Raw genomic sequence first — 54,842 nt, 5'->3', positions numbered from 1 at the left:
TCGACGACGGCGCGTGGCAGGAAGCCGACCTCGCCGCCCAGGCCGGCCCGGACACGTGGCGCCACTGGTCCTACCCGTGGAAGGCCGACCCCGGCGGCCACACCCTCACGGTGCGCGCCACCGACGGCACCGGCCAGGTGCAGACGGAAGAGCGCACCCGGACCATCCCCGACGGAGCGAGCGGCTGGCACAGCGTGTTCGTGACCGCGGGATAACCCGGGACCCACAACGCCCGGACCAGGCCCCCAGGCCCCCCGGGCCACACCCCAGCACCCCCCGACCGGACCACCAGACCACCGGACCACCGGACCGCCCGTCCCGACAACACGTCGGGACGGGACAGAAGTTCAGCCCCCGTTCCGAAGTTCGGCAAACCCATCAGGAGATATCGATCATGACCAGTACCCTGCGCCTGCGCCGTACCGCCCTCGCCGTCGCGGCGGCGGCCGTGCTGCCGTTCGCGCTCACCGCCTGCTCGGACTCGGGCAACGACGGCGCGGCGGGTTCCTCCGCCGACCGGAGCGCCGCCGCCTCCGCCCCCGCGCAGTCCGATGCCGCGGCCGCGTCGACCACGCCGGACGGGCCGTTCGGGCCGGCCTGCTCGGGCGTCCCGAAGGACGGTGCGGGCAGCTTCGACGGCATGGCCAAGGACCCGGTCGCCACGGCCGCCTCCAACAACCCGGCGCTGTCCACCCTGGTGGCCGCCGTCAAGAAGGCCGGCCTCGTCGACACCCTGAACAACGCCAAGGACATCACGGTGTTCGCGCCGACCAACGACGCCTTCGCCAAGATCCCGAAGGCCGACCTGGACAAGGTCCTCGCCGACAAGGCCATGCTCACCAAGATCCTCACCTACCACGTGGTGGGGGAGCGGCTCACCCCGAAGCAGCTGGGGAACGGCTCCTTCGACACGCTCGAGAAGAGCAAGATCACCACCAGGGGATCGGGCGAGACGTACGAGGTCAACGAGAGCTCCGACGTGGTCTGCGGCGACGTGAAGACCGCCAACGCCAACGTCTACATCGTCGACACCGTCCTGATGCCGAAGTAGCCGCACCGTCCCTGTGACGCACAGGGTGGGCCGGAACCCCTCCTCGGGCGCCCCGGCCCACCCCCCTGCGTGCGGGCGTGCGGGCGTGCGGGCGGGCGAGGAGGCGAGACCGACCGCTGTGGCCCGGGGGCTGCGGCGGGTTCACGGCCGTGCGCACGCGGTACCGCCCGACCCGGCCGGCTTCCGCGTCCGGTGCCGTCCGGGCAGGAGGACCGGCGTGGCCAGCAGCAGTACGCCGGCGACGCCGATCGCGATACGGGCGTCGGTGACGGCGGCCAGGGCGCCCCAGAGGGCGGTCAGCGCGGCGATCGCGCCGGTGCCGGTCACCTTCCAGGCCACCAGGACCCGTGCGACCCGCTCGGCCGGGACGCGCTGGAGACGCTCGGTGGCGAGCAGCGGGTTGAACACACCGATGCAGGTGATCAGGACCAGTTCGACGGCGATGACCAGCACCACCCCCGCGTACCCGGGCATGACGAAGAACAGCCCGACCGGCCACACGGCACGCAGGGCGCCGGAGGTGATCAGCGTGCGGCGGTGGCCGTAGCGGGCCACCAGGCGTGGGGCGGCCCGGGCGCCGACGAAACCACCCGCACAGGACAGTCCGAAGGCGAGCCCGTACTGCCACGCCGGCCAGCCCAGATCGTCCAGCAGCAGGACGGCCAGCAGCGGTTCCGTGGCCATGATCAGCGCGTTGACGGTCACGGTGTTCCAGAACAGCGGGCGCAGGAGCGGGTCGTCGTGGATGAACTTCCAGCCCCTGACCAGGTCCGAGGCCCTCAGCCGCTCGGCTCCGGCCCGCTCGGCCCCAACCCGCTCGGAACGGCCCTCCTGCTGGCGGATCGCACCGATGCCGAGCGCCGACAGCAGGAACCCGGTGGCGTTGGCGATGAGGGTGACCGCGGGCCCCAGCAGGCTGATCGCCGCCCCGCCCAGGGGCGGCCCCACCGCCGTGGCGGTCCAGGAGGTCGACTCGAAGCGGCCGTTGGCCACCAGCAGACGGTCCGGGCGCACGAGCTGCTTGAGGAAGGCGCCGCCGGCGGCGGTGAACGCGATGTTCGCCGTCGAGCTGATCACGGAGACGACCAGGAGGTGGGCGTAGGTCAGACAGCCGGCGAAGTAGGCGGCGGGGACCGTCAGCAGGGTCCCGGAGCGCACCAGGTCCGCGAGGATCATGACGGGCTTCTTCCGGCGGCCCTCGACCCACGGACCCAGCGGGAGCGCGAGGAGCGCGCCGACCGCCATCCCGGTGGCAGCCAGCGCCGAAACGGCCGCCGGGCCGACGTGCAGCACCTGGATCGCGAGCAGGGGGAACGCACCGAATCCCACAGCGGTGCCGATGGTGGACGCGGCGAACGCCGACCACAGCCATCCGAACGAGCGCCCGAGCTCTTGCCGCGCCATCAAAGACCTGCCCTCACCCTCGTCCACGGCTTCCACCGCTTCCCCGGCTTCCACGGCGAGGATTCGACCAGGTGAACGGGCCGCCGGTCCAACAACCGCAGGATCCGTGAGCCACAACCCCAGGTTGTGCGCGCGTAGGCTTCGGACGTGGACATCAATGCCGTGCGCACCTTCGTCGCCGTCGTGGAGACCGGTCGGTTCCAGGAAGCCGCCGTGGACCTGCGCATCACCCAGCAGGCCGTCTCCAAGCGCGTGGCGGCCCTGGAGCGCGCGCTCGGAGTGACTCTGTTCGTCCGCACCGCCCGCGGCGCCCGCCTCACGCTGGACGGGCAGGCGTTCCTCCCGCACGCCCGCGAGGTCCTGCGGGCCGTGGAACGGGCGGCCGCCTCCGTGCGTCCCGGTGAGCGGGTGCTGCGCGTGGACGTCCTCAACCGGCGCATCGCCCCGGCCTCGGCCCTGCAGGGCTTCTACCAAGCGCATCCCGGCACGGACCTCGACGTGGTCACGCTCTCGGACGCGAACGCGAGCAGGGCGATCGACGCCGTGCTGGCGGGTGAGGTCGACGCGACCTTCCGTGCCGTACCCGTGGTCGGCCTGACCGAGGGGATCAGCGCCGAGCGGGTCCTGGACGATCCGCTCCAACTGCTCGTCGGACCGCGCCACCCGCTCGCCTCCGCCAAGTCGCTGGCCCCGGCGCGGCTGACGGGGCACCGGATCTGGATCCCGGGCATCAAGCAGGGCACCGAGTGGGCCGCCTACTACGACGAACTCGTGGAGACCTTCGACCTGCGCATCGACGCGGTCGGCCCCGATTTCGGGAGCGAAGCGCTGATGGACTCGATCGCCGACTCCGCCGCCCTGGCCACGCTCGTGGGCACCGGGGACCGGTACGTGTGGCCCGCGGCCCACGGTCTGCGGCGGATCCCGATCGAGGCACCGGCCCTGGTCTACCCGCACTCGTTCCTGTACCGGACGGCCAACCCGCACCCGACCCTCGCGGCACTGCGCAGGCACCTCGTCCAGGCGCGACCGACGCTGCCGGCGGACGCCTGGACCCCGAGCTGGGCCCGCGCACGCTCCTGAGACCTCGGGCCTCATCCCGCGGTACGGCGGTGCCCGGCCGTAGGGGGGTTCCGATCGCCGTGCGACCGCCGGCTCTCAGAACCCTGTCGCCGCCGGCGCGAGCCACGTGCTCGCTTCGCCGCGGCGCCGGCCGAAGCGCACCGTGCGTACTGACGCGCACTAGCCGAGAACCGTACCGGCGCGGGGAGCGACGTCAGTGAGGCCGCCCGGGAGGCCCGCGGGTTCGGCCAGGCGGGACGCGAGGCGCATCCGTAGTTCTCCCGCGGCCCGGCGGACCTCGTCAGACCGTGCCTGGTCGTCGAGCACGCCCAGGAGGATCATCAGGGCCCGGGCCTCGTCGCCGCCGATCAGCTTCAGTCGTGGCTCCGTCACTCCGTCGAGGAGTACCTCCAGCATCTCTTCCATGGAGGGATCAACGCCGGACCGCCCGGCGCGTCACCCGGTCCGGGGCCGGTGATCAGCCGGTCATGCCGAGTGCGTTCTCGGGACTGCAGAACGGGCACGGCCCGACGCCTTCGGCGAGCAGACGCCGGGCTTCCTCGCGGGTGATCGCCTTGCCCTCCGCCATGGAGCAGTCGCCGATGTGCACGGAAAGTGCCTCCGGGCCGTGCCCCGTCCGGACCGCTTCCAGTTTCCAGTCCGGCGCCGCGGGCGCGGGGGCCGCGCGGCGCGGTGCGCCGGCGGCCAGCTCCGCTTCCAGGGCGCGGATCGTGCGCTCGGCCTGTCGCTGCTGCCAGGCGAGCCAGGCCCGTACGGCCCGCCAGCTCTCCAGGCGGGCTTCCAGGCGGCCGTCCGGCTCCTTCACGACGACCTCGCCCCGGAGGCCGGCCCCCGGGGCGAGGTCAGCCCGGCGGAGGCCGCCCGGTGCAGCTCGACCTGGCCCGCGGTGCTCCAGCCGCCCTGCTCCCAGTAGGGATGCGAGCTGATCAGGCAGGAGAGCCGGATGAGCTCGCGCCGCAGCTCCGCCGTGCCGAGTGCGGGCTGGAGGGCGAGCCGGCCGTAGATCCGGATCTGCTGTCGCTTGAGGGTGACCAGGTCGTCAGGGAAGGGGAAGTGCGCCATCCCCTTATTGAATCAGTTGTTCGAATATTTGTGCGAGTCCTGGCTGTCTCCGGGGTCGGGTCGGTCGCGGGTTCCCGCGGCGAGTACGGCGGTGCGCAGGCCGGCGAAGTCGGTGCGGACCGGGTCCAGGGCGAGGAGTGAGGAGAGCGCGAGAGTGCGCTGGTCCCGCCTGTGCTCGTCCAGGGTCCGGGTGGGCAGGACGTGGAAGGCCCACTGGGTGAGGTCGAGTGGGTCCAGCGTCTCCTTGTCCTGGTGCTCGAGCAGGCAGAACACGTATACGTCCGCGCGGCGCAGGCGGGCCCCGTCCACGGCTCCCGTGGCCGCGTTCCAGCCTTCGGCCGGGGCGATGGAGAAGGAGATGGCGGACGGCTTGGACTGGCCCCACACCTGGAGGTAGGCCGCCGACTTGACCTCGACCTCGGGTCCGCCGGGCAGTCGGATGTCCACCGAGTCCCAGTCCACGCGCGTGCCGTGGGCGGCGTCGAGCGCGAGGGCGACGATGTACTCGGCCAGTGCTCCGCGCAGGGTGTTGCCGGCCAGGCCCGAGTACGCCCACGCCCAGAAGCCGAGCAGATTGCCGTGGGCGGCGCCGTCCAGGTGGACGGGTTCTTCTCCCGTGCGTCGGCGGGGCGGCAGCGCACCGAGCGTTTCGGTCACAGTGCTCCCGTCATGGCCGCGTCTTCTCCGGCTTCGGTGCGGGATCAGCCCTCGGGGTGCGTTCGACCTCGGAGACCCTGGCCTCGGCGATGTCGCCGGGGGTGCCGTTGGTGATCTCGGCCGGGACCGGTACGGATTCGCCGGTGGAGGATTTGCCCGGGCCGAGGCGGTCGACGAGGACGCCGGTGGATCCCAGGAAGTCGCCGTCCGCGTCGTGGAATTCGATCCGGACGAAGTAATCCGCTGTCCCGGGGCCGCTGTTGGTGATCCTGTAGGCGACCACGTAGGCGTTCTTCCCCCACACGTCGTGGTCCTGGCGGCCCTGGCGCGTGAGGGCGACGTCCTTGACGGCCGCCTTCTTGCCGGCATCGCCGCACAGGTCGGAGCGCCATGAGGTGAGGAGCTTCGCGCGGTCGGAGGCGGGCATCTTGGGGTCCGTGTCCTGGTCGTCCGCGAACTTCTCGCGGTCCTTCTCCTCGCCGAGGCACTCCAGGGAGTAGGCGGCGACGACGGACTTGACGGTCTGCGCGTCCGCGGCCTTGAGCTTGGCCCGGTTGTCGGAGACGGCCCAGACGGTGTCCATGAACTTCTTCTCGCCGGGCTCCAGCTTCGAGCCGTCGTAGGCGGGGGGCGGCTGTTTCGTGTCCGTTGCGCCCGCCGCGGTGGAGCTGCTGGGTGCGGGGGCGCCGGATGTGCCGGCCGTTCCGTCGCCACAGGACGTCAGGGTGAGGGCCAGGAACGACAGGGCGGCGGCGAGGCGCGGCTTCATGGGGGTCCTCGGATGGCTCGGGTCCGGGGCGGGCTCCCGGCGGCTGACGGGCCCCGCCGGTCGGGGCCCCGCGCTGCCCAACGAGTCGATCCCGGCCGGGTAATCGGCCAATTTCCGCGACGCTTCGCTGCATAGGTCAGTCATCGACATATGACGGTGAATGACCTATCGTCGTCCTCATGAGTGATCAACCACTGCGAGAGCCGACTCTGCTCATCCTCACCGCGATCGCCGACGCTCCACGGCATGGATACGCGATCGCCCGGGAGGTCGAGAAGATCTCGGAAGGCCGGACGAAAATGCGCACCGGAACGCTGTACGGGGCCCTGGAACGGCTCCTCGAAGAGGCACTCATCGCCGTCCACGAGGAAGAGGTGGTCGACGGGCGCAGGCGGCGCAGTTACGCGCTGGCGCCACGAGGGCGCGAGGTCCTGGCCGCCGAGGCGGCCAGGATCGCGCGTACCGCCCAGGAAGCGACCCGCCGTCTGGAGCTCGGAGGGTCCGGAGCCTTCGGCCGGGCGGTGACCGCGTGACCGCGCTGTTGAAGCTCTACCCGGCCGCCTACCGCCGGGAGTTCGGCGAGGAGATCGCCGACGCCTACCACGAGGCGACCGCGGGCGCGGGCAGGCCCGCACGGATGCGCGAGGCCGTCGATGTCGTCGGGCACGCACTGCGCATGCGGCTCGGGCTGGGTTCGGCGGGACGCGCCGGGCGGCTCGTCGCGGCCGTGGCGCCGTTCGCCGTCGTCGCGGTCGGGGTGAACGCGATGCTCTGGGCCAGGCTCACGGTCCCCGCCTTCGAAATCGGTCACCTGGTCGACGAGGTCGGCCTCGTCGTGGTGGCGACGGCCGCCGGCATGGCGACCGTCCTGGGATCCGTGCTGGCCCTGACCGGCCGCCCGGCGGCAGGCGCCTGGACGATGCTGGCGGGCACCGCGGCCGCCTTCGGCGCCCAGGCGCTCCGGACGGGCTTCGGCCCCGAGTTCGCGGTCATCGTCAGCGGGCCGCCCCTTCTCCTGGCGCTCGTGGCCGTGCTGTGTCCATCCGATCTGCGTCCCGCCCCGCGCCCGCGTACGGCGGCCGGGGTGGCCGCCGTGTTGGCGGGGGCGGCGGTCCTGGCCGTCGCTTCGAGGGTGTGGCCGTTCCCGTACGGACTGGACACCGCCCTGCCCGTGGCCGGCGGGCTGGTGCTGGCCGGGCGGCAGGCGTTCGCCCGGCTGCGTTCGGCCCCCGCGGTCCTTCTCGCGGGCCTCTCCCTCGCCGTGGTCTGCATGTCCACCGGGCTCCTGGGCGCGGACCCGCTGGTCCTCCCCCTCCTGCTGGGCCTGTTGCCGGCCGCGTCCGCCGCGGTGAGCGTGTACCGCCGGCGAGGCGGTTCGACGCCGTCGGCGTGAGGCGCGCGCCGTGTGTACGGCGCAGACGAACGCCCCCGGCCGCCTTCTCGGTGACCGGGGGCGTTCTGCGGGGCGCCTCGTCTCACGAACCGGCCGGTGAGCCCCCGAAGCGGGCGAGGTAGGGGGCCAGGCCGGTCGTGTCCTCGCCCGCCCAGCCCACGTACCCGTCGGGCCGGATGAGGAAGATCCCCTTGCCGTACGGCGCGTACGCCCCGATCCGGTGGACGTGCGTGAACTCGGGCTCCACGGGTGGTAGTTCCGCGTCCGTTCCGACGTCGAGCAGGGTGAAGTGCGGGCCGCGGAACAGGTCGAAGAGCCTGCGGCCGTCGGGGAGCGGGCCGTCGGGGGCGCGGTCGCCGGCCTCGAGGGCGCCCGCCGCGCCCTCGGAGAGCGGGCCGCCCCGGTAGCCCAGGCCGAGTTGGCGGGTGGCCGCGCCGCGCTGTTCCTCGCCGCGGTGGATCCGTGTGGACAGGCCCAGCATCTGATCGGCGACGGGCTGCCGCTCCTGCTCGTAGGTGTCCAGAAGCGCCGGGTCCGCGCCGTGGCGCAGTACCTGGCCGAGCTTCCATCCGAGGTTGTAGGCGTCCTGGACGCTGGTGTTGAGGCCCTGGCCGCCCGCGGGGGAGTGCACGTGGGCCGCGTCGCCCGCGAGCAGGACCCGTCCGGCGCGGAAACGGTCGGCCCTGGCCGCGCGCGGCCGGAAGCCGGAGGCCCAGCGGACCTCGGTGACGTCCCGCGCGCCCAGGTGGGTGAGGGCGGCGATCGCCGCGGGGATGTCGAGGTCGTCGGTCCGCGCGACGAACTGGTAGTCCTCGGTGCCCGGAAGCGGGCACAGCGCGGCGAAACCGCCGTCCGCGCCCGGGAAGAGGTGCCAGTGGTCGCGGTCCAGGGCGCCGGAGCGCAGGCGCACGTCGGCGACGACCATCGGAGCGGGGTCGACGCTCTCGCCGGTCATGTCGATGCCCAGGTCCTTGCGGACGGTGGACCGGCCGCCGTCCGCGGCGACGAGGTAGGCGGCGCGCAGGGTGCTGCCGTCGGCGAGGTCCGCGGTCACGCCGGCGGCGTCCTGGCGGACGCCGGTCGGCGCGGAGCCGAAGGCGACGCGGCCGCCGAGCGCGGTGAGGCGCTCGAACAGGATCTGCTGCGTGCGCCATTGCGGGAGCAGCCGGGCGCGCGGGTGGGGCTCGGTGTCCGTGGGACCGCCGACGTGGCGGTCGCCGAGCATGTCGTGCTCGCCGACGGGCTCGCCGTTCTGCCAGATCTGTCCGAGGGGGGCGGTGGCGCTGGCGGTCCGTACCGCGCCGCCGACGCCGAGGTCGTCGAGGACCTCCAACGTGCGCGGCTGCAGCCCCTTGCCCCGGGAGCCGGGGAAGAGGGTGTCGGCCCGCTCGACGACCAGGGCGTGGACACCGCGGCGGGTGAGGTCGAGGGCGAGGGTCAGTCCGGTGGGGCCGGCGCCGACGACGAGCACGTCGGGCGCCCCCCTTTCCTTAACGCTGTTAAGTGCGGTCATGGCTACGAGGATCGGCTTAACGCTGTTAAGTTGTCAAGGTGGTGAGAGAACGAGATGCGAAACCCGAACGGGCCCGGCTCGACCGGGCGACGGTGGCGGCCACCGCCCTGCGCCTGCTCGGCGACGTGGGCCTGGAAGGGCTGACCCTGCGGGCCATCGCCCAGGAGCTGGGCGTGAAGGCGCCCGCCCTGTATTGGCACTTCAAGGACAAGAGGGCCCTGCTCGACGAGATGGCCACCGAGATGTTCCGTCGGATGGCGGCGGACCTGGACGCGGCCCTGCGCCCACCGCGCGACTGGCGGGAAGCGCTGGAGGTCGCGATGCGAGGGCTGCGCGAGCACCTGCTGCGCTACCGCGACGGCGCCAAGGTCTACAGCGGCACGCACTTCACGGACATGAGCTACGCCGCGCCCATGGAGGCCCATCTGCGGACCCTGGTCGCCGGGGGCTTCACCGCGGGCGGGGCCGCCCGAGCCTGGTTCACGGCGTACAGCTACACCATCGGGTACGTGATCGAGGAGCAGTCGATGGGGCCGCTGCCCGGCTCGGACGGCGAGGGCTACGACCTCGACGCGCGAGCGGAGCGCCTCGCGGACTACCCGCTCACGACCGCGGCGGGCCCGGAGATGTTCCGCAACCAGGACGAAGGCTTCGAGGCGGGCCTCGCCATGGTGCTCGCGGGCATCGCCGCGACGGTGCTCCCGCCGTCCGGGGAACGGGGCCGAGGGTAGCGGGGACGCCTCGCGGAAGGAGCGGGTGGCGGCGGCCGGCCCCGCCGGGGGACTCGCACGCGGCCCGGCCGTCGGCGGGGTGTGCCACGCCCTGCGCCGACACGGCCGGCGCCGGCGGGCGACCCGAAGGCGTCAGTCGGCCGGGAGGATCCGGACGCCGAGCGCCGTGAGCTGCCCGAGCACGGCGCCGCGGGGGTCGGCGTCGGTGATCAGTCCGCTGACCGCCTCCCACGGCAGGACGCGGTACCGCGAGGCCGTGCCGATCTTCTCGGCGGAGGCGAGGACGTAGGTGTCCGCCGCGCGTGCGGCCAGTGCGCGCTTCATCGCGGCCTCCTCCGCGTCGCCGGTGGTCAGTCCCGCCTCGGGGTGGACACCGGCGACACCGAGCAGGCAGAGGTCGGCGGAGACGTTCCGGGCGGCCTCGGCCGCGGCCGCACCGCAGGCGACCGCCGAGTGCTTGAAGACGCGGCCGCCGAGCAGGAAGATCTCCGCCCGCGGATGGTCGAGCAGGGCCGCGGCGACGGTCGGGCTGTGTGTGATCACGGTGCAGGCCAGGTCCGGCGGGAGCGCGCGGGCGACGGCCAGGGCGGTGGTGCCGCCGTCGAGGATCAGCGTGCCGCCGGGTCGCACCAGCCCGGCGGCCACCGCGGCGACCTTCCGCTTGCCGCCGGTGGCCACGGCTTGGCGGGCGGAGTAGTCCGCCGCGGCCGGCGAGACGGGGAGCGCTCCGCCGTAGACCCGCTGACACAATCCCTCGGCCGCGAGATCGCGCAGGTCACGCCGCACGCTGTCCTCGGAGATCCCCAGCTCGGCGGCGACGTCCTTGGCCACGACCTTGCCCTCGCGGGCGAGCAGGCCCAGCAGGTGTTCGCGCCGTTCAGCAGCCAGCATTCGCATTCTCTCCTGTTCTTGCACGGTTCTGCATGTATCGTAGCGCGTCATGACCGACAAGCCCCCGTTTTCCCGACCCGGCATCGAGTTCCCCGACCACCGGGGCCGCACCGGCCTCGACCGCGCCGGCCGCGACCTGGCGCGCAACCCCGGCGTGGTGGTGCGCGACGTCGAGCTCACCTCCCAGGGCTGGCACGTACTGCGCCGCACCACCTTCGACTACCGGCGCCGCGACGGGCGTTGGATCACTCAGCGGCACGAGACCTACGACCGGGGCAACGGCGCGGTCGTCCTGCCCTACGACGCCGGCCGCCGCTGCGTCCTGCTCATCCGCCAGTTCCGCTATCCGGCCTACGTCAACGACCATCCCGACGGCATGCTCGTCGAGGCTGCCGCGGGGCTGCTCGACGCGGACGACCCGCAGTCCGCCGTCAGGCGGGAGAGCGCCGAGGAACTAGGCGTCGACCTCGGCCCGCTCACCCACGTGCTCGACGCCTACATGAGCCCCGGCTCGGTCACCGAGCGCCTGCACTTCTTCGCCGCCCCGTACACCCCCGCCGACCGGACCGGGGCCGGCGGCGGACTCGAGGAGGACGGCGAGGACATCGAAGTGCTCGAACTGCCCTTCGCCGAAGCCCTCGCCATGACCCGCGACGGACGCATCACGGACGGCAAGACCATCCTGCTCCTGCAATGGGCGGCTCTGGACGGGCCGTTCGCCCCCGCGGCGGCCGCACACTGATCGGGTCGTCGGTAGGCCCGCGCTGCGCCTCGGGGCGGGGGCCGGGGCCGGAGCCGGGGTCCAGCGAGGGGCGCGTACGTCTTCATCTCCGGTGGAATCCGGACAGGAGGTCAGATTGACGCCATTTCCTACGGATCCGGCCGCCGCGGCGTCGGCCTGGCGCTACACAGGAACAGGGGGTGGGCGTCCGCTGCCCCCGTAGACGTTCTGGTGGTACGGGGGGCTGGACGCTGTGCTGACGATCAACGTGGCGGTACTGCTGGTGGTCATCGTCGTTCTGCGGCTGCGCCGCCGTACACAGGCCCGCAGCCGGTCCGACGAGAGGATGACCGTGCTCATCGTCCTGGCGCTCGGCATCATCCTTGCTCCCACCGAGGTCGGCCAGGACCTCGCCGCCTTCCTGGGCCAGCTCGTCAGCAGCGTCTCCCAGGCCGCCCAGTGACGCGGCGGCCCGGAGCCTCGTACCGGATCGCCGCTTCCCGTCCGGGGACCAGGCGTTGAGCGGGCGCCGGGGTCCTGCCCGTCGTCCTGCCCGCCCTTCCGTCCGTCGTCCTGTCCGACGGGCCGGTCGACGCGCCGGTCGACGGCCGCGGCGCCGGAAGGATCAGGGCCTGGAACAGGTGGTCCTCGCCGCTCTCGCGGCCGCGGTCGTCCTGAGCCTGGCGGCCGCCGCGCTGCGGTGGCTGACCGCACACCCTTGGACCGTGGCTGCCGCCCTGGCGGTGGGGGGCGCGGCCGCCGCGTCCTGGGTGTGGCGGCACGCGGAGGCCGCCCGGCGCGACCAGGTCCGGGCGAACGGCCTGCGCTACGCGCTCGGACAGCTCGACGGCCTGCACCACCGGGACTTCGAGTTCGCGGTACGGGACCTGATGCGGCGCGACGGCTGCGCCGACGCACGGCAGGTCGGCGGGCGCGGCGACAACGGGGCCGACGTCAAGGCCACCGACCCCTACGGGCGCCGGTGGGTCATCCAGTGCAAGCACCGCACGGCCGGCTGGTCCGGCAAACCCGTCGGCACGCCCGACCTCCACGTGCTCAACGGCACCGGCAGGCAGGTCCACCACGGCGACGTCCTGGTCATGCTGACCAACGGCCGCATCACCGACGACGGGGCCCGGTTCGCGCAGTCCCAGCGCCTCCACCTGGTCGACCGTCGCCTCCTCGCCGAATGGGCCGCCGGTTCCCGCCCCCTGTGGGACCTCCTGCACGCCCTCCCGCCGGCCGGGCGGGGGGTCGTCCCCTGAGCCCTCCGAGAGCGGTCGGAGGGCAGCCGCGAGCGGTCAGAGGGCGGACGAAGGGGAAGCGGGCCACGGGACGGTGGTCTCGGCCGCGGCCTCGTAGTCCACGCCGGGCACGTCCCAGCCGTAGAGCCGGCCGACCTGGTCACGGAACCAACCCGTGTCCGCGCTGGCGGCCAGGGTGTCGGCGTCGACCCGGTCCCACGCGGCACGCACCGCCGTCTGGACCCCGGGATCCATCTCCCAGCCGTCCAGCCGGATGCGGCCCTGGTCGTCCAGGCCGAGTGCGGCGTCACCGGCGAGCCGGGACCACAGGTCCGCTGCCTGGTCGACGGTTCCCTGCCAGCCGTCACCGATGACGCGGTGAAGGATGCTGGTGTAGAGCGCGATGCTCGGAATGGCGGTGGAGGCCTGGGTGACCGCCGCGCCCGCGACGACGGTGTAGGCGCGCCCCGTGCCCTTCAGCCGCGAGTCGATCGTGCGCGCGGTGTCCTCCAGGTGCTGCTTGGCGGCGCCGATGGTCCCCGCCCGGTAGATGGGGGCGGTGATGTCGGATCCGACGTACGAGAGGGCGACGGTCCGGAAGCCGTCGGCGAGCAGGTCCTCGGACCGCAGGGCGTCGATCCACATCTGCCAGTCGGCGCCGCCCATGACCTGTACGGTCGCCTCGCGCTCGGCCTCGTCGGCGGCCTGCAGGTGCAACGCGCCGATCTGCGGGACGCCGTCCTCGAACACCAGGGTCTTGGCCCGGTAGTCGGTGCCGAGCGGCTTGATGACGGAGTGGTGGACCTCGCCCGTCAGCGGGTCCGTGCGACGCGGGGCCGCGATGCTGTAGATGAGCAGGTCGATCTTGCCGAAGCGGGCGGCGAGGTGGCCGACGGCCTCCTTTTTGACGTCGTCGGAGAAGGCGTCGCCGTTGAGGAAGGTGAAGTCGGCGCCGGCCTCCGCGGCGAGTTCGGCGGTCCGCGCGGTGCGGTACCAGCCCGCGCCGGCGGTGCGGCGCTCGGTCCCGGCGGCCTCGAAGGCGATGCCGAGGCCGCGCATCCGATGGGCGCGCAGGCCGACCAGGGTCGCGGCCAGTCCGTAGCCGGCGCTCGAGCCGATGACGAGGGCGACCGGTCCGGGCCGGTCACCGGAAGGGTCCGGCGTCTGCTGCCACATGCGGTCGACCACCGCTCGGCAGCCCGTCGGATGGCTGTTGACGTAGAGGTAGCCGCGGTGGGCGGGCTTGATCTCGCGGAGGCTCACTCGTGGGGTCCTTCGGGCGTGGGGCGCGTGGTCGCCGCGGCGGTGCGCGGCGCCGCGCGGCGGCGGACGTCGGCGGCGTGTCCAGCCGACGAGTGGCTCCGTCGGGTACGACGATGCCGGACGTGCCCCTCCGGGCGGTGACCGCAGACGCCGTCCGGGCCCCGGATCTCACCCCGTACGGGCCGTGTTCACATCCTCGGTGCGCACGGCCCGGACCGCTGATGGTGATCATCGCCAGAAGTGGCCGCGGATTCTTGTCGGTGTCCTATCCGTTCGCGTGAGACCGCCGGGCGCGCCCGGGACCGGCCGCGGCGCGCATCATCCGGCCGTGACGGGCTAGAAGGCCCTCATGAAGCGAAGTCGCGGTTCTACGGTGCGCGGTGCCTGGCCGCTCCTGTTCCTGCCCGTCCAGGCGGCCCTGATGGTCGGTCTGGGACGGCTGGTCACCGGGCCGGCGGCCCGGCACCGGCCGCTGTCGGCGGAGGACTCGGCCGCCCGGAACCTGCTGGAGCGCCGGGGTGAAGTAGGCGACAGCGTCTCGGAGTTGTTCTCCGTGCTCGCCGGTACGCAGGCCGTCGTCGGCGTGACCCTGGTGTGCGTCCTCGCCCTGCTCGTGCTTCCCCGCGTCCCGCACCGGACCGAGGCGTTGTTCCTCGGGGTCTCGGTCGCCGCGCAGTCGGCGGTGTTCCTGTGCGTGACGTCCTTCGTGGACCGTCCGCGTCCCGAGGTTCCCCACCTGGACGCCGCGCCGCCGACGTCGAGCTTCCCCTCCGGGCACGTCGGCGCTTCCCTCGCGCTCTACGGGGGACTGGCCGTCATCGCCGCGCTGCGCATGCGCGGCCCCTGGCGCCACGCCGTGGCCGGCTCCCTGCTGCTGATCGCGCCGGCCGTCGGGCTGTCGCGGATGTACCGGGGCATGCACTACCCCAGCGACGTCGCCGGCGGCCTGCTCAACGGCACGGTGACCCTGCTGATCACGGCGCTCGCGCTGCTGTACGGGAGGCGATCCGCTCCGCAACCCGCCCCCCGTGAGGAAGGGCCCGGCCGAGCGGCGCCCGCCTCCCGCACCGGCCGTCCGGTCGTCGTCGTACGCCACCCCCACGGATGCTCCGACGAACTCGCCGACAGGCTGGGCGCCGTGCTCCTGCGCCACGGCCACCGGGACATCCGGTGGATCCTGACCTCCGCCGAGCGTCCCGGCGGCACCCTGGCCGAGGAGCTCCCCACCGTCCGACCCGCCCTCGTGGTGGTCTGCGGGGGCGACGGAACCCTGCGCGCCTGCGCGGACGCCCTGGCCGGCACGGGGATCCCCTTGGCCGTGGTGCCCTGCGGGACCGGAAACCTCCTCGCCCGGAACCTGGGCCTGCCGATGGACCCGGCGACCGCCCTGGACGAGTCCTTGTCCGGCGACAGCTACGGGATCGACGTCGGCCGGGTCCGGGGCGACGGCCTCCCGCCGACGCGGTTCACCGTCATGGCGGGCGCCGGCTTCGACGCCGCCATGGTCCGGGACACCTCCCCGCGGCTCAAGTCACGGATGGGGTGGGCCGCGTACGTCCTGTCGGCCCTGCGGCACCTCAACGATCCCCGCGTGCGGTTGACGATCCGCATCGACGGGGGCCGCCGTCGGCGGCGCCGGGCCCGCATGGTCGTCATCGGCAACGTCGGCACCCTCCAGGGCGGCCTGCCCCTCCTGCCGACGGCGCGGCCGGACAGCGGACACCTGGACGTCGTGCTGTTCGACCCCCGGGGCGCCGCGGGATGGCTCACCGCGGCGGGACACCTGGTGTCCCGCCTCCTGCGCCGTCGCGCGCCGGCGCCGGCCGAGCCGGCGGCCTCGGCCGGGGCGGGAACCGGATCCGGGACCTCGGCCGCGGCCGGGCGCAGCGAGGCCGGCGGCACGCTGGAGTACTTCCGCGCCACGCGGATCGACGTCCGCTGCGCCGCACCGCAGCCGCGCGAGCTCGACGGTGACGCCGTGAGCGACGGCCTCCGCCTCACCGCGGAGATCGAACCGGGCGCGCTGCGGGTGTACCTGCCCCGCGCACCCGGGGCACCGGCCGCCCCGGCGCGGGCGGCCGGCGCGCCCGCCGATCGCGTCGCGCACCTCCCGGCGGCAACCGGCCCGCGGCCCTGAGGCCCGCGCCCCCGGGCCCGGGAGGCCCCGGCCCCGCAAGGCCGCCTTCCGGGCCCTCGAGTGACCGCGGGGCGCGCGCTCCGAGGGATCCGGGCACTCCGCACGTTTTGCAGGCTCCACGAGAAGGCAGGAAGACGATGGGCACCGCGCGACGGGTACCGCAACGCCACGACGTCCGCGGCGAGGAACTGTCCGCCGACGAGGCATGGACCGCGCTGCGTCGCTACGGCGGCTGGAGCCTCGCGCGCGACTCCTTCGTGCGCTTCCGCTACGCCGACGGCTTCAGCCACGCCCGCGCGCTCGCCCTGCAGACGGTCCTGTCCATCGTCCCGCTGGCCATCGCCGCCGTCGGCCTGTCCGGGGTCCTGCACACCGAGGACGTGGGCCGCGTGGCCGAGCTCACCATCCGCGGGCTCACGAGCGGCCCCGGCCAGGCCGTCGTGGACGACGCGCTCAGCGAGAGCAGACGCCACGCCGGCGAGGGCGGCCAGGCCGCCCTGTGGCTGGGCCTGCTCTTTTCCGTCGTCAACGTCACCACCGCCCTCTGCCAGGTCGAGCGGGGCGCCAACCGGATCTACGGCAACGAGCGGGACCGGCCCTTCCTCGCCAAGTACACCCGGGGTCTGGTGATGTCGGCGCTCGCGGGGGTGCCGCTGGGGCTCAGCTTCACCCTCACCGTGCTGGGCACGCACCTGACCCGTGCGCTGGCCGAGGTGTACGGGCTCTCTCCCGCCACCGTGCGGGCCTGGGACCTCCTGCGCTGGCCCGTCGGCATCCTGCTCGCCGTCCTCGCCGCCAGCGCGATCTTCCGCCGGTCCCCGCGCCGGCGCCAGCCCGGCTACACCTGGCTGGCCTTCGGAGCCGTCGTCTACCTGCTGCTGTGGAACCTGGCGACCTGGGGGCTGAGCCTGTACATCGGCGAGAGCAGTTCGTTCACCAGCGTCTACGGGCCCCTCAGCGCGATCGTGTCGTTGCTGCTCTGGTCCTACCTCACCTCGACGGCACTCTTCCTCGGCCTGGCCTTCGCCGCCCAGCTGGAGGCCGTACGGGCGGGGGTGAGGGAGCCGGTCACGAAAGATCCCGGGGTATGAGGACCCGGCCCCGCCGCCCACCACACAGAGAGGGAGCCGCCACCATGGCACGGCGTACGGAACGTGCTCGAGGACGTCCGACCGACCCGGAGGACCCGGGAGGCCCGCAGGATCCGCGAGGCCCGCAAGGCCCGCAAGGCCCGCGAAGGCAGCGGGGACCCCGCGGGCCGCGACGTGCGCTCCGGGAACTGCTGGCCCGGTACGAAGGACCCGACGCGACCTTCGGAGCGAGGCTCGTGCTCGCCGCGGTCGTGACGGCCGGGGCCTCCGTGCCCTTCGCCCTCGCCCTGGTTCTGGTGGAGTCCCAGTGGCCTCCCCTGCACCGGCTGGACCAGGCCACGGCCGAGCGCCTCCACAACACCGCGCTCGCCCACCCGGGCTGGGTGCGCTTCCTCGAGACCCTCTCGGACCTCGTCTGGGATCCGGTGACCATGCGGCTCCTGGTGGCCGTGCTCGTGGCCTGGCTGGTGAGCCGTCGTGCCTGGCGCCTCGCGGCCTGGGCCGGCGCCACGGCGGTCGCGGGCGGCCTGATCGGGCTCCTGGCCAAGAGCGCGGTCGAGAGGGCCCGGCCGCATCTTCCGGACCCCGTCGCCCACGCGCCGGGCTTCTCCTTCCCTTCCGGCCACGCGATGACGGCCACCACCTCGTGCGCCGTCCTGCTGCTCGTCCTGCTGCCCGTGGTACCGCGGGCCTGGCGCCCGCTGCCCTGGGCGCTCGCGCTCGTCACGGTGGTGGGCGTCGGCTACACGCGTGTCGCACTGGGGGTCCACTGGGTCAGCGACGTCGTGGGCGGCTGGCTGCTGGGGCTCGCGGTGGTCGCCGCGACGACGCTGGCCTTCGAGGCCTGGCGGGCCGACACCGGACGACGCCGCACGGCGATGACCGAGGGCCTGGAACCGGAACTCACCGAACCCGAGCCCGAAGCCCCTCCGGCCGGGCCCGCGGAGGCGGCAGCCCCGCGGATGCACGGACCTGTCGGCTGAGCCGGAAGAGGCTACGGGTGTCGGCCAGGAACGGGTGAAATCGAGCCGTTGGCACCGCTTCCGGTACCCGGCCGGAGAGGACCGCCGGATCAGGGGCAGGCGCGCTCAGGGCCCTGCGGGGCGCTGTCGTGACCGAAGGGCGCCGACGCGCGGCCTCACGAGACGAGATCCGACTTCGGAAGGAGAACGGCCATGCTGATCACCGTCACTCGCTCGGGGGGTTTCACCGGCGTGGACAAGGTGCGGAAGATCGACACCTCCGCCCGGCGGGACGCCGCGGAATGGGAAGGCCTCGCACGTCGCGTCCTGCCGTCGGTCGCGGACGGCTTCCAGTACCGCATCACGGTCGACGACCAGGTACTCGACCTCGCGGAGTCGGGCCTGACCGGTGACCAGCGGGACCTGATCCGTGCGGTCCTCGGCGAAGAGGCCTGATCCGGCACCCGGCCCCCGGCCCCCGGCCCGCACCACGAGCACGGAGGGCAGCCCGGACGAAAATAATGTGGACCGGACTGTTTGGGCCGCCGGAGACCGGTCATACGAATGGACACGGGAGTCCGCGGCGGTGAGCGGCGCGGGATTCCTGTGGGCCCGCGTCGCGTGGTGGCATCCCCCCCGCCACCGCGCGACCGGGGCCCGGTCCGCACGATGTGACCCTCCCCCCGGTCCGACGGACCACGACGGGCCCGGTCCAGCCATTTCGGCTGGGCCGGGCCCGTGGTGTGCGCGGACGTGGCCTGGCCGGGGAGGCGACCCCGCGGACGGCCCCTGCGAGAGCCGTCCGCGGTCCGCGGTCCGGTGCCCGGCGATCGGAGCTCACCGCATGCGACGGCGATCCGCACTGTTCCAGGCGCGCGTGTCGCGGGGTTCGACGTACGGCTCCTCGTCCTCGGGCAGCCCGCCCGCGATCGCACGCTGGCGTGCCAGCTCCGCGTCGAACTCCAGCCCGAGGAGGATGGCGAGGTTGGTGATCCACAGCCACACCAGGAAGACGATGACGCCCGCGACGGTTCCGTAGGTCTTGTCGTAGGAGGCGAAGTGCGCGACGTAGAAGGCGAAGCCGGCGGAGGCGGCCATCCAGATCCCGAGGGCGAGGAAGCTGCCGGGGGTCACCCATGTGAATCCGCGGCCCTTGGCGTTGGGAGCGGCCCAGTACAGGATCGCGATCATGATCGTGACGAGGAGGACCAGGACCGGCCACTTGGCGATCGACCACACGGTCAGCGCACTGTCGCCGAGGCCCAGGGCGCTGCCCGCGCTCCGGGCCAGGCCACCGGTGAAGACCACGATCAGCGCGCTCGCACAGCAGAGGACCATCAGCGTCACGGTGAGCGCCAGTCGCAGGGGCAGCACCTTCCACACGGGCCGCCCCTCGGGAATGTCGTAGACGACGTTCGCCGCGCGGATGAACGCGGCGATGTAGCCGGAGGCGGACCACAGGGCGATGAGCAGGCCGACGATCGCCAGCAGCGATCCCACGCCGCTGTGGCCCTGCAACTGCTCGACCGCATCGCTGATCACGTTCTGGGCCGAGCCGGGCGCCAGCGTCCGCAGGTTGTCCAGTACCGTCTCGGTCGCCGACTCGCCGGCCATGCCCAGCAGGGACACGAGGACCAGGAGGGCGGGGAAGAGCGCCAGCATCCCGTAGTAGGTCAGTGCCGCGGCCCGGTCGCTCAGCTCGTCGTTCGTGAACTCCTTGACCGTCCCGCGCAGTACGTCCCACCACGACCGTCTCGGCAGCGCGGACGGCCGATCGGGAGCACGCTCCTCGATCTCCTCGATCTCCCCGGGGCCCTCGGGCCGCCCGAGGCCCTCGACCCGGCCGGGGCCGTCGATCCGGCCGGGGCCGTCGCCTTCGGGGCCACCCGTACGTTCGTGTCCGCCGTCGCGGTCCTTCTTCGAGATGCGTGTCATACCCTGCGGATTGCCAGTTCCGCGGGACTCATGTCAGTGGGGGACCACGGGCTCCGGCCGGCTCTCGCGCCCGGCCCGGTCGGCCGGGCCCCCGCATGCCCTCACCGCTTGACGATCAGGTCGAGGACCGCGGCGAGGCGGGCCTTGACGGCCCCGTGGTGGTGCAGGGACTGCGGCGCCGAGGCGGGGTCCGGCCGTACGCCCCGGTCCGCGAAGAGATAGAGCATGCGCAGCGTGCGCAGGCAATTGGTGAGGTGCGCGGGAACCGGCGTGCTGAGGCGATCGGCTCCGAAGCAGGTGCCGATCGGGTCCAGCCATGCCGTCGCCTCGCGCTCGCTCATGTCGGCGCGGGTGAGGATGTTGGCGACCGCCCGTGCCAGACGGTCGTCCTCCAGTTGATCGAACACGTGCTCGGTGGGTGTCGTCAGCCGTGCGGCGGCGAGGTCCAGCATCCGCACCGGTGCCACCTCGGGGTGGCATCCGAGGGTGCTCAGCAGGTCCGCGCCGTGCGCCACCGCGTGGAGCCACCCGAGCTTCTCGTCGTGGCCGCGCAGATCCGTCTCCGCCGGGTACCACCGCTCGAAGGCGGTCACCCAGTCCGCCTTGAGGTCCCCCTTGCTCACGAGCATGTCGAGGACGAGCGGGGCGAACGTGCGGGCCTGGACCTCCTCGTCGAGGAAGCGAGCGGTCATCTCGTCGCCCAGCGCCAGTCGCCGGGGTGCGTCGATCACCCCGCGTTCTATCCAGGCCGACAGGACGGAGTAGGCCGCTCCGTCCCGGATCCGAGGATCGGGATCCGCCAGGGCTTGGGAGAGTCCTCGTACCAGCTCTTCCAGGGGGCGGTCGGTGGGCACGGCGCAGGCCGCGGATTCGATGCTGTTCCAGTCGATCATGACGGTCACAGTAGGCCCGAACCGCCCTGCCGCGCCGGGAGTTACGGCCGGCCGCGGGGAGGAGTGCCGGCGACGTCATGGACCCTGCCCTTCGTGCGGTGCAGGACCGCGAGGTAGTCCCTCGGCACCGTCAGCCGGCCGGCGGCCTCGAGCGGGGCCGTGCCGTCCGCGGGACGGGTGCGCGGCACCGTGTCGAGGTCGGGGCCGTGGTCCTGGGAAGAACGGATCCACTCGCCTCCCACCCCGCACACGTCCCGGCGGCGGCCGGATCCGGCCAGGGCGGACGCACTGCCCTGGCGCCCCCGCACCGGGCCCCGTTTCACTGCGGGCCCATGAGACGACACAGGATCATGGGAGCGCTCGGCGCGCTGACCCTCGCGGCGGCCACCCTCGCCGCCGTGGGCCCGGCAGCGGCGGCCGAACCCGGCCCCGGCGGCGCACCCGCAACGGCTCTCCCCGCGGCGGCCCGTCCCGCGCAGCCCCCCGCGCCGATCGTCCGCGCGGCGGCGCCCCCCGGTACGCAGCCGCCGCCCGCGGAGTTCGGGACGGACTGGCACGACCCCCTCACCCCCGTCCCGCCTCTCGCCCGTCCCGGGACCAGGTCCTGCCAAGTGACCTTGGCCGAGGCGCAGTTCCGCGACTTCACCCCGTACCGGGGCAGCTATGCACCGCCCACCGCCTGCGGCGCGTCCGACTGGGCGAAGGTGGTGCTCCGCCTCGACGGCAAGGTCAAGGGCCGCCAGTTCGACCGCCTCGGCCACCTCTCCGTCGGCGGCGTGGAGATCTTCCACACCTCCACCCCCGAGCCCTCGCCGGACGGCATCGCCTGGTCCGTCGAGAAGGACGTCACCCACTACCGCGACACCCTCAGCCGCCCGCAACCCGTCGACATGCTCATCGGCAACGTCGTCGACGACACCTACACCGGCGTCATCGACGTCAAGGTCACCCTGACCTTCTACGCGGCCCAGGGGCGTCCCGAGCCCGGCCCCGGCCGCACACCGGACCGCGTCCTCCCGCTCGTCACCCCGGCCGTCACCCTCCCGCGGAACACCGAGCGGCTCCTCGCCGAGGTCTACGCCACGGGATCCGGCGGCGGCTGCGAGGAGTTCTGGTACATGACCACCCCGGACGCGGCTCCGTACTCCTGCAAGGCTGCCGAGGGCCCGTACCGGGAGGTCCGCATCTCCGTCGACGGCCGGCTCGCCGGCATCGCCGCACCCTTCCCCCACGTCTGGACCGGCGGCTGGTCCAACCCCTTCCTCTGGTACGTCACCCCCGGCCCCCGCGCCTTCGACGTCCAGCCGGTCCGCTACGACCTCACCCCGTACGCCGCCCTCCTCGACGACGGCCGCCCGCACCGCATCGAGGTCAGCGTCGCCGGGGTACCGGCCGGACAGACGGGCTGGAGCACCCCCGTCAATCTGCTGCTCTGGCAGGACGCCGGCCGCGAGGTCGTCACGGGCGCCCTCACGCGCGAGGAGCAGAGCGATCCGGCCAACTCAGTGCGCTGGACGCCCGCCGGACCCGGCGCCGAGCACCGCCTGGACACCGAGGGCGGACACCGGCTGACCGTGGCCGGATACCTGGACACCTCGCACGGCCGCGTCACCACGACCGTCGCCCGCACCGTGCACCACACCTCCGTCCACCACTGGACCGAGGGCGAGGACCGGGACGGGCTGACCGCCACCTGGACCGACGAGGAGAGCGTGACGCGCGGTGCGACCACCACCCGCACCAGCCGCACGTACACCATGGACGGTGAGACCACTCTCGGGACCGGTGACCGGGTCCGTACCGTCATCGCGCTCGGCGACCGCGCGGACACCGTCACCGTGCGCGGCGGCCGGGAGGCCGAACGGTCCCGGACCGACGACCAGTACACGGGCGACGCGAGTTACACGGCGAACGTCCCGCGCGACCAGCGGCACGCGGTCGCCACCACCTCCGCCCGCCACCGGGTGTACGGGACGGGGACGCCGGGCGGCTGCTACGACCGCACGGTGGAAACGGCGCAGGGCACCGTCACGCAGGACCGCCGCCGCTGTTGAGACCTGCCGCGGTACGACGGGCGGGCCGACGCCGCGCCGCACGGTGGGGGTGGGGCGCCCTCCAGCTCCGGGGCCCCGTCAACGGCCGCCGCGGGCGTTGAGCCGGGCGGCCTGGCGCGTCAGGTGGTCGCGCTCGGCGAGGTTCGGCGCCTTGCGCGCCGCCTCGGCGTACAGCCGCGCCGCCGTCGCCAGGTCGCCGTCCCGTTCGTGGAGGTACGCCGCCACCGCGGTGTGACGGGGCAGGGCGCCGTCCAGCGCCGCGAGCTCGGCGAGGCCGGCGCGCGGCCCGTCGGCCTCCCCGACGGCCACCGCGCGGTTCAGCCGGACGACCGGGCTGTCGGTGAGGCGGGTGAGTTCGTCGTACCACTCGACGATCTGCACCCAGTCGGTCTCCCCGGCGGTCCGGGCGTCGGCGTGGAGGGCCGCGATGGCGGCCTGTGCCTGGAACTCGCCCAGGCGGTCGCGGGCGAGCGCCGTCTGCAGGATCACGACGCCCTCGGCGATCACGGCGGTGTCCCAGCGGCCGCGGTCCTGTTCGGCGAGCGGTACCAGACTGCCGTCGGGCGCGGTCCGGGCGGCGCGCCGGGCGTGGTGGAGCAGCATGAGGGCGAGCAGCCCCGCCACCTCGGGGTGGTCGATGGCGGCCGCGAGCTGCCGGGTCAGCCGGATGGCCTCGGCGGCGAGGTCGACGTCGCCGGAGTAGCCCTCGTTGAAGACCAGGTACAGGACGCGCAGCACGGTGGCCACGTCACCGGGCTGCTCGAACCGCACGCCCGCGACGGTGCGCTTGGCCCGGCTGATGCGCTGCGCCATGGTCGCCTCGGGCACCAGGTAGGCCCGGGCGATCTGGCGGGTGGTCAGCCCGCCGACGGCACGCAGGGTGAGCGCGACCGCGGACGACGGCGTCAGCGACGGGTGGGCGCACAGGAAGTAGAGCTGGAGCGTGTCGTCCACCGCGGTCGCGGGGCCGGGCGCCGGCTCCTCGTCGACGAGGTCCTCGCGCCGGCGGCGGGCCGAGTCCGCCCGGGTCGCGTCGAGGAACCGGCGCCAGGCCACGGTGATCAGCCAGCCCTTCGGATCCCGCGGGGGGTCCGACGGCCAGACGCGGACCGCCTCGAGGAGCGCGTCCTGTACGGCGTCCTCGGCCGCCGAGAAATCGGCTCCGCGGCGGACGAGGACGCCGAGCACGCCCGGTGTGAGGCTCCGGAGCAGGACCTCGTCCACGGCCGCGCTCACTGCGTGATGGTGGGCGGCGCGGCCATGAACGGGCGTACCTCGAGCCATTCGTGGATCGGCTTCCCGCCCGCCCCGGGGGCGGCCGACAGCTCTCCGGCCAGCTCGAGGGCGCGCTCGTAGCTGTCGACGTCGATCACCATCCACCCCGCGACGAGGTCCTTGGTCTCGGCGAACGGGCCGTCGGTGACCGGTGGCCGCCCCTCGCCGTCGTAGCGGACCCAGGTCCCCTCGGGAGCGAGCCCCTGGGCGTCGACGAACTCGCCGGTCCCCTCGAGCCGCGCCGCGAAGTCGTGCATGTACTGCACGTGGTCCGAGATCTCCTGCGGGGTCCACCGGTCCATGGGGACGTCGTTGACGGCGGCGGGGGCGCCGCGGTAGTGCTTGAGCAGCAGGTACTTGGCCATGACGCTTCTCCTCGGTACTGGTGCGACCCATTCTGGCCGCTCTCACAACGGGGACGGAGCGGGCCACGGGTTCTCGACATCGTCGCCGGAGAAAGCGCTCCGGCTCCGGTACGGGACCCACCCGGCCTTCCGGCGCACCGCGGGCCAGGAGATCGGGAGCTCATGAACTCGTGAGCGGGCCCGGCGCCCCGCCGTCCGACAACGCCGCGGCCGGAAACCGCGCGGCCTCACCTCAAGGCGTTCAGGAGCTCGCGTTCGCGCTCGCTGCTCAGGCCGGCCCGGCGGGGCCGGTCCAGGCCCTCCGCCCGCTCCCAGCGCAGGGTGTCCGCCAGCATCTCGGCCCGGGGCCGGTGCCGCAGCCCGGCCGCGGCGGCCGCGGCGCCGCTGCGGGCGCTGAAGCCCGTCCATCGCGGATCGGCCATCCACATCGCGAGCGACTCCGGGCCCATGAACTCACCCACGTTCCGGCGCAGCAGCCAGTCGGCGTCGGCTTCCACCACCGCCCCGCTGTGCCCACCGATCTCCCGTGACAGCGCGACCCACTCCTCGAAGGGCACGACCGGGCCGACCGCGTCGTACGTGCCGGTCGTCCCCTTCTCGGCACAGTCGAGCAGCCACGCCGCGAGGTCCCGCGCGTCGACCGCCTGCGTCGGAACGCCGGAGGAGGCCGGGACCAGCAGCGGAGCGAGCGGCTCGCGCGCCGCGCGGCCGACCCAGTAGCCGGTGCGGCCGCTGTGGTCGCCGGGGCCGCCGATCAGTCCTGCCCGCGCGATGAGGAGCCGGTCGCCCACCGCGGCCGCCGAGGCCTCCTCACAGGCGACCTTGGCCTCGCCGTACTCCTCGCGGCCGGCCTCGTCCCGCGCGGCTGCCGGGAGCAGTGGCGCGGACTCGTCCGCGTCCAGCCGCGCGTGCGAGGCGTACGCGCTGACCGACGACACGTACGACCAGTGCCCGGCCCGGGCGCCGAGCGCAGCCAGCGCCCCCCGGACGAAGCCCGGTTGCCACGACACCTCGACCACCGCGTTCCAGTCCCGGGCCGCCAGGCTCTCGTACGCCGACGGGTCGCGCCGGTCCGCGGTGACGTGCGCCGCGCCCTCGGCCACGTCGCCGCTCTCCCCGCGAGCCAGGCACGTCACCCGATGGCCGCGTTCCAGCGCCTGGCGCGCAACCTCTCGTCCGAGCCACGCCGTTCCGCCCAGCACCAAGATGTCCATCGGCCCACTCAAACACGGACTCCAGGTCCGCGGGCCCCGCTTCGCCGAGAGCGGAGCGGTCCGTGTCGGGCGCGCGGGACCGCCGGGGGGCGATCGGATCAGTCGTCGGAGCCCGACGACGGACTCCGGCGTGAACGCGGAACCCGGCGCACCAGTTCGCCCGCCACGAGGATGCACGAGGCCACGGCACGCGCCCAGCGCGGACCGCCGCGATCCGCCCACACCACGCAGACGCACCCTCCGACGACGAACAGGAGAACACCGGACAACACGAGCAGGGTCATGCTCGTCCCCCTTCAGCGGAACCGTGACGCGGGCCGGATGCGCCAGTGCGCCAGGACGACTCCGATGCCGGTACGTGACCGGTGATCGACGGGAGACTCCGTCCGGCCTCCGTCCTGTGTCCCGGAGTGTAGGCCAGGCAGGTGTGCGGCCGCGGCGGCGCCGGACGGCGGACCGGTCGACGAACGTCGACAGCAGATGCCGGCAGGGGTGCTCGGCGGGCCGGTCCTACCGCCTTCAGGCGGCCGCGCTGCCGACTGACGGTGTGGAGGTACGGTCAGGCGGGCTGCCACAGCTCGATCCGATGACCCTCGGGATCGGTGACCCAGCCGAAGCGACCGACGCCCTCCATGTCCTGCGTCTCGTCGGCCACGTCCGCTCCCTCGGCGCGCAATTGGGCGAGCATCGCGTCCAGGTCGCGGACCCGGAAGTTGAGCATGGTCTGCTGCGCGCGGGACCCGAAGTAGTCGGTCTCGGACTCGAAGGTCGCGAACACCGTCGGGCCGGCTTCCTGACGCCACAGGCCGTTCTCATCGGCGTCCAGGCCCAGGCAATCGCGGTACCACGCACCCAGGGCCGCCGGATCGACGGCTCGCAGGAAGTACCCACCGACTCCCAGCACACGTTCCATGCCGCCATCCTGCCAGGAGCGGGGTCCCGCGTCCCGACCACCGCGCCGGTCGGAAGATCTGCGGGGCGGGGCGGGGCGGGGCGGGGCCGGAAGTTGACATCCCTGGCATGGGGGAATTAGCTTCGAATTACTTAAGGAGATAAACCATCTAGGACCTTAAGCATGCCCGGTACCCGGGGCAGCGTCACAGAGGAAGGGCCCAGCCATGAACCCCGCCCAGCACGGAGCGGCCGTCGCGGCCGAGGCCGCCGCATTCGTATCCGTGGTCAGGGGGGCCGACCCCTCCACCGCGGTGCCGACCTGCCCCGGCTGGACTCTCGGGGACCTCACGCGGCACGTCGGCAGCGTGCACCGCTGGTTCACCGAGCTGATCCGCCTGCGAGTCCAGCAGCCTCCGACCAGCCGGGAGGTGGACCTCCGCCTCCCGGAGCGTCCCGACGCCTTGCCCGACTGGCTCGCCGAGAGCGCGGCCCAAGCCGCGGGGGTGTTCGACGCCACCGACCTCGACGCGCCCATGTGGGCCTGGGGTGTCGACCAGCACGCCCGGTTCTGGGTCCGGCGCATGCTCTTCGAGACCCTTGTCCACCGGGTCGACGCCCAACTCGCGCTCGGGCTCTCACCGAAGATCGACCGCCCCCTGGCGGTCGACGGCATCGACGAGTTCCTCACCAACCTGCCGTTCGCCGCGCCTTTCGCACCGCTGACCGCCCAACTGCGTGCCCCCGACCGGACCATTCGCTTCCTTTGCACGGACGGCAACGGCAGCGGTGACGGCAACAGTGCCGGCGACTGGCTGGTCGGCCTGCGCCCCGACGGCTTCGCGGTGGTCTCCGACCGTCCCGAGTCCCGCGCGGCGGATGCCACGGTCCAGGGAACGGCCGCCGATCTCCTACTGCTCCTGTACGGCCGCTCGGACCACCGCGGCGACGCCTTCCGCCTGCTCGGCGATCCGGACCTGCTCGCCCACTGGTTCACCCACTCGGTCTTCTAGGGTCGGGCCACCGTCCCCGGCGGACGAACGGGCTGTGCACCGGCCTCCGTTCGCAACGTGCGCGCTCGCTCGGCCGGGTCGTAGTGCGGCCCTACGCCCTCGATCAGCAGCAGGTCGCCCTCGATATGGTCGGTGCGCAGCCGCAGGATGGCCCGGTATGCGGGGGAGTCGTACCAGGCTCGGGCTTCGGCGAGGCCGGGAAACTCGATCAGCACCATGCTGCCGGGCCACGTTCCCTCGACGATCTCGGCCGGCGGACCGTGGATGACGAAGCGTCCCGCGAAGGGGTCGAGGGTCGCCTGGATGCGCGACAAGTACGCGATGACATCGGAGTGATGGCGGCGGCTGCGGAGATGTGCGAAGCCGTAAGCGGACACGGGGAGCTCCTTCGTTCCGGTAGGTGCGCGATGGCCGAAACGTAGGCGAGGGCGGCAGGGCGCCGCGATGACCGCGGAGGTAATTGCGCGGCGGGGGACCTGGGACTGCACTGACCCGGTGCCGGTGCCGGTGCCGGTGCCGGTCCCGGTGCCGGTCCCGGGCGCGAGTGCGAGTGCGCGTGCGGGTCCGGTCACGGTCCCGGGTGCGGCTGTGCCGGTCGGATGAACTGCTCACCTGACTGGTCCATGGCCTCGGCCCTGTCGGCGTGACGGCGGCGGAGCGGGCGGGTCTGATGAGCCGCGCAAAGCCACCCGACGCGGGAAGTGCTGGTCCACGCACTTCCCGACCCGACCCATCGCACTCCGCGGCGGCCCCTGGCCGCCGGCGGGGAAGGAAGTCATGAACCTGAATCACCACAGGGCCGTCACCGTACGGCCCCGGGGACGCTCCCGGGTCCTGCTCGCCTCCGTCGCCGTCGCGGCCGCTCTGACCGGTCAGCTGATGGCGCTGGCCCCGGCGGCGCTCGCTGACGGGCCCAAGCCGTCGGGCCAGAACGCGAAGCCCGCGGACAGGGACAAGCCCACGGACAAGGACCGGGACCGGGACCGGGACAGGGACCGGGACCGGGACCGGGACCATGACAGGGACCGGGAGAAGCCTTCGGCCCCTCACGGTCTGCAGCAGTTCACCTCGGACAACACCTTCACGGTGCCCGCCGGCGTGACCTCGGTGTTCGTCCAGGCCTGGGGCGCCGGCGGTGGCGGCGGCGGAGGCGGCGGTGGAGGCGGCACGCCGGAGAGCGACGGCGCCGGCGGAACCGGTGGCGGTGGCGGCGCCGGCGGCTTCACCTGGTGTCTCGTCAACGTGAAGCCCCTCGCCAGCTACGGAGTGGACGTCGGCGATGCGGGCGACGGTGGCGACGGTGGTCCGGGAGGGTCCAACGGGCAGCCGGGTACCGCGGGCACCGCCGGCACCGCCGGAACCTCCACGACCCTGACCAAGTCCTCGAACAGCTCCGTCGTGCTGACCGCCACCGGCGGCGGTGGCGGCGGCGGTGGCGGCGGCGGGACGGCCACCGACGGCGCTCCCGGGACGCCCGGCGTGGGCGGCACCGGTACGTGCTCCACGGGCGGAGTCAACCGGCCCGGCGGCGCCGGCAGCTCGAACGGCACCGGCGGGGACCCCGCCGACGGCATCGTCGGCGTGCCTTCGAACGCCGTGGGCGGCGGAAACGGCGGAGCGGGCGGTGCGGCCGCGGTCAACGGTGCACCCGGCACTCCGGGCCAGGACGGTGGCGACGGCTTCGTCGTCATCTACTGGTAGCAGCACCGGCGCAGTCGTCACGGACGACCCGCTGCCCGCCGGCCGCACCCACCGGTCGGCGGGCCGCACACCCCACGGCCCCCCGCGCCACCCCCACGCCACCTCCACACCGCGCCACTTGGGCGCGGCGGCCTCGGCGACACGGCCCCCGCTGAGAGCGAGGTCCGGGAGCTCTCACGGGGTGTGCGCGGCACGGACCGGCGGGCGGGCCCGCGAGGAAGCGTGAAGAGAGGGGCCGTTTGTGCCGGGGTGGCCCGGGCAGACGCCGGGGCATGCTGGAACGCACGGATTCGACGACAGGGACCGTCACCACCAAGGTGCCGGCACGGCTGGACCGTCTGCCCTGGTCGCGATGGCACTGGATGATCGTGATCGGGCTGGGCACCGTATGGATCCTGGACGGTCTGGAAGTCACCGTCGTCGGAAGCATCGCGAGCCGGATCTCCGAAGACGGCAGCGGGCTCTCGATCACCGACGCCCAGGTCACCGGGACGGCGGCCGCCCTCTACGTGGCGGGTGCCTGCGCGGGCGCGCTGGTCTTCGGCCGGCTCACCGACCTGTACGGGCGCAAGAAGCTGTTCCTGATCACCCTCGGCGTCTACCTGGCGGCGACCGCCCTGACAGCGGTGTCCTTCTCCGCCTGGTGGTTCTTCCTCTTCCGCTTCCTCACCGGCTTCGGCATCGGCGGCGAGTACGCGGCGATCAACTCGGCGATCGACGAACTGATTCCGAGCCGGTTCCGCGGCCGCGTCGACCTGATCATCAACGGCAGCTTCTGGATCGGCGCCGTCGCGGGCGCCCTCCTGTCGGTCGTGGCCCTCAACACCGAGGTCTTCCCCGAGTCCGTGGGCTGGCGCCTGACGTTCGGTCTGGGCGTCGTGCTCGGGCTGGTCATCCTGCTGGTACGGCGCCACGTGCCGGAGAGTCCCCGGTGGATGATGATCCACGGCCGGGCCGAGGAGGCGGAGGAACTGGTCTCGGACGTGGAGCGGCAGGTGGAAGCGGAGAAGGGAATCCGCCTGCCGGAGCCGGAGGATGCCATCACCGTCACCCGGCACCACAGCATCGGCTTCGGTGAGATCGCGCGAACGGTCTTCCGGTCCTATCCGCGCCGCGCAGTCCTCGGCCTGTCCCTCTTCGTCGGCCAGGCCTTCCTCTACAACGCGATCACCTTCGGCTTCGGTTCCATCCTCGTCATCTTCTTCCACGTCTCCAGCGGGGTGACCGGCTACTACTTCGCGGTGATCGCCTTCCTGAACTTCCTCGGCCCGCTCCTGCTGGGGCGCCTGTTCGACACGGTCGGGAGACGGCCGATGATCGCGGGCACGTACATCCTGTCCGGCGTGCTGCTCTTCGGCACCGCGTGGCTCTTCGGCGCGGGAATGCTCAACGCCGTGACGATGACCGCGTGCTGGTGCGTGGTGCTCTTCTTCGCCTCCGCGGGAGCCAGCTCGGCCTACCTGACCGTCAGTGAGATCTTCCCGATGGAGACCCGGGCGATGGCGATCGCCTTCTTCTACGCCGTGGGCACCGCGGCGGGCGGCATTTCCGGTCCGCTGATCTTCGCGCACCTGACCGCCAGCGGAGTCGTGTCCGACGCGGTGCTCGCCTTCTGCATCGGTGCCTCGCTCATGGTGGCCGCCGGAGTGGTGGCCGTCTTCTACGCGGTCGCCGCCGAGGGCCGGTCCCTGGAGCAGATCGCCTCCCCGCTCTCCGCACGTCAACAGCACACTCCGAGGTGAACCACATGCACTGGGAATCCGAACCGCAACCCGATGGGCCCGGCCCCACTCCGGAGGGGCCCGATCCGGTGCCCCGCGATCCGGTACCCGCCGATCCCGGCCCGAAGCCCCGTGACCCCCGCCCGGCGCCGGACGAGCCCGCGCCCGGCGAACAGCCCCCGGTGCCCGAACCCCCCGACTGACGGCATGCCGGCCTCGCGCGGGCCGTAGGCCGTGCGCCGTCGCACCATGGGAAGGCCCGGCCGGAGGGAATCTCCGGCCGGGCCTTCGGGATGGTCAGGGCCGGGGGCGCTGCGGGCCGGGGTCCTCTTCGGGCGTCTCCCAGGAGCCCTGCCGGGCCTGTGCCTGTGGAGTCTGTTCGGCCGGCCGCGCCCCGGGGTCGCGGCGGCGCGCCGCGCGCCGTGCCCCGTACCAGAACGCGGCGATCAGGAGCGCTGCCACGATGACGCCGACAACGATCAGGAGCAGGGACGAGGAGCCCGAAGCTGCGAGGGCAGGTGAGGTGATCATGCCGACCGCCTACCCGGTTTCACGCGCGGTGCACGTGGGGCGTTCCCGCCCTGCTCCTGGCCCCCGTACGGGGTGGCACGGGGCGGGATCCCTCAGCCCCGAGGCCGGGCGTCCGGCTCCGGGGTCCGTTCCGCGCCGGGCTTCCGGGCCCGCTCGGCGTTGAACTGGGCGCCGGTGAGCAGGGCGAGGTTGGCGAGCCAGAGCCAGACGACGAAGACCACGATGCCGGCCAGCGAGCCGTAGAGCCGGCCGTAGGTGTCCAGTTGCGTGTACAGGGTGAAGAGCCCAGAGGCGGCCAGCCAGAGCAGGGCCGCCAGCACGCCCCCGGGCAGGCCCCGGCGGGTGCCCCGGCTCTGGGCCGGGCCGGTGCGGAAGAGCATCAGCACCAGCAGGGTGACCACCGCCAGCAACACCGGCCAGCGCAGGAGCGAGATGCCGTCGGCGCTGGCCCGGCCCGCGGTGTGGGCGACCCATCGGGCCAGCGGCCCGGACACGACCAGTCCCACGGCGCCTACGACGAGCAGGATCAGCAGCAACACGGCGTTCATGACCAGTGTGTGGGCGGCACGGAGCGCGGGACGCGTGTCCGGCACCCCGTGCATGGCGTGCAGGGCTCGGCGGAACACCGCCAGGTAGCTGCACGCCGACCACAGGGCGCTCAGCCCGCCACTGATCATCAGGGCCCATATCGACGAGTGTTCCGCCGCGAGGCCGCCGAGCGCGTCGCGCAGTACCTGCGCCGACTGCGGCGGCGCGTAGGAGGTGAGGTCGGCGGTCAGCCGGTCCCTCGTCGCACCGCCCAGCAGCCCCACGAGGGAGACCGCGATGACGAGCGCGGGAAGCAGCGCCAGCACGGCGTAGTAGGTCAGGGCGGCCGCGTGGTCGGCGAGATTGTCGGTCCAGACGCGGACGGCTGTACGCCGCAGCTCGGCGTGGGTGCGCGCCGCGAGGGAGGCGGTCGCCGGACGTGCTGGACGCGATGCGCCGCGGGAGAGGTCGGTCATGCCCCGCGCGTGCCCGAGGGGACCCGTGGGCATGCGCCGCGAGCAGGGCGGACACGGGAACGCCCTGCCCCGCGCCGCCGTGACGGACCGTCAACGGGGTGTGCGAACCCGCCCACCCCTCACGGCGTGCCGCGTACCGGACCCGTCGCAGGGTAGACGCCGCGCATGACATGGAGATACGCGCAGCGGCGCGCTGTGGAGCCCGTAGACGGTCCCGAACCCGCCCCCGGGGGGCGAGGGCGCGGAGCACATCCGGCGATCCGGGCCCTGGCCATGGTGGCCGCCTTCGTCGGGACGGTCCTGTTCAGCGTGGTCCTGGCCCGGCTCACCCTCGAACCGTCCGCCGCGTCGGCGGCCCTCGTGCACCCGAACCTCCGGCCCGGCCATTCGATCAGCGCGTATCTGGACGGGGCGTCGACGTTCGAGGCGGTACGCCAGCTGGGCGGCAACCTGGTGCTGGGCCTGCCGTTCGGTGTGCTCCTGCCCGTCCTCATGCCCCCGGCCCGAGGACTGCTGCGGGTCGGCGCCGTGACGGTCTGTCTGATGACGACGGTGGAGCTCATCCAGGGCGCCCTCGTCACGGGCCGCGTCTTCGACATCGACGACGTCATCCTCAACACGGCCGGAGCGCTCCTCGGCTACCTGCTGATCGGCCGGCGGCTGGGGCGGGCCGTGCATCCGCGCCGCAGGCACTGGTGGCACCGGTTCACTCGCCGGCACTCACCCGGGGTTCCGGCCGGTGCCGGGCCCGGACGGCGGGACCGGGCCGGGTCGGGGCCGCTGGCCCGGCGCGTGCCGGGACCGAGGCCGGAGCCCGAACCGAAGCAGAACCCGAAGCCGGAGCCGGGGTCGCTGACGAAACCCTGGTCGGTGACGAGGCTGACGTCGAAGTGGCCCCGGCGGAAGGCGGATTCCCGCGAGATGTGACTCGTGAGTACTGCACATCCGCCGATGACAACGGTGACTGTCGCCGCATCCTCCTGACGTGACACGGTCATGTCTGCCACCGACCGAGGGAGCAGGTGTGAACAAGGGGTACGCGGCTTACTGCGACGCCGACCGCTGGTTCTACGACGCGCCGTACCGGCGCGCCGGTGAGAGCTACCGGGCCGCGCTCGCCCCCGTCCCGCCGGGATGGCGCTCCCACACGAGCGGCGACTGGCTGGCGCTGCGTCCCGTCGACGCCGAACTGCCCGCTCAGGGCTGGAAGATCCACGTCTCGGCCACGCTCGACAACGCCGAGTCGCTGCTGACGAAGGTGTACGCGTACTGCACCGCCCGGCGCATCGCCTTCAAGTTCGTCCCGAGCCCGTACCTGCTGCACCTGCGCAACGCCAAGTACGCCGACCGCGCGGCGAGCGGGAAGTTCATCACCGTGTACCCGGCCGACGAGCAGCAGTGCCGCCGGATCGCGCAGGACCTCGACGCGGCCCTCGAGGGGGCGGCCGGCCCGTACGTCCTCAGCGATCTGCGCTGGGGAGCCGGGCCGGTCCACCTCCGCTACGGCAGCTTCACCCTGCGGCACTGCTACGACGACAACGGCGAGCTGGTCCCGGCGATCGAGGCTCCCGACGGGCGGCTCGTACCGGACCGCCGGGGGCCGGTCTTCCAGCCGCCCGAGTGGCTCGAACTGCCCGAGTTCCTGAAGCCGCACCTCGCGGCGCGCTCCGCGGACACCCTGACCGGCATCCCCTTCACGGTGGAACGGGCGCTGCACTTCTCCAACGGCGGCGGTGTCTACGTCGGCAAGGACACCCGCACCGGCGAGACCGTCGTGCTCAAGGAAGCCCGGCCCTACGCGGGCCTCGCCTCCGACGGAGCCGACGCCGTGACCCGGCTGCACCGGGAACAGGCCGCGCTGGAACGGCTCGAGGGCCTGGACTGCGTCCCGTCGGTCCTCGGCACGTTCGCGGTCGGCGACCACCGCTTCCTGGTGCTGGAACACCTCGCCGGCCAACCGCTCAACACGTACTTCGCCCGCCGCCACCCGCTGATCGAGGCCGACCCCGGCCCCGCCGAGCTCGCCGCGTACACCGAGTGGGCCCTCACGGTGCACCGTCGTGTCACCGAGGCCGTCGACGCCGTGCACGCCCGCGGCGTGGTCTTCAACGACCTGCACCTCTTCAACATCATGGTCGCGGAGGACGAGACCGGCGAACCCACCGTCTCGCTCCTGGACTTCGAAGCGGCCGCCCATGTGGACGAGGGACTGCGCCAGACCGTGGCCAACCCCGCCTTCGTCGCCCCGGCCGAGCGCCGCGGATTCTCCGTCGACCGCTACGCCCTCGCCTGCCTGCGGCTCGCCCTGTTCCTCCCGCTGACGAGCCTGCTCGTGCTCGACCGGGCCAAGGCCGCGCATCTGGCCGCCGTGATCGCCGAACAGTTCCCCGTACCACGGCAGTTCCTCGACGAGGCCGTCGAGGAGATCCTGTCCGGGGTCCCGCAGGGCGCACCGGGCGGGCAGCTGCCCGCCCCGGCCGGACCGTACCTGCCTGTCCGGCCGGGGGACTGGCCCGCCGCCCGTACGTCGATGACCGCGGCCCTGCGCGCGAGCGCCACCCCGGACCGCGAGGACCGCCTCGTCCCGGGCGACATCGCGCAGTTCGCGACCGCCGGCGGAGGCATCGGATTCGGGTACGGGATCGCGGGGGTCCTCCACGCGCTGGCCGAGACCGGCGCCGGACCCTGGCCCGAGGCCGAGGAATGGCTGCTCGACCGGACCGCGAAACCGCTGTCGGGTACCCCGCTCGGCTTCTACGACGGCCTCGCCGGGACGGCCTGGACGCTGCACCGGCTCGGACACCCCGGCCGGGCCCTCGACCTCGCTGACCAGCTGCTGCACCAGCCCTGGCAGAGCGCCGGCCCCGACCTGCACAGTGGCCTCGCCGGCATCGGCCTGGCCCTGGACGCGCTCGGCGCCGCCGCAGGCGAGGGCGAACTGCACGCCGCCGCCCTGCGCTGCGCCGAACTGGTCACCCGGCCGGAGCAGCACCCCGCCCGCGCGGGACTGCTGTACGGCAACTCCGGCCTCGCCCTGCTCCTCGTGCGGCTGTACGAGCGCACCGGCGACAAGGAGATGCTGGTCCAGGCCTCCCGGGCCCTCCACCGCGACCTCGACCGCTGCGTCACCAGCGCCTACGGCACCCTCCAGGTGAACGAGGGCTGGCGCACGATGCCGTACCTCGGCGAGGGCAGCGTCGGCATCGGCATGGTGCTCGACGACTGGCTGGAGCACGGCCCGGACGAGCGGTTCGAGCAGGCCCGGGTCGAGATCGTACGGGCGGCGCAGGCGACCTTCTACGCCCAGCCCGGGCTGATGCGCGGCGCCGCCGGAATGATCCTGCACCTGGCCCGGACCACCACGCCCGGACCGGGTACCGGCCCCGAGGCCATCGCCCGCCAGATCGACGCACTGGCCCGGCACGCCGTGCCGTACCAGGGGCATCTGGCCTTCCCGGGCGAGCAGATGATGCGGCTGTCCATGGATCTGTCCACGGGCACGGCCGGCACTCTCCTCGCCCTCGGCAGCGCGGCGCCCGGCGGGCGCGCGCACCTGCCGTTCCTCCCGCCGCTGCGCCACGGCGCGGCGGCCCACAAGCCGGCCCCGACCGGGGCCGTGACCCATCGCACCACTCGAAGGAAGAAGAGGAACCTGACATGACGCTTCTTGACCTGCAGTCGATGGAGACCCCGAAGGAAGAGACCACGGAGATGACGGGTGGCGGCAGCCGCGCGAGCCTGCTGCTCTGCGGCGACAGCAGCCTGAGCATCACGACCTGTAACTGATCAGGTCACCTCGGGCCCGGACGGTTCGCCGTCCGGGCCCGCACCACACCACTGGAGGCGTCCGCCGATGAGAGCCCCCGACGCGGAGGCCGACACCGCGCACGCGGCGGCCGTCGCGGGCGCCGCCGACCGGGCGCTCGTGGCAGCCGCCCGGCACAGCGGGGGCCGCACCGCCGCCGTCCTCGTCTGCACCGTGACCGCCGCCGCGGCGGCGCTCGCCGAACCCGCGGTCCTCGGCCACACCCTCGACCTGCTGCTCCGCCGGCATCCGTCCGGCCCCGCCTGGACCCTGCTGTGCGCCGCGGTCGTGGCGGCCGAAGTGGTCCTGGACGCCGCCGCCGCGCGGCTGACCGGAGAGGTGGACGGACGCTCCACCGCCCGGCTGCGCAGGCTCGGACTGGCGCGGCTGCTGCGTACGGCCCCGCACCACGCGGCCTGCCACGCACCGGGCGAGAGCGCCGCCCGGCTGACCGCGAACGCGGTGGAGGCCGGGAAGGTGCCGGCCGCCGTCGCCCACGCGGTCGCCGCTCTGCTGCCGCCGCTCGGCGCGGTGGCGGCCCTCTTCCTCATCGACCTGTGGACGGCGCTCGCCTTCCTCATGGGCGTTCCCCTCCTGGTGCTCCTGCTGCGGGCCTTCGCCCGCGACACCCTCACCAGCGTCGCCCGCTACCAGGAGGTCCAGCTCGCGACCGCCGGCCGCCTCGTGGAGGCGCTCGCGGGTGCCCGCACGATCGCCGCCGCCGGAACCGCGGACCGCGAACGCGCCCGGATCCTCGCGCGGTTGCCCGAGCTCGGCGCCGAGGGCCGGCGCATGTGGCAGGTCTACGGCGGCACGACGGCCCGCTCGGCGACGCTCATGCCGCTCCTCCTCTACGCGGTCCTCGCCGTCGGCGGCATCCGCCTGTCCGCCGGAGCCATCGGGGTCGGCGAACTCCTCGCCGCGTCGCGGTACGCGGGCCTCGCGGCCGGTGTCGGGGCCGTGACCGGAGGGCTGGCAGCCGTGGTCCGCGGCCGGGCCGCCGCCCGCAGGACCGCCGTCCTGCTGGCCCTGCCCGCACTGGACCACGGCCCCGCGGAGCTCCCGGAAGGCGGCCCCGGCACCCTGGAACTGCGCGGCGTCGGGGTCGTACGCGGCGGATCGACGGTCCTGCACGACATCAGCCTGGTGATCCGCGGAGGCACCACCGTGGCGGTCGTGGGCCGCTCGGGCGCCGGCAAGACGCTGTTCGCCGCCGTCGCCGGCCGGCTCACCGACCCCGACGCGGGCCAGGTGCTGCTGGACGGCGTGCCCCTGCGGGAGGTGACCGCCGAAGCGCTGCGGCGCGAGGTCGGGTACGCCTTCGACCGGCCGGTACTGCCCGGCGGGACGGTCGGCGGTGCGATCGCCTTCGGCTCGGGTCCGGACCCCGGCCGCGAGGCGATCCGCGCGGCGGCCCGCGCCGCGGGCGCGGAGGTGTTCGTACGGCACCTGCCCCACGGGTACGGCACGCGCCTCGCCGATGCGCCGATGTCCGGCGGTGAGGTGCAACGCCTCGGGCTCGCCCGGGCGTTCTGCCGGGCCGGCCGGCTCCTCGTGCTGGACGACGCCACCTCCAGCCTCGACACCGTCACGGCCCGCGAGGTCGAGCGGGCGCTCGCCCAGGAGGTCCGGCCGGGCACCCGGATCGTGATCGCGCACCGGCTCTCGTCCGCCGTCCGCGCCGACCGCGTCGTATGGCTGGAGGACGGACGGGTACGGGCGACCGGTACCCACGCCGTGCTGTGGCAGCACGAACCCGACTACCGGGCGGTGTTCGCCGCGGACGGGGAGGAGGGAGCCGACGCGCAGGGCCCGCCGGACGCGGTGACGGAGGTGGTGGTGGACGCGGCCGAGGTGTCGCAAGGAGCCGCGGAGGGGGGCGCCCCGCGGGGGGCCGCGGAGGCGGACGGGCGGCGGGTGCACCCGGGGCAGAAGGAGGCGGCGCGATGACCGAGGGCGAGACCTGGCGGAGGGTGGCCCCCGAGGGCCGGCGGTTCCTGCGGGGCCGCAAGAGCACGCTCGGACGGCTGGCCGCGTGGTCGCTCCTGGAGTCCGCGCACACGTTCCTCGGCGGCTACGGCGTGGCCCGCGCACTCGACGACGGGTTCCTCGCGGGCCACAGCGCCACCGGTCTCGCCTGGCTGGCCGCGGCCGGCGCCGGCGCACTGCTCGGCGGACTCGCGCTGCGCGGCGTGTTCGCCGAACTCGCGGACCTCGTGGAGCCGTTGCGGGACGGGCTGGTGCGGCGAGCGGTGCGACAGGCACTGGACCGGGCGGTCGGCGACCCGGCACGCGCGCCCGACACGGGCGCCGTGTCCCGCTTGACCCAGCAGACGGAAATGGCCCGGGACTCCTTCGCGGGGCTGGTCCTGACGGCGCGTTCGTTCGTGTTCACCGCCGTGGGAGCCTTCGCGGGCATGGCGGCCCTGGCCCCCGTGCTGCTGCTGGTCGTACTGCCCCCGCTGCTGCTGGGCACGGCCGCCTTCCTGGCCACGCTCCGCCCGATGGCATCCGTACAACGCCGCTCCCTGGACACCGACGAGGAGCTGTCGGACCGGCTCGGAGCGGCGGCGGAGGGGCTGCGCGACATCGTCGCCTGCGGAGGACAGGACGCGGTGGAAGCCGGGGTGGATCCCCTGATCGCCACCCAGGAACGGCTGGTGCGCCGCCTCGCGCACTGGACGGCCCTGCGCACCCTGGCCCTGGGGGCGGCGGGCCGGCTGCCGGTGATCGCCCTGCTCGCCGCAGCGCCCTGGCTCCTGGCGCGCGGGATCACCGCCGGCACGCTGGCCGGCGGCCTCACCTATCTGGTGCAGGCCCTGCTGCCCGCCCTCAACACCCTGATGGCGGCCGTGGGTTCGGCCGGAACCCGCCTGCTCGTGGTGCTCGAGCGCTTCTGCGGTCCGTGGCCGCCGGCCGAGGACGAGGCAAGCCCGACGAAGCCGCGGGCCCACGTCCGTACCGGCCGACCGGCCGCAGCGACCGCGATCGCCGTGTCGGCGACCACCACCGCAGTGACCACCACCGCAGCGACCGCGACCGGGGGAGCCGCGGCCGCGGCCGAACTCCGGGGCGTCACCTTCGCCTACGGTCCCGCCGCGGTCCCCGTCCTCGACACCCTGGACCTGGTGGTGCGGCCGGGGGAGCACCTCGCCGTCGTCGGGCCGAGCGGCATCGGCAAGTCCACGCTCACCGCGCTGCTCGCCGGGATGCTGTCCCCCGGCGCCGGGACGGTCCTCGTCGCGGGCGAGGCCGCACGCCGGGAACCGGGAGCCGCGGGCCCGGACCCGCGGCGGACCCTGCTGCCCCAGCAGGCGTACGTGTTCACCGGCACCGTGCGCGAGAACCTCACCCACCTGGCCGCCGCCCCGGGCGTCCCCGCGCCCGGGGACGCCCGGGTGCGGCGCGCCGTCAGCGGCCTGGGCCTGGAAGCACTCGTGGAACGCCTGGGCGGCCTCGACGGCGAGGTCTCCCCCCGGCTCCTGTCCCGGGGGGAGAGCCAGCACCTCGCGCTCGCCGCCGCCTACCTCTCACCGGCTCCGCTGCTCCTGCTCGACGAGGCCACCTGCCATCTGGACCCGCGCACCGAGGAGCGTGCCGAGCGCTTCCTCGCGGAGCGTCCCGGCACCCTCGTCGTCGTGGCCCACCGCATCTCCTCCGCGGCCCGGGCCGACCGGGTCCTCGTCCTCGACGGGACCCGCGCCGTGTGCGGCACCCACGCACAACTCCCGGACCGTTCTCCCCTGTACCGCGATCTGGTGGGAATGTGGGGCCCGACCGCCGACGAATGACGCGGCGGCGGTGGCCGCCCGGAGCGGGCGGCCCGTCGTGGTCCCCGAGGCCGTCGTGGCCGCCGCGGCTGTCGTGGTCCCCGAGCTTGTCGTGCCCGGCCGCGGCGGCCGCCGCTCAGACCCAGCCCGCCCGCCGGGATATCCGGATCGCGTCGATGAGGTTGCGCGCCTCCGTCTTGCGGGTCGCCGCGGCCATGTAGTTGCGTACCGTCCCCTTGGCCAGGTGCAGCGTGCAGGCGATCTCGGCGATGGAATCGCCCTCGGCGGCCCGCGCCAGCACGCTGAGCTCCCGGTTGCTCAGCGGCGCCGGGTCCGCCTCCATGAAGGCGGAGGCCAGCGAGGCGTCGATGAACTTCTCCCCGGCGGCGAGCTGGCGCACCGCCCGGACGAGCCGTCCGGGCGAGCCGCCCTTGTCGACGTACCCGCGGGCCTCGGCCCGGAAGGCCCGGTGCAGCGTCCCGGGCGCGCTCACCGAGGCGAGTACCAGGACCGGTGACGGGGACGCGAGGACCTGGTGGTCCGCGTCCCCGCCGCAGCCCAGCGCGGCCGCGGTACCCGGACAGTCGAGGTCGACGACGGTCACGTCCGGTCGTAACGATTCCGCCTGGCGGACCGCGGTCCGCCAGCCCGCCGACGTGACCTCGAAGGGTCCCTCCGATCTCAGGAGCGCGGCGAGTGCGGACCGGACCAGACTGACGCTGTGAAGGACGAGGACCTTCGTCATCGTGTGCTCTCCTCGGTAGACGGACCAACGACATCACCCGGGTGCCCCGGTACGGGGATGATGGAACGTCACTGCGGGGGCGCGAAGGGGCGCACGGGCAACGTTGGCCGAGATGCCCACGCAACCGCGCATCCGATAGGCGGGTAACCCCCTTGAAGAGGAGCCCCGTCCTGCCCTGGCAGCACCTCTGCGGTGCGGTCCGCCCCCGGACCCGGCCGGCCCCGCTCGACGCGGCGTCCCCGGGGGCGGGGCGCGCGCCGCTGTGTCAGCTCCCTCCCACTGGGCAGGCGCGTGAAGCCCGTGCCGCCTACATCCTTTGGGGAGCCATGAACAGCGCCCTTCTCGTGCCGACCGTCCTGGGAGGTGCGGTCCTGCTGACCGTCGCGGCCGGCTGGGCCGTCGACCTGCTGCTGCGCCGAGCCGAGGCACGACACCCGGAAACCTCCCTGTGGAAGCTGATGCGCCACTGCCGCTGGGCCCTGCAGATCGTGCTGCTGGCCGCGCTGCTCCGGGGCTCCTACCGGCAGACCGCATGGCCTCCGATGGAGGAGCACGAGGCGGCGGTCGGCCGGATCCTTTCGCTCGCCCTGATCGGCGCGGGGGCCTGGCTGGTCGTGGCGGTGACCTCCGCCGTCGTGGAGTCGGGCTACGCCCGCTACGCCACCGGTACCCGGGACCCCGCACGGGTGCGGCGGGTCCGGACCCAGGTGACCCTGATCATGCGGGTCGTGACGGTCGTCGTGGCCGTCGTCGCGGTCGCCGCGATGCTGCTGAACTTCCCGAGCTTCCGCGCGCTCGGCACGTCCCTGCTGGCCTCGGCCGGGATCATCGGCATCGTGGCCGGCGTCGCGGCCCAGTCCACCCTCGGCAACGTCTTCGCCGGCTTCCAGATCGCCTTCGGTGACATGGTGCGCATCGGGGACACGGTCGTGGTCGCGGGGGAGTGGGGAGTGGTCGAGGACGTCACCCTCACCTTCCTCACCGTACGCACCTGGGACGAGCGACGGATCACCATGCCCGTCTCGTACTTCACCACCCGCCCGTTCGAGAACTGGTCCCGTGGCGGTGTCCAGATGACCGGCAGCGTCTTCGTCCACTGCGATCACAGTGCGCCCGTGGACCTCCTGCGGGACAAGGTCCAGGAGATCCTGCACAACTGCCGGGAGTGGGACGGCCGCGGCTGGGACCTCGCCGTCACGGAGGCGACCGCCTCCACCATCGTGGTGCGGGCCATCGTCACGGCCAAGGACGCCGACGACCTGTGGACGGTCCGCTGCGCAGTACGGGAGCAGCTGATCGCCTGGCTGGCGGAGAAGCACCCGGACGCGCTGCCGCGCATCCTGCTGGGCGCGGCCCCCGGCGCGCAGGACGAGGGCGCGGGGGACAGGCGGTGACGGGATCCGCCGGACCCGGCACGGCACCGGGCTCCGTACCGTGGACCGTGGACCGTGGACGGCTTCCGCGGCCGGTGCTGGGGCCGGTGAGCGGGCCTAGTGGTGTCGGGTGAGCGACCGCACGAGGACGACCAGCGCGAAGGCCATGACGAGCAGGTGCACCCAGGCGGGGCCGGGCGTCGACGACAGGGACAGTGAGGTGAACTGATGAGAGGTCATGTAGCGCTCCTGCCCGCGCCGGCCGGATCGACGCGCCGCCCGTGCCCGCCGCGTACCCCGGGGCGGTGGCGTACGGCCGTCACGGCCACCGCCGCGGTGAGGACGACCAGGCCGCCCAGCCGGAGGATCACGTCGTAGGCCTCTTCGGGCGACCGCTGCGGCGTCATCGCGGAGATCCCCGCCGCCGCCCCGGCCAGCGCGATCGCACCCAGCGTGACCAGGAACGTCAGCAGTACGCCCGATGCCTCGCCCGCTCTGGCCGGTGCGACGATCTGCTGGGTCGCCACGCTGGAGAAGGTCCAGCCGAGCCCCAGGCCCAGGCCGCACCACGCGAACACCGGCACGTACAGCCACCAGGCCGTGACCTGGGTCAGCGCGTACATCCCGGTGCCCGCGCAGGCCCCCGCCAGCGCCATCACCGCGGTCGGCCGCATGTGCGGGGCCAGCCGCGCGCCGAGCGGCCCGCTGAGCGCCACCAGGAGGGCCGGGGCCAGGAAGACCGTGCCGGCCAGGAGCGGCGAGAGCCCGCGTACGCCCTGGAGGTAGAGGGTGGAGAGGAAGACGGTGACGCCGTAGCCCATGTTCGAGAGCGAACCCATGCCGGTCACCAGGACGTACGGGACGTTGCGGAACAGCCGCAGATCGATCAGCGGGTGCCGGGCCAGCCGCTCCCGGACCAGGAAGAGGCCGCCGGCCACCACGGCCACCGCGAAGAGGACCAGGACCCGCGTGCTGTTCCAGCCCCACGCGTCCCCTCGCTCCACGGCCAGGGTCAGGGAGGCCAGCGAGGAGACGAGCAGGGCGCAGCCGAGGAGATCGAGCTCGCGCGACGCCGACGGGTCGCGCGAGTCCGGGACGTACACGAGAGCGGTGAGCACCGAGAGCAGGCTCAGCGGCACCATCAGCCAGAAGATCCAGCGCCAGCCGGGTCCCTCGGTGAAGCCGCCGCCCACGAAGGGCCCGAGGGCGGTCCCGATGTTGGCGACGCCGAACACGGCGCCCAGGGCCTTCGCGCGGGTCCGCTCGGGAAAGGTGTTGGTGATCACGGCCACGGCCACCGGGAAGACGAACGCCGCGCCCACCCCCTGGGCGATCCGCGCCGCCACCAGCGGACCGAGGCCCGGGGCCAGCGCGCACCCGACGGAGCCGGCCGTGAAAAGCGCGGTCCCGGCCAGCAGGGTGCCCCGCCGTCCGAAGACGTCCCCCACCCGGCCGCCGATGACGAAGAAGCATCCGATCGCGAGCATGTACGAGGACAGCGTCCACTGCGCGGCCGAGACCGTGACGCCGAGTTCCTCCGCGATACCGGGAAGGGCGAGATTGAGGGCGAAGAAGTCGAGCTGCACGCAGAACAGGGCGAGGGCGACGGCGACGAAGGCCCCCGCCCGCGCCGCCGGAGACCCAGCGCGCATGAGAGCGTTCCTCTCAGCTGAAGCCGTGAAGCCGTGAAGCCGTCGGGCGCTTGCCCCCGTCCCATTGTGGAGCGGGCTCCCCCGGCCCGCAGTGCGGGCCCCGCCCCGGCGAGCCGGCCTCGCCGCCGCGCGCCCACGGCCTACACGTCCGATTTCCGCCAGCCGTGGCGCGGAGCCGCCGCCGACACTGGCCCCATGACCGCATACACGCCCCTCCCCATCCCCTCCGCCGCGCTCCGAGAACTCCGTGACCTCGACGACGCCGGGCGGCCGATGCAGCCGTCCACCGCGCGTGAGGACGGCGTACCGCTCGACTGCGTGGGCAGCCCGCTGCGCTGCTGCCTGCGCTCCGTCGTCCCCGGTGACCGGGTCGCCCTCGTCTCCTACGCACCGCTGCGCCGCTGGGCGACGGCGACCGGGGCCGAGCCGGGGGCCTACGACGAGTCGGGCCCGGTGTTCATCCACGCCGACGACTGCGGAGGGCCGCGGGGCACCGGTGGCTACCCGTTCGCCCGGCCCGGGGCCCTGCGGACCCTCCGGCGCTACGACGCCCAGGGCCGCATCGTCGGGGGCCGGCTCTTCGAGATCCCCGAAGCGGCCGAGGCCGGGTTCGACACGGTCTTCGCGGAGGCGTTCGCGGAGCCGGAGGTGGCGCTGGTCCACGTCCGGGCGCTGGAGTACGGCTGCTTCCAGTTCGAGGTGCGCCGGCCCTAGCGCGAGGCGCGCGCCTGCCGCGCCAGGGGACCCGTCCCGGAGCCGCCCTGCGACTCGCCGGGAACGGCCCGCGGCCGTAGGGAACTTCGGCGGCGGCACCGGGGAAGCCGCTCCCGATCGGTGAGGGTCCGTCGGGGAACCGGACCCGCGGCATCGGCGGGGGACACCGTCCAGCTCGTCCGCGCAACGGACCCGCGCACACCCCGTACGGGGCTCCGCCGATGCGGCGGGGCCCCGTACGGCGTTGTCCGGGTGGGCCGGACGCAGGCGTCGCGCGGGGCATCCGGCCGCCGCTCCCCATGTGCTGCCTCGGCCCCGCTCGTTGCGGGGAGGCTATCGTGACCTGGGGCCGGATCAGCAGCTTCCTCGGCGGCGATCCGTTGCGGACCCGGCGGTACCCCGAGCGATGAGGAGGACCCGATGAGCACGGCCGACGCGGGACGGCAGTGGCCGGACGAGGTCAGCGTCGACAACGCGAGGACGACGCTGCTGCATCTGCTCGCGCGGGCCGGGATCCCTCCCGGCGACGCGCGGGAACTGATCGGGCTCCTGGAGGCGGGCGCGCTGGGCCTCGCGCACGAGGAGCTGAGCGCGGGCGGCCGGAGCGTGCCGGGGGACAAGGGCGAGGCGTACGAGGCGGGCTGGCTCGACGGCACCGCGGACATCCTGGAGGAGCTCGGCGCCGTCGCCGAGCGGACCCTCCTGCGGGTCGTGAGCACGGACGAGCAGGAGGGCCCGGCGGGGGAGCGTCCGCGGGCCGGACGCATGGAGGTCGAGCGGGCGAAGGTGGCGCTCACGCCGCTGTACCTGTCGTTCACCGTCGTCTCGGAGCTGGACCCGGAGGTCACCGAGGAGGTCCTCACCGCCGTCCTCGGCACGATGAGCCCCCGCCAGCGCGCGGGATACGCCGGGCGGCTGACGGCGTTCGCCACGGCCCACCGGGCCCGGCTCGAGCGGCTGTTCGCGCGGTTCGGTCCCGACAGCGCCATCACGGTCCACGGCCGCTTCTCGCTCGTGCACTCCGTCACGAGCATCGCCGTACTGGAGCGGCTCGCCGCCGCGCCGCAGGCGCTGCGCGAGGAGTGGGACGCCGCGGAGCTGCCGCCCGCGTGGCTGGACGGGCTGACCACCGCCTGGAACGCCCCGGCCTGAACGGCCGGGTGCCCCGGGCGCCCCACCCGATGCGGACGCCGCGCCGGGTGGAGCGGTGACGCTACTTGCTGACCGCGGTGTGCGCGCTCTCGGTCGCGGGCCCCGACGCGTCCCGCAGCGCGAGCCGCCGCGGCCGGGGAGCGGGGATGAGGGCGGCGACGGCCCCGGACACCAGGGCGAAGGCGCCGCCCATCAGCAGGCCGGTCCGGAAGCCGGCTTCGGAGATGAAGGTGACGCCGCCCACCGTGGTGGTCATCTGGGCCAGGACGACTCCGACGACGGCGGCCCCGACGGAGGTGCCCAGGGAGCGCATCAGGGCGTTGAAGCCGTTGGCGGCGCCCGTCTCCGCGAGCGGCACCGCGCTCATCACGAGGGCGGGCATGGCGCCGTAGGCGAGGGCGACACCACAGTTGATGACCATGGCCGCGACCATCAGGCCGGGAGCCGTCGAGGACAGGAGGAGCGCGGCTCCGTAACCCGCGGCCAGGACCAGCGCTCCGCAGACGAGGGTGACCTTCGGACCGCGCGCGTTGGAGAGCTTGCCGCCGAGCGGGGAGACGACCATCATCATCAGTCCGCCGGGGAGCATCCACAGCCCGGCCGCCAGCATGGACTGGCCCAGGCCGTACCCGGTGGCCGCGGGGAACTGGAGCAACTGCGGGACGACCAGCATGCTCGCGTACATGCCGAACCCGATGAAGACCGATGCGAGGTTGGTCAGCAGCACGCGGGGGCGGACCGTGGTGCGCAGGTCCACCAGCGGGTCGGTGGTGCGCCACTCGAACCACCCCCAGGCGGCCAGGACGAGGACGGCGGAGGTGATCAGGCCGAGGGCGGTGGGCGAGCCCCAGCCCCAGTCGGAGCCCTTCGACACGAAGAGCAGCAGGCAGACCAGGCCCACCGCGAGGCCAAGGGCCCCGACCGCGTCGAAGCGCTGGCCCTTGCCGCCGGCGGGGATGTCCGGGACGAAGGCCACGATCATGACGGCGACGGCGGCCGCGAGAGCCGCGGCCCCCCAGAACAGGAAGCGCCAACTGGTGTACTGCGCGACGGCCGCGGAGAGCGGCAGGCCGATGCCGCCGCCTATGCCCATGGAGGCGCTCACCAGGGCGATGGAGGAGCTGAGCTTCTCGGCGGGGAGGACGTCGCGGAGAAGCGCGATGCCCAGGGGGATCATGCCCATGCCGATGCCCTGCAGGCCGCGCCCGGCGATCATCGGGACGACGCTGCTCGACAGGGCGCACACCACCGATCCGGCGATCAGCGGCACGCAGCAGGCCAGGAGCATGCGGCGCTTGCCGAGCATGTCGCCCAGGCGCCCGCTGATGGGGACGCACACGCCCGCGACCAGGAGCGTGGCGGTGACGACCCAGGCCGCGTTGGAGTGGGACGTGTGGAGGATGTTCGGCAGGTCGGCCAGCAGCGGGGTGACCAGGGTCTGCATCACGGCCGCGGTGACCCCCGCGAGTGCGAGCGTCGCGATCACCTTGCCGGTGTGGGGGGCGGCCGTGGATGGCTGTGGCATGGAACGTCCTAGAGGCGTAGGGCGGGGCCCGGCCGGCCGGACGGCACGGAGCACACGGGGCAGGGGGAGGGGACTGACCGGCGGCGAGGGGGGTACGCGATCGATGCACACCACAATCGGTAGTTAACTATCAGTTCGTCGCGGGCCGCGTGTCAACCGGATCCGGGGGCCGGCTATCGGTTGCTAGTGTCGGCAGCGTGCCGAACGACTCCCCCAAACCCCTGCGCGCCGACGCCGCACGCAATGTCGAGAAGATCGTCAGGGCGGCTCGGGACGTATATGCCGAGGTGGGGCCCGATGCGCCGCTCGACGAGATCGCCCGGCGGGCCGGTGTGGGGATCGCGACGCTCTTCCGCCGCTTCCCCGACAAGGCCGCCCTCCTTCGAGCCGTTCTCGACCAGCAGTTCACCCAGGACGTCCTGCCCGCCATCGACCGGGCGCTCGCCGACGAGGATCCCCGGCACGGTCTGACCGTCGTGATCGAGGCCGCCCTGACCTCGGCGGCCGACGAGCACCACGTGCTCACGGCGGCCCGGAACGCGGGCGTCTTCTCCGCGGAGACCGGTGCCCGCTTCTTCGACGCGCTCGACCCCCTGGTGGCACGCGGCCAGCGGGCCGGGGTGATCCGCGGGGACCTCGTGCCCGACGACCTGAAGAGGATCATGAGCATGCTCGTGAGCGTGCTGTGGACCATGGATCCGGCCGAGGACGGCTGGCGGCGCTACATGACCCTGGTCCTGGACGGTCTGAATCCCAGTGCGGCCAGCCCCCTGCCCCGTCCCGCGCCCCCGCTCCTGCGCAGGCCGCAGTCCTGACGAGACCCACGGGGAGGGGGCGCGGCGGCTGGGGAGAGAGCACAGCGGGTGACGACGGCGCCGCCACCCGCCCTCGCTCCTACGGCTCAGGCCACCCCGCGCTCGCCGGTCTCGGATGCGTCCGCGGGACGGGGTTCGCGCCACATGGGCCAGACGGCCGGGCCGCCCCGCGGAAGCCGGAGTTCGCCGGTGACCCGGAAGCCCAGACCTTCGTAGAAGGGGACGTTGGCGGCCTTGCTGGACTCGAGGTACGCGGGCTGCCCGAGCCGGTCGCAGTCCGCCAGCTGCTGGAGCAGCAACGCCGTACCGACCCCCGTCCCCTGAAGCCCCGGATCCGTCCCCACGGTCGGCAGGTACCAGTGCGGCGTTCCCGGATGGGCCTCGGTCATGGCGTTCTCCACCTCCCCGGCCCGCGGCAGCCCACGGAGGCCGAAAACGCGCGCGTACTGGGGGAGCGCCGCCAGCTCCTGCACCGCGGAGGCCTTCCAGCGCCCCGGCCGCGTCCACAGCGCGGCCGCCAGCAGCCGCCCTTCGGCGGTCGCGGCGACCCTGACACCGCCGGCGCGGGGCCGCTGCCGCCGCTGGGCCAGCCTGAAGTAGCGGGCGATCCGGCGTTCCCGGTCGGAGGCGTCGGGGATCATCCACGCCATGACCGGGTCGTCGGCGAAGGCGCTGGCCAGGAGCGCGGCGACCGCCCCCGACTCGGCGGGCCGGGCGCACCGGATCCCGTACCCGGCGAACGGCAGCGCTGGACGTGTGCTCATGAGGCCACGGTAGGCAACGGGAGCGCCCCGCACCCGCCGGGCGCGAGGGACGGCGCCGCACGCGCCGCACGGACACCCGCGGGCGAACGCGCCCCCGTGCGTCGGCCGGCCGCCCTCCCACTGGTGGATCCGCCCCGCGGGCAGGGTACGGACGCCGGCCGGCCGAACCGTCCGCCCGGGTGAATCCGCGGTCCGCGTGGCGATGAGTACGGGCTGCGGGGCCGGTCTACATTGCAGACCCACCGCCCCGGAGGAGCGCCAGATGACCGAAACGACGAATCTCGACCTCGGACCCCAGACCCGGATCGTGGCCCGTCTCGCGGCGGACGTCCCCGACGCCCGCCTCGCGGACCGGACGCCCTGTCCCGACTACACGGTGGGCGACCTGCTCGCTCACCTCACAGGCCTCGCCGTCGCCTTTCGCGACGCCGCGCGCAAGGATCTCGGCCCCACGACGAACACGGCGCCCGGTTCGGCCGCGCCCTCCCTGCCCGTCTCGTGGCGCGACGAACTGCCCCGGGTCCTCGGCGAACTGGCCGAGGCCTGGAAGGACCCGGCCGCCTGGACCGGCATGACCCGCGCGGGCGGCGTGGACCTGCCCGGCGAGATCGCCGCCGCGGTGGCCGCCGACGAGCTGCTGGTGCACGGCTGGGACCTGGCGCGCGCCACCGGCCAGGAGTACGCACCCGATCAGGCCGCGCTGCGCGCCTCGTACCGGTTCCTGCTGGCGGCCGCCGAGGACGAGAGCCGCGGCGGGGGGATCTTCGGACCCGTCGTACCCGTACCGGACGACGCCCCGCTGCTCGACCGGGCCATCGGGCTGAGCGGTCGCGATCCGGGCTGGACGCCGCCGATGTCAGCGTGACGAGACGGTCCGAGGGCGGCGCCCAGGGGGAGGAGCGGTGGCCGGCGCGGACCAGGCGACCCGGGTCGCTCGAGATGACCGCTCCGCGGGCGGGTGGGAGAATTTATTGCCCAGGGGGCGCGTGCGTCTGCGCGCCCCGCCCCCCGCACAGGACAGCAGGTCACATCATGGCCAAGCAGGCGAAGCCGTCCCGGCCCTCCGACGGCGAGGGCGTGAGTCGGCACAAGGGAACCAAGCAGCACGGCTGGTCTCCGGACGTCGACGAGACCGAGCAGCAGGCAAACCCGAGCGCCCACCGCTCCTTCCATCCGGACACCTACGCCCCCGCCAAGGGGCCCGGTAGGACGGTCTCCAAGGAAGAACGGGGCAATCCTCACGGCACCCCCTCCAAGAGCGTGAGCAGCCGCGGGGAGGACCACGCCAAGGGAGCCGGGGACGACGACGTGCGCGACCTCGGGCCGCGCGGCCGCTCGCAGCGCCCCAGCGGAACCAAGGACGCCTCCGCGACGACCGGGGTGGACCCCCAGGACCCGCCCGGCACGCGCAGCGCCGGATAGCGCCGGCCGCGCGGGGCGGCGGGGACCACCGTGCCCGCCGCCCCCCGCTCCGCCCCGTGGCGTGCGAGTGAGCGTGCGAGGGGGCGAGCCGCTCGGACGGCCGGGGGCGGTCAGGCCGCCGGATGGGCCGCGCCTCAGCAGATGCGCGGAAGCTGCTCCCCGATCGGCAGGTCGACCACGCGGGTGCCGCCGAGGCCGGTCCGGGCCACCACCAGGCCGGGGTGGGCCTCCACCGCCTCGCCGATCACCGCCGCGTGCCGGCCGAGCGGGTGGGCGCGCATGGCCGCGAGTACGGCCTCCGCGTGCTCGCGGGGTACGAACGCCACGAGCTTGCCCTCGTTGGCCACGTAGAGCGGGTCGAGGCCGAGGATCGCGCAGGCGTTCGCGACGGGTACGGGGACGGGGACGCGGCCCTCCTGGAGGACGACGCCCGCCCCGGACGCCGCCGCGATCTCGTTGAGCGAGGCGGCCAGTCCGCCCCGGGTCGGGTCGCGCAGGACGTGCAGGTCCGGGGTGACCTCCAGCATGGCCCGTACGAGGCCGCCGAGCGGGGCGCAGTCGCTCTCGATGTCCACCCCGAACTCCAGGCCTTCGCGGACGCTCATGATCGCCACTCCGTGGAGGCCGATCTCCCCGCTGACGATCACCACGTCGCCGGGTACGACCCGCTGCGGCCGCAGGTCGACGCCCTGGGGGATGATCCCGATGCCCGCCGTGTTGATGTAGATCCCGTCCCCGTGACCGGCCTCGACGACCTTGGTGTCGCCGGTCGCCACCTCGACCCCGGCCGCCCGGGCGGCGCTGCCCAGGGCCTCGGCCACGCGGGCCACCACGGACAGTTCCACGCCTTCCTCGAGGATGAACCCGCAGGACAGGTAGGCGGCTTGCGCTCCGCTCATGGCCAGGTCGTTGACCGTGCCGTTGACGGCGAGGTCGCCGATGCTTCCGCCGGGGAAGAACAGGGGGCGCACCACGTAGGAGTCGGTCGAGAAGGCCAGCCGCACCCCGCCCAGCGTGAGCGCCGCCGCATCGCCGAGCTGGGCCAGTACCGGGCCGCCGAACGCCGGCGCGAAGAGGTGTTCGACCAGCTCGGCGGAGAGCGCGCCGCCCCCGCCGTGGCCCATCACCACCCGGGGGCGGTCGCGCAGCGGCGCGGGGCAGGTCCAGCCGGTGATGTCGAGGGTCGTGTCAGACAACGGGGCTCGCCTCCAGCGGCGCGTCGACGGTGGCGGCCGGCTCCGCCGTACCGGCCGCACGGGCGGTACGGGCCGGCGTGATCTCCAGGCGCCGGTAGAGGTAGTAGGCGGCGCACGCCCCCTCGCTGGAGACCATCGTGGCGCCGAGCGGGTTGCGCGGCGTGCAGGTGGTGCCGAAGGCCTCGCACTCGTGTGGTTTCAGGAGCCCCTGGAGCACTTCGCCGCTGCGGCATTCGGCCGGCTCGCACGTGGTGATGCCGGTCACCGAGAAGCGATGCTCGGCGTCGAAGTCCCGGTAGCGGGACGACAGCCGCCACCCGCTGTCGGGGATCACCCCGATGCCCCGCCAGGCCCGGTCGGTGACCTCGAAGACGTCCTCCAGCATGGCGAGCGCCGCCGGGTTCCCCTCCGGGCGCACCGCGCGGGCGTAGGCGTTGTCCACGGTGTGCTCGCCGCGTTCCAGTTGCCGCACGGCCCGGCGTACGCCTTCCAGGATGTCCAGCGGCTCGAAGCCGGTGACCACGATCGGGACGCGGTGGCGCGCGGCGAGCTCCGGGTACTCGCCCGTGCCCATGACGCTGCACACGTGCCCGGCGGCCAGGAAACCCTGGACGCGGCAGCTCGGCGATCGCATGATCGCCTCGATCGCCGGGGGAACGCGGACGTGGGACACCAGCAGACTGAAGTTGCGGATGCCCAGCTTCTTGGCCTGATACACCGTCATGGCGTTCGGCGGGGCAGTGGTCTCGAAGCCGATGCCGAAGAACACCACCTCGCGCTCCGGGTTCTGCTGGGCGATCCGCAGGGCGTCGAGCGGGGAGTAGACGACCCGTACGTCACCGCCCTCGCTGCGCACGTGGAACAGGTCGCGCCCGGTTCCGGGCACGCGCAGCATGTCTCCGAAGGAGCAGAAGATGACGCCGGGGCGGGAGGCGATCTCCAGGGCCTTGTCGATGACCTCCAGGGGGGTGACGCAGACCGGACACCCCGGCCCGTGAATCAACTCCACCATGTCCGGCAGGAGTTGGTCGATGCCGTGCCGGATGATGGTGTGGGTCTGGCCGCCGCACACCTCCATCAGCGCCCAGGGCCGGGTCACCGTGGCGTGGATGTCGTCCAGCAGCCGGCGCGCGAGCTCGGGATCTTGGAATTCGTCGATGTACTTCACGGCCGAGCCGCCTCCTTCACTTCGTCCTCGGAGTCGTCGGCGAAGGGCCACGGCGCCCCGCCGGCCTCCGCGGCCTGCTCCCACGGATCACCGAACTCCTCCTGGAGCATTCCCAGTTCCGCGAAGAGCTCCAAGGTCTGCCTGGCCGACGCCTCGTCCAGCCGCTGCAGTGCGAAGCCGACGTGGACGATCGCGTACTCGCCGACCCGGAGGTCCGGCAGGTACTCCAGGCACACCTCCTTGACCACCCCGCCGAAGTCGACGGTGGCCATGCGGGTGCCGTCCTTCTCTCCGATGTCAATCACTCTGCCGGGTACCGCCAGGCACATGGGCTTCTCCTTGCTGTGGGTGTCCCGTCGTGCGGGGAGGGCCGGCCGCGACCGCGGCCGCCACCATGAGCTGGCCGAGGGCCAGACCGCCGTCGTTCGGGGGGACGACGTGATGCCGGAGTACGGTGAAGCCGTGTCCGCGCAGGCGTCGGGCGCAGGACGAGGACAGCAGGGTGTTCGCGAAGACCCCGCCGGTCAGTGCGACGGTCTCCAGCCCGTACCGCTCCCGCGCCAGGACGCACAGATCGGCGACGAGTCCGGCGACGCCGGAATGGAAACGTGCCGCGATCGCGGAGGGCGGCGTGTCCGCGCGCACGTCGGCCACGACGGCGGCCAGGACGGGCGCCGGATCGGCGACGACCGGACCTCCGGCGCCGGGAGCCGGCGCGCGCAGGGCGAACCGGTAACCCCCGCCCGCCTCCTCGCCGTCTCCCGGTCCCGCTCCCGCACCGCGCGCCGCGTACTCCAGCTCGATCGCTGCCTGGGCCTCGTACCCCGCGTGGTGGCAGACGCCGGCCAGTGAGGACACGGCGTCGAAGAGCCGCCCCATGCTCGACGTCTGGACGCAGTTCAGGTTCCGGTCCAACTGGCTTCGCAGGACCCGCAGTTCATCGGGCGGGCAGGCCGCCGCGCACGGCAGGTCCGGATCCCAGTCGAGACCGGCGGCCCGAAGGTGCGCCAGGGCCATCCGGTACGGCCGGCGGACCGCTGCGTCGCCGCCCGCCAGCGGTACGTACGCGAGGTGCGCGAAGCGGCTGAATCCGGCGTAGTCGGCGAGGAGGACCTCGCCTCCCCACACGGCCCCGTCGTCCCCGTGGCCGGTGCCGTCGAACGCGATGCCGATGACGCGCCGACGCCCGTCCAGCCCGTGCTCGGCCATCACGGACGCGACGTGCGCGTGATGGTGCTGTACGCGCACCAGCGGCCGGTCGCCCGCGTGCCTCCCGGCCCACTGCGCGGACCGGTACCGGGGGTGCCGGTCGGCGGCGAGCAGCCGGGGCGAGACGCCGGTGACGGACTCCAGCTGCCGCTCGGCGCGCTCGAACGCGTACTGCGTCGCCAGGTCGTCCATGTCGCCGATGTGGGCGGACAGCCAGGCCCGGCGCCCCTCACCGAGACAGAAGGCGTTCTTCAGGTCCCCCCCGACCGAGAGGGCCGGCGGGACGTCCAGCGGAAGGCGGAGGGGCAGCGGGGTGTAGCCACGGGAGCGGCGGACGGTCAGCGGCTCACCGTCACACACCCGGACCACCGAGTCGTCGCACGGGACGTGGATCGGGCGGTCGTGGGTCAGCCAGGCATCGGCGAGCCCGGCGAGCCGCTCCAGAGCCTCGGCGTCATCGGTGACGATGGGCTCGCCCGAGAGGTTTCCGCTGGTCATGACCAGGACCCGGGGCCCGGGCGGATCTCCCGGAAGCCCGAGCAGCAGATGGTGCAGAGGACTGTACGGGAGCATCACCCCGAGGTCCGCACTGCCCGGAGCCACGTCGGCGGCCGGGCCCGCGGCGCCCGCGCGGCGGCGCATCAGGACGATGGGCCGCTCCCTGCCCGTGAGCAGGCTCCGCTCCTCGGGACCGACGTGGACCAGTTCCTCGACGGCGGGGAGATCACGCGCCATCAGGGCGAACGGCTTGTCCCCGCGGGCCTTGCGGCGGCGCAGCTCCCGGACGGCGCCGGCGTCGGCGGCGTCACAGGCGAGGTGGTAGCCGCCGATGCCCTTGACGGCGAGGATCGCCCCCGCGCCCAGCAGCCGCCGGGCGCCGGCCACCGGGTCGGCGCGCCCTGGCCCTCTACAAGGCGGAGAGCGCCACCACCGAGCCGGGGGAGACGGCGGAACTCGCCGAGC

The 54,842-nt window shown here is 73.7% G+C and carries 55 protein-coding genes and 2 pseudogenes (1 of these 57 running past the window's edge); 28 read left to right on the top strand and 29 right to left on the bottom strand.

Annotation, left to right across the window (positions count from 1 at the left end; all coding sequences use genetic code 11):
• Positions 1–215, top strand: the 3' end of a protein-coding gene (locus tag ABZY44_RS15185) for a molybdopterin-dependent oxidoreductase (protein ID WP_356653743.1). The gene continues 1,387 nt to the left of window position 1, outside the view; only the last 215 of its 1,602 coding nucleotides appear in the window; the start codon falls outside the window, past its left edge; the stop codon is at positions 213–215.
• Between the two features lie 179 nt (positions 216–394).
• Complete coding sequence (locus ABZY44_RS15180) at positions 395–1,051, top strand: fasciclin domain-containing protein (protein WP_356653741.1); 657 nt, start codon at positions 395–397, stop codon at positions 1,049–1,051.
• Between the two features lie 141 nt (positions 1,052–1,192).
• Here ABZY44_RS15180 and ABZY44_RS15175 read toward each other — a convergent pair whose 3' ends face one another.
• On the bottom strand, positions 1,193–2,455 hold the full coding sequence (locus tag ABZY44_RS15175) for an MFS transporter (protein ID WP_356653805.1): 1,263 nt from the start codon (positions 2,453–2,455) through the stop codon (positions 1,193–1,195).
• A gap of 147 nt (positions 2,456–2,602) precedes the next feature.
• On the opposite strand from ABZY44_RS15175, the gene ABZY44_RS15170 reads away from it, so the two are divergent.
• Positions 2,603–3,538 carry a LysR family transcriptional regulator gene (locus tag ABZY44_RS15170; RefSeq protein ID WP_356653739.1) on the top strand — a complete coding sequence of 312 codons (936 nt, stop codon included), beginning with the start codon at positions 2,603–2,605 and terminating at the stop codon, positions 3,536–3,538.
• A 159-nt stretch (positions 3,539–3,697) separates the two neighbouring features.
• On the opposite strand, the gene ABZY44_RS15165 is transcribed toward ABZY44_RS15170, so the two are convergent.
• Genes ABZY44_RS15165 through ABZY44_RS15145 form a run of 5 tightly spaced genes read right to left on the bottom strand, consistent with a single transcriptional unit; the run spans position 3,698 to position 6,026 of the window.
• The gene (locus ABZY44_RS15165) at positions 3,698–3,943 is read right to left on the bottom strand and encodes a hypothetical protein (RefSeq protein ID WP_356653737.1); all 246 of its coding nucleotides are present in this window, start codon (positions 3,941–3,943) and stop codon (positions 3,698–3,700) included.
• A 52-nt stretch (positions 3,944–3,995) separates the two neighbouring features.
• Positions 3,996–4,343 carry a DUF6233 domain-containing protein gene (locus ABZY44_RS15160; protein ID WP_356653735.1) on the bottom strand — a complete coding sequence of 116 codons (348 nt, stop codon included), beginning with the start codon at positions 4,341–4,343 and terminating at the stop codon, positions 3,996–3,998.
• Positions 4,340–4,600 (bottom strand): hypothetical protein, encoded by a 261-nt coding sequence (locus ABZY44_RS15155; RefSeq protein ID WP_356653733.1) that lies wholly within the window; start codon positions 4,598–4,600, stop codon positions 4,340–4,342. The genes ABZY44_RS15160 and ABZY44_RS15155 overlap by 4 nt, the downstream gene beginning before the upstream one ends.
• Positions 4,601–4,612: 12 nt before the next feature.
• Entirely contained in the window at positions 4,613–5,257 is a 645-nt protein-coding gene (locus tag ABZY44_RS15150) for a hypothetical protein (RefSeq protein WP_356653731.1), read from the bottom strand.
• Between the two features lie 10 nt (positions 5,258–5,267).
• Positions 5,268–6,026, bottom strand: a complete 759-nt coding sequence (locus ABZY44_RS15145; protein ID WP_356653729.1) for a hypothetical protein — start codon at positions 6,024–6,026, stop codon at positions 5,268–5,270.
• A 179-nt stretch (positions 6,027–6,205) separates the two neighbouring features.
• On the opposite strand from ABZY44_RS15145, the gene ABZY44_RS15140 reads away from it, so the two are divergent.
• Together ABZY44_RS15140 and ABZY44_RS15135 are read left to right on the top strand one after the other, a co-directional pair.
• Positions 6,206–6,559, top strand: a complete 354-nt coding sequence (locus ABZY44_RS15140) for a PadR family transcriptional regulator (RefSeq protein ID WP_356653727.1) — start codon at positions 6,206–6,208, stop codon at positions 6,557–6,559.
• Positions 6,556–7,419, top strand: coding sequence for a hypothetical protein (locus ABZY44_RS15135; RefSeq protein WP_356653725.1), 864 nt, complete (start codon positions 6,556–6,558; stop codon positions 7,417–7,419). The genes ABZY44_RS15140 and ABZY44_RS15135 overlap by 4 nt, the downstream gene beginning before the upstream one ends.
• An 82-nt stretch (positions 7,420–7,501) precedes the next feature.
• On the opposite strand, the gene ABZY44_RS15130 is transcribed toward ABZY44_RS15135, so the two are convergent.
• A complete protein-coding gene (locus ABZY44_RS15130; protein WP_356653723.1) occupies positions 7,502–8,932 on the bottom strand; it encodes an FAD-dependent monooxygenase in 1,431 nt (476 codons plus the stop codon).
• Positions 8,933–8,973: 41 nt separating this feature from the next.
• Here ABZY44_RS15130 and ABZY44_RS15125 point away from each other — a divergent pair, with 41 nt between their 5' ends.
• Positions 8,974–9,663, top strand: coding sequence for a TetR/AcrR family transcriptional regulator C-terminal domain-containing protein (locus ABZY44_RS15125; RefSeq protein WP_356653803.1), 690 nt, complete (start codon positions 8,974–8,976; stop codon positions 9,661–9,663).
• 132 nt (positions 9,664–9,795) lie between these two features.
• On the opposite strand, the gene ABZY44_RS15120 is transcribed toward ABZY44_RS15125, so the two are convergent.
• Positions 9,796–10,554 carry a DeoR/GlpR family DNA-binding transcription regulator gene (locus ABZY44_RS15120; protein WP_356653721.1) on the bottom strand — a complete coding sequence of 253 codons (759 nt, stop codon included), beginning with the start codon at positions 10,552–10,554 and terminating at the stop codon, positions 9,796–9,798.
• Positions 10,555–10,603: 49 nt separating this feature from the next.
• Here ABZY44_RS15120 and ABZY44_RS15115 point away from each other — a divergent pair, with 49 nt between their 5' ends.
• From ABZY44_RS15115 to ABZY44_RS15105, 3 genes are all read left to right on the top strand, one after another.
• On the top strand, positions 10,604–11,296 hold the full coding sequence (locus ABZY44_RS15115; RefSeq protein WP_356653719.1) for an NUDIX domain-containing protein: 693 nt from the start codon (positions 10,604–10,606) through the stop codon (positions 11,294–11,296).
• Positions 11,297–11,528: 232 nt separating this feature from the next.
• Positions 11,529–11,738, top strand: coding sequence for a hypothetical protein (locus ABZY44_RS15110; protein WP_356653718.1), 210 nt, complete (start codon positions 11,529–11,531; stop codon positions 11,736–11,738).
• Between the two features lie 178 nt (positions 11,739–11,916).
• Positions 11,917–12,540: a restriction endonuclease gene (locus ABZY44_RS15105; protein WP_356653716.1), complete on the top strand. Its 624-nt coding sequence runs from the start codon at positions 11,917–11,919 to the stop codon at positions 12,538–12,540.
• Between the two features lie 36 nt (positions 12,541–12,576).
• On the opposite strand, the gene fabV is transcribed toward ABZY44_RS15105, so the two are convergent.
• Positions 12,577–13,782, bottom strand: coding sequence for an enoyl-[acyl-carrier-protein] reductase FabV (gene fabV, locus ABZY44_RS15100; protein ID WP_356653714.1), 1,206 nt, complete (start codon positions 13,780–13,782; stop codon positions 12,577–12,579).
• 349 nt (positions 13,783–14,131) lie between these two features.
• Here fabV and ABZY44_RS15095 point away from each other — a divergent pair, with 349 nt between their 5' ends.
• The 4 genes from ABZY44_RS15095 to ABZY44_RS15080 all read left to right on the top strand — a co-directional run bounded on the left by ABZY44_RS15095 (position 14,132) and on the right by ABZY44_RS15080 (position 18,428).
• A complete protein-coding gene (locus ABZY44_RS15095) occupies positions 14,132–15,919 on the top strand; it encodes a diacylglycerol kinase family protein (protein WP_356653712.1) in 1,788 nt (595 codons plus the stop codon).
• 137 nt (positions 15,920–16,056) lie between these two features.
• Positions 16,057–17,010: a YihY/virulence factor BrkB family protein gene (locus tag ABZY44_RS15090; RefSeq protein WP_356653710.1), complete on the top strand. Its 954-nt coding sequence runs from the start codon at positions 16,057–16,059 to the stop codon at positions 17,008–17,010.
• Positions 17,011–17,198: 188 nt separating this feature from the next.
• On the top strand, positions 17,199–17,993 hold the full coding sequence (locus ABZY44_RS15085; protein WP_356653801.1) for a phosphatase PAP2 family protein: 795 nt from the start codon (positions 17,199–17,201) through the stop codon (positions 17,991–17,993).
• 192 nt (positions 17,994–18,185) lie between these two features.
• Positions 18,186–18,428 carry a protealysin inhibitor emfourin gene (locus ABZY44_RS15080; protein WP_356653708.1) on the top strand — a complete coding sequence of 81 codons (243 nt, stop codon included), beginning with the start codon at positions 18,186–18,188 and terminating at the stop codon, positions 18,426–18,428.
• Positions 18,429–18,809: 381 nt separating this feature from the next.
• Here the strand turns inward: ABZY44_RS15080 and ABZY44_RS15075 are convergent, their stop codons facing one another.
• The 3 genes from ABZY44_RS15075 to ABZY44_RS15065 form a co-directional block, all read right to left on the bottom strand.
• A complete protein-coding gene (locus tag ABZY44_RS15075) occupies positions 18,810–19,907 on the bottom strand; it encodes a YihY/virulence factor BrkB family protein (protein WP_356653706.1) in 1,098 nt (365 codons plus the stop codon).
• Positions 19,908–20,008: 101 nt separating this feature from the next.
• Positions 20,009–20,800 (bottom strand): DUF2785 domain-containing protein, encoded by a 792-nt coding sequence (locus ABZY44_RS15070; protein WP_356653704.1) that lies wholly within the window; start codon positions 20,798–20,800, stop codon positions 20,009–20,011.
• Between the two features lie 41 nt (positions 20,801–20,841).
• A complete protein-coding gene (locus ABZY44_RS15065) occupies positions 20,842–21,108 on the bottom strand; it encodes a hypothetical protein (RefSeq protein ID WP_356653702.1) in 267 nt (88 codons plus the stop codon).
• A gap of 222 nt (positions 21,109–21,330) precedes the next feature.
• Between ABZY44_RS15065 and ABZY44_RS15060 the strand changes: the two are divergent.
• Positions 21,331–22,854: pseudogene (locus ABZY44_RS15060) on the top strand (peptide-N4-asparagine amidase); the annotation flags it as partial.
• A gap of 78 nt (positions 22,855–22,932) precedes the next feature.
• Here the strand turns inward: ABZY44_RS15060 and ABZY44_RS15055 are convergent.
• The 5 genes from ABZY44_RS15055 to ABZY44_RS15035 all read right to left on the bottom strand — a co-directional run bounded on the left by ABZY44_RS15055 (position 22,933) and on the right by ABZY44_RS15035 (position 26,621).
• Complete coding sequence (locus ABZY44_RS15055; RefSeq protein WP_356653799.1) at positions 22,933–24,078, bottom strand: DUF6596 domain-containing protein; 1,146 nt, start codon at positions 24,076–24,078, stop codon at positions 22,933–22,935.
• An 8-nt stretch (positions 24,079–24,086) separates the two neighbouring features.
• Positions 24,087–24,494: a YciI family protein gene (locus tag ABZY44_RS15050; RefSeq protein ID WP_356653700.1), complete on the bottom strand. Its 408-nt coding sequence runs from the start codon at positions 24,492–24,494 to the stop codon at positions 24,087–24,089.
• 227 nt (positions 24,495–24,721) lie between these two features.
• Complete coding sequence (locus tag ABZY44_RS15045) at positions 24,722–25,708, bottom strand: NAD-dependent epimerase/dehydratase family protein (protein ID WP_356653698.1); 987 nt, start codon at positions 25,706–25,708, stop codon at positions 24,722–24,724.
• Positions 25,709–25,806: 98 nt separating this feature from the next.
• Complete coding sequence (locus ABZY44_RS15040; RefSeq protein WP_356653696.1) at positions 25,807–25,992, bottom strand: hypothetical protein; 186 nt, start codon at positions 25,990–25,992, stop codon at positions 25,807–25,809.
• A 275-nt stretch (positions 25,993–26,267) separates the two neighbouring features.
• Positions 26,268–26,621: a VOC family protein gene (locus tag ABZY44_RS15035; RefSeq protein ID WP_356653694.1), complete on the bottom strand. Its 354-nt coding sequence runs from the start codon at positions 26,619–26,621 to the stop codon at positions 26,268–26,270.
• Between the two features lie 205 nt (positions 26,622–26,826).
• Here ABZY44_RS15035 and ABZY44_RS15030 point away from each other — a divergent pair, with 205 nt between their 5' ends.
• Complete coding sequence (locus tag ABZY44_RS15030; protein ID WP_356653692.1) at positions 26,827–27,612, top strand: maleylpyruvate isomerase family mycothiol-dependent enzyme; 786 nt, start codon at positions 26,827–26,829, stop codon at positions 27,610–27,612.
• Here the strand turns inward: ABZY44_RS15030 and ABZY44_RS15025 are convergent.
• Positions 27,609–27,989, bottom strand: coding sequence for a DUF1330 domain-containing protein (locus ABZY44_RS15025; protein WP_356653690.1), 381 nt, complete (start codon positions 27,987–27,989; stop codon positions 27,609–27,611). The genes ABZY44_RS15030 and ABZY44_RS15025 overlap by 4 nt on opposite strands.
• A 400-nt stretch (positions 27,990–28,389) precedes the next feature.
• Here ABZY44_RS15025 and ABZY44_RS15020 point away from each other — a divergent pair, with 400 nt between their 5' ends.
• On the top strand, positions 28,390–29,313 hold the full coding sequence (locus tag ABZY44_RS15020; RefSeq protein ID WP_356653688.1) for a hypothetical protein: 924 nt from the start codon (positions 28,390–28,392) through the stop codon (positions 29,311–29,313).
• Between the two features lie 272 nt (positions 29,314–29,585).
• Positions 29,586–31,055, top strand: a complete 1,470-nt coding sequence (locus ABZY44_RS15015) for an MFS transporter (protein WP_356653686.1) — start codon at positions 29,586–29,588, stop codon at positions 31,053–31,055.
• Positions 31,056–31,331: 276 nt separating this feature from the next.
• Here ABZY44_RS15015 and ABZY44_RS15010 read toward each other — a convergent pair whose 3' ends face one another.
• Both ABZY44_RS15010 and ABZY44_RS15005 read right to left on the bottom strand, forming a co-directional pair.
• Positions 31,332–31,565, bottom strand: a complete 234-nt coding sequence (locus ABZY44_RS15010; RefSeq protein ID WP_356653684.1) for a DUF6479 family protein — start codon at positions 31,563–31,565, stop codon at positions 31,332–31,334.
• 92 nt (positions 31,566–31,657) lie between these two features.
• Entirely contained in the window at positions 31,658–32,569 is a 912-nt protein-coding gene (locus tag ABZY44_RS15005) for a YihY/virulence factor BrkB family protein (RefSeq protein ID WP_356653682.1), read from the bottom strand.
• 165 nt (positions 32,570–32,734) lie between these two features.
• On the opposite strand from ABZY44_RS15005, the pseudogene ABZY44_RS15000 reads away from it, so the two are divergent.
• From ABZY44_RS15000 to ABZY44_RS14980, 5 genes and pseudogenes are all read left to right on the top strand, one after another.
• Positions 32,735–33,259, top strand: a pseudogene (locus tag ABZY44_RS15000) (VanZ family protein); the annotation flags it as partial.
• A 334-nt stretch (positions 33,260–33,593) separates the two neighbouring features.
• Entirely contained in the window at positions 33,594–36,230 is a 2,637-nt protein-coding gene (lanKC, locus tag ABZY44_RS14995; protein ID WP_356653680.1) for a class III lanthionine synthetase LanKC, read from the top strand.
• Complete coding sequence (locus tag ABZY44_RS14990; RefSeq protein WP_327308514.1) at positions 36,227–36,355, top strand: SapB/AmfS family lanthipeptide; 129 nt, start codon at positions 36,227–36,229, stop codon at positions 36,353–36,355. Before lanKC ends, ABZY44_RS14990 begins: the two co-directional genes overlap by 4 nt.
• A 67-nt stretch (positions 36,356–36,422) precedes the next feature.
• Complete coding sequence (locus tag ABZY44_RS14985) at positions 36,423–38,324, top strand: ABC transporter ATP-binding protein (protein WP_356653678.1); 1,902 nt, start codon at positions 36,423–36,425, stop codon at positions 38,322–38,324.
• Positions 38,321–40,165, top strand: coding sequence for an ABC transporter ATP-binding protein (locus tag ABZY44_RS14980; protein ID WP_356653676.1), 1,845 nt, complete (start codon positions 38,321–38,323; stop codon positions 40,163–40,165). The genes ABZY44_RS14985 and ABZY44_RS14980 overlap by 4 nt, the downstream gene beginning before the upstream one ends.
• A 115-nt stretch (positions 40,166–40,280) precedes the next feature.
• Here the strand turns inward: ABZY44_RS14980 and ABZY44_RS14975 are convergent, their stop codons facing one another.
• On the bottom strand, positions 40,281–40,889 hold the full coding sequence (locus ABZY44_RS14975; protein ID WP_356653674.1) for a response regulator transcription factor: 609 nt from the start codon (positions 40,887–40,889) through the stop codon (positions 40,281–40,283).
• A 326-nt stretch (positions 40,890–41,215) separates the two neighbouring features.
• Here ABZY44_RS14975 and ABZY44_RS14970 point away from each other — a divergent pair, with 326 nt between their 5' ends.
• Entirely contained in the window at positions 41,216–42,283 is a 1,068-nt protein-coding gene (locus tag ABZY44_RS14970; protein WP_356653672.1) for a mechanosensitive ion channel domain-containing protein, read from the top strand.
• A 96-nt stretch (positions 42,284–42,379) separates the two neighbouring features.
• Here ABZY44_RS14970 and ABZY44_RS14965 read toward each other — a convergent pair whose 3' ends face one another.
• Positions 42,380–42,502 (bottom strand): hypothetical protein, encoded by a 123-nt coding sequence (locus tag ABZY44_RS14965; RefSeq protein WP_356653670.1) that lies wholly within the window; start codon positions 42,500–42,502, stop codon positions 42,380–42,382.
• The gene (locus ABZY44_RS14960; RefSeq protein WP_356653668.1) at positions 42,499–43,914 is read right to left on the bottom strand and encodes an MFS transporter; all 1,416 of its coding nucleotides are present in this window, start codon (positions 43,912–43,914) and stop codon (positions 42,499–42,501) included. The genes ABZY44_RS14965 and ABZY44_RS14960 overlap by 4 nt, the downstream gene beginning before the upstream one ends.
• A 195-nt stretch (positions 43,915–44,109) precedes the next feature.
• Between ABZY44_RS14960 and ABZY44_RS14955 the strand changes: the two genes are divergently transcribed.
• Together ABZY44_RS14955 and ABZY44_RS14950 are read left to right on the top strand one after the other, a co-directional pair.
• The gene (locus tag ABZY44_RS14955) at positions 44,110–44,628 is read left to right on the top strand and encodes a DUF1203 domain-containing protein (protein ID WP_356653666.1); all 519 of its coding nucleotides are present in this window, start codon (positions 44,110–44,112) and stop codon (positions 44,626–44,628) included.
• A 420-nt stretch (positions 44,629–45,048) separates the two neighbouring features.
• Positions 45,049–45,780: a hypothetical protein gene (locus tag ABZY44_RS14950; RefSeq protein ID WP_356653664.1), complete on the top strand. Its 732-nt coding sequence runs from the start codon at positions 45,049–45,051 to the stop codon at positions 45,778–45,780.
• 61 nt (positions 45,781–45,841) lie between these two features.
• Here ABZY44_RS14950 and ABZY44_RS14945 read toward each other — a convergent pair whose 3' ends face one another.
• Complete coding sequence (locus tag ABZY44_RS14945) at positions 45,842–47,305, bottom strand: MFS transporter (protein ID WP_356653662.1); 1,464 nt, start codon at positions 47,303–47,305, stop codon at positions 45,842–45,844.
• Between the two features lie 197 nt (positions 47,306–47,502).
• Between ABZY44_RS14945 and ABZY44_RS14940 the strand changes: the two genes are divergently transcribed.
• Complete coding sequence (locus ABZY44_RS14940; protein WP_356653660.1) at positions 47,503–48,120, top strand: TetR/AcrR family transcriptional regulator; 618 nt, start codon at positions 47,503–47,505, stop codon at positions 48,118–48,120.
• 86 nt (positions 48,121–48,206) lie between these two features.
• Here ABZY44_RS14940 and ABZY44_RS14935 read toward each other — a convergent pair whose 3' ends face one another.
• Positions 48,207–48,884, bottom strand: coding sequence for a GNAT family N-acetyltransferase (locus ABZY44_RS14935; RefSeq protein WP_356653658.1), 678 nt, complete (start codon positions 48,882–48,884; stop codon positions 48,207–48,209).
• Between the two features lie 262 nt (positions 48,885–49,146).
• Between ABZY44_RS14935 and ABZY44_RS14930 the strand changes: the two genes are divergently transcribed.
• Both ABZY44_RS14930 and ABZY44_RS14925 read left to right on the top strand, forming a co-directional pair.
• Positions 49,147–49,749 carry a TIGR03086 family metal-binding protein gene (locus ABZY44_RS14930; protein ID WP_356653656.1) on the top strand — a complete coding sequence of 201 codons (603 nt, stop codon included), beginning with the start codon at positions 49,147–49,149 and terminating at the stop codon, positions 49,747–49,749.
• 167 nt (positions 49,750–49,916) lie between these two features.
• Positions 49,917–50,306 carry a hypothetical protein gene (locus ABZY44_RS14925; protein WP_356653654.1) on the top strand — a complete coding sequence of 130 codons (390 nt, stop codon included), beginning with the start codon at positions 49,917–49,919 and terminating at the stop codon, positions 50,304–50,306.
• A gap of 134 nt (positions 50,307–50,440) precedes the next feature.
• Here ABZY44_RS14925 and hypE read toward each other — a convergent pair whose 3' ends face one another.
• From hypE to hypF, 4 genes are all read right to left on the bottom strand, one after another.
• Positions 50,441–51,502 (bottom strand): hydrogenase expression/formation protein HypE, encoded by a 1,062-nt coding sequence (hypE, locus tag ABZY44_RS14920; RefSeq protein WP_356653652.1) that lies wholly within the window; start codon positions 51,500–51,502, stop codon positions 50,441–50,443.
• Complete coding sequence (gene hypD / locus ABZY44_RS14915; RefSeq protein ID WP_356653650.1) at positions 51,495–52,670, bottom strand: hydrogenase formation protein HypD; 1,176 nt, start codon at positions 52,668–52,670, stop codon at positions 51,495–51,497. The genes hypE and hypD overlap by 8 nt, the downstream gene beginning before the upstream one ends.
• On the bottom strand, positions 52,667–52,999 hold the full coding sequence (locus ABZY44_RS14910) for a HypC/HybG/HupF family hydrogenase formation chaperone (RefSeq protein ID WP_356653648.1): 333 nt from the start codon (positions 52,997–52,999) through the stop codon (positions 52,667–52,669). Before ABZY44_RS14910 ends, hypD begins: the two co-directional genes overlap by 4 nt.
• On the bottom strand, positions 52,968–54,842 hold a 1,875-nt coding region (hypF, locus tag ABZY44_RS14905; protein WP_356653646.1), incomplete at its 5' end, for a carbamoyltransferase HypF. The genes ABZY44_RS14910 and hypF, both read right to left, overlap by 32 nt.

The organism is Streptomyces sp. NPDC006544 (assembly GCF_040611715.1).
Lineage (GTDB): Bacteria > Actinomycetota > Actinomycetes > Streptomycetales > Streptomycetaceae > Streptomyces.
This window is presented reverse-complemented; position numbering and strand designations above follow the sequence as displayed.

What these genes read in the sequence shown, in the direction of transcription:
- ABZY44_RS15180 (WP_356653741.1), top strand. Translation starts at nt 395, where the DNA reads ATGACCAGTACCCTGCGCCTGCGCCGTACCGCCCTCGCCGTCGCGGCG.
- ABZY44_RS15175 (WP_356653805.1), bottom strand. Translation starts at nt 2,455, where the DNA reads ATGGCGCGGCAAGAGCTCGGGCGCTCGTTCGGATGGCTGTGGTCGGCG.
- ABZY44_RS15165 (WP_356653737.1), bottom strand. Translation starts at nt 3,943, where the DNA reads ATGGAAGAGATGCTGGAGGTACTCCTCGACGGAGTGACGGAGCCACGA.
- ABZY44_RS15155 (WP_356653733.1), bottom strand. Translation starts at nt 4,600, where the DNA reads ATGGCGCACTTCCCCTTCCCTGACGACCTGGTCACCCTCAAGCGACAG.
- ABZY44_RS15145 (WP_356653729.1), bottom strand. Translation starts at nt 6,026, where the DNA reads ATGAAGCCGCGCCTCGCCGCCGCCCTGTCGTTCCTGGCCCTCACCCTG.
- ABZY44_RS15140 (WP_356653727.1), top strand. Translation starts at nt 6,206, where the DNA reads ATGAGTGATCAACCACTGCGAGAGCCGACTCTGCTCATCCTCACCGCG.
- ABZY44_RS15130 (WP_356653723.1), bottom strand. Translation starts at nt 8,932, where the DNA reads ATGACCGCACTTAACAGCGTTAAGGAAAGGGGGGCGCCCGACGTGCTC.
- ABZY44_RS15120 (WP_356653721.1), bottom strand. Translation starts at nt 10,554, where the DNA reads ATGCTGGCTGCTGAACGGCGCGAACACCTGCTGGGCCTGCTCGCCCGC.
- ABZY44_RS15115 (WP_356653719.1), top strand. Translation starts at nt 10,604, where the DNA reads ATGACCGACAAGCCCCCGTTTTCCCGACCCGGCATCGAGTTCCCCGAC.
- ABZY44_RS15095 (WP_356653712.1), top strand. Translation starts at nt 14,132, where the DNA reads ATGAAGCGAAGTCGCGGTTCTACGGTGCGCGGTGCCTGGCCGCTCCTG.
- ABZY44_RS15090 (WP_356653710.1), top strand. Translation starts at nt 16,057, where the DNA reads ATGGGCACCGCGCGACGGGTACCGCAACGCCACGACGTCCGCGGCGAG.
- ABZY44_RS15080 (WP_356653708.1), top strand. Translation starts at nt 18,186, where the DNA reads ATGCTGATCACCGTCACTCGCTCGGGGGGTTTCACCGGCGTGGACAAG.
- ABZY44_RS15075 (WP_356653706.1), bottom strand. Translation starts at nt 19,907, where the DNA reads ATGACACGCATCTCGAAGAAGGACCGCGACGGCGGACACGAACGTACG.
- ABZY44_RS15070 (WP_356653704.1), bottom strand. Translation starts at nt 20,800, where the DNA reads ATGATCGACTGGAACAGCATCGAATCCGCGGCCTGCGCCGTGCCCACC.
- ABZY44_RS15050 (WP_356653700.1), bottom strand. Translation starts at nt 24,494, where the DNA reads ATGGCCAAGTACCTGCTGCTCAAGCACTACCGCGGCGCCCCCGCCGCC.
- ABZY44_RS15045 (WP_356653698.1), bottom strand. Translation starts at nt 25,708, where the DNA reads ATGGACATCTTGGTGCTGGGCGGAACGGCGTGGCTCGGACGAGAGGTT.
- ABZY44_RS15040 (WP_356653696.1), bottom strand. Translation starts at nt 25,992, where the DNA reads ATGACCCTGCTCGTGTTGTCCGGTGTTCTCCTGTTCGTCGTCGGAGGG.
- ABZY44_RS15035 (WP_356653694.1), bottom strand. Translation starts at nt 26,621, where the DNA reads ATGGAACGTGTGCTGGGAGTCGGTGGGTACTTCCTGCGAGCCGTCGAT.
- ABZY44_RS15030 (WP_356653692.1), top strand. Translation starts at nt 26,827, where the DNA reads ATGAACCCCGCCCAGCACGGAGCGGCCGTCGCGGCCGAGGCCGCCGCA.
- ABZY44_RS15020 (WP_356653688.1), top strand. Translation starts at nt 28,390, where the DNA reads ATGAACCTGAATCACCACAGGGCCGTCACCGTACGGCCCCGGGGACGC.
- ABZY44_RS15015 (WP_356653686.1), top strand. Translation starts at nt 29,586, where the DNA reads ATGCTGGAACGCACGGATTCGACGACAGGGACCGTCACCACCAAGGTG.
- ABZY44_RS15010 (WP_356653684.1), bottom strand. Translation starts at nt 31,565, where the DNA reads ATGATCACCTCACCTGCCCTCGCAGCTTCGGGCTCCTCGTCCCTGCTC.
- ABZY44_RS15005 (WP_356653682.1), bottom strand. Translation starts at nt 32,569, where the DNA reads ATGACCGACCTCTCCCGCGGCGCATCGCGTCCAGCACGTCCGGCGACC.
- ABZY44_RS14990 (WP_327308514.1), top strand. Translation starts at nt 36,227, where the DNA reads ATGACGCTTCTTGACCTGCAGTCGATGGAGACCCCGAAGGAAGAGACC.
- ABZY44_RS14985 (WP_356653678.1), top strand. Translation starts at nt 36,423, where the DNA reads ATGAGAGCCCCCGACGCGGAGGCCGACACCGCGCACGCGGCGGCCGTC.
- ABZY44_RS14980 (WP_356653676.1), top strand. Translation starts at nt 38,321, where the DNA reads ATGACCGAGGGCGAGACCTGGCGGAGGGTGGCCCCCGAGGGCCGGCGG.
- ABZY44_RS14975 (WP_356653674.1), bottom strand. Translation starts at nt 40,889, where the DNA reads ATGACGAAGGTCCTCGTCCTTCACAGCGTCAGTCTGGTCCGGTCCGCA.
- ABZY44_RS14970 (WP_356653672.1), top strand. Translation starts at nt 41,216, where the DNA reads ATGAACAGCGCCCTTCTCGTGCCGACCGTCCTGGGAGGTGCGGTCCTG.
- ABZY44_RS14965 (WP_356653670.1), bottom strand. Translation starts at nt 42,502, where the DNA reads ATGACCTCTCATCAGTTCACCTCACTGTCCCTGTCGTCGACGCCCGGC.
- ABZY44_RS14960 (WP_356653668.1), bottom strand. Translation starts at nt 43,914, where the DNA reads ATGCGCGCTGGGTCTCCGGCGGCGCGGGCGGGGGCCTTCGTCGCCGTC.
- ABZY44_RS14955 (WP_356653666.1), top strand. Translation starts at nt 44,110, where the DNA reads ATGACCGCATACACGCCCCTCCCCATCCCCTCCGCCGCGCTCCGAGAA.
- ABZY44_RS14950 (WP_356653664.1), top strand. Translation starts at nt 45,049, where the DNA reads ATGAGCACGGCCGACGCGGGACGGCAGTGGCCGGACGAGGTCAGCGTC.
- ABZY44_RS14945 (WP_356653662.1), bottom strand. Translation starts at nt 47,305, where the DNA reads ATGCCACAGCCATCCACGGCCGCCCCCCACACCGGCAAGGTGATCGCG.
- ABZY44_RS14935 (WP_356653658.1), bottom strand. Translation starts at nt 48,884, where the DNA reads ATGAGCACACGTCCAGCGCTGCCGTTCGCCGGGTACGGGATCCGGTGC.
- ABZY44_RS14930 (WP_356653656.1), top strand. Translation starts at nt 49,147, where the DNA reads ATGACCGAAACGACGAATCTCGACCTCGGACCCCAGACCCGGATCGTG.
- ABZY44_RS14925 (WP_356653654.1), top strand. Translation starts at nt 49,917, where the DNA reads ATGGCCAAGCAGGCGAAGCCGTCCCGGCCCTCCGACGGCGAGGGCGTG.
- ABZY44_RS14910 (WP_356653648.1), bottom strand. Translation starts at nt 52,999, where the DNA reads ATGTGCCTGGCGGTACCCGGCAGAGTGATTGACATCGGAGAGAAGGAC.